The following is a 54,145-nucleotide window of genomic DNA, read 5'->3' on the forward strand; positions in this document are numbered from 1 at the left end:
GTCACGTCATGAGGCACAGGGGGCCGAAATGAGGCAATTCATGCCCCAGAATGCATCAAACCAGTCGGTTCGATCGCGCGAAACGGGCAATCTCACAAATGCGTGATCGTAGATCAGGCTGATCGTAGCAACGCTTATAATCAAACATCGTGGATTTAATTCGTTCCAGTGTACGGGGCTGAGGGCGGTCTTACTGCGGTCCAGCGGCATCAGCGTTTGACGGCATCGTGCAGGCTTTCTAGAACCCGTGGCTGAAGCTTGGGATCGATCCATGTCGCACAACACATTCGGCCACCTCTTCCGCGTGACGACCTGGGGCGAAAGCCACGGTCCGGCGCTCGGCGCCATCGTCGACGGCTGCCCGCCGCGAATCGCTGTGTCCGAAGCCGAGATCCAGTCCTGGCTCGACAAGCGGCGGCCCGGGCAGTCGCGTTTCACGACGCAGCGCCGCGAGCCGGACGAGGTGCGCATCCTCTCCGGCGTGATGCCACAGGACGACGGCACGCTGCTCACGACCGGCACGCCGATCGCGCTCGAGATCCAGAATGTCGACCAGCGCTCCAAGGACTATGGCGACATCAAAGATCGCTACCGTCCGGGCCATGCCGACTTCACCTATGACGAGAAGTACGGCATCCGCGATTATCGTGGCGGCGGCCGGTCATCGGCGCGCGAGACGGCTGCCCGCGTCGCGGCCGGCGCGATCGCGCGCAAGGTCGTGCCTGGCGTCAGCATTCGCGGCGCGCTGGTGCAGATCGGGCCGCATGCCATCGATCGCAGCCGCTGGAACTGGAACGAGATCGACAACAACCCCTTCTTCTGCCCGGATCCCGTTACGGCGGTGGTCTGGGAAGAGTATCTCGACGGGATTCGCAAGGCGGGATCGTCGGTGGGCGCGGTGATCGAGATCGTGGCCGAGGGTGTTCCGGTCGGCCTCGGCGCGCCCATCTACGCCAAGCTCGACCAGGATATCGCGTCTCTGCTGATGTCGATCAACGCCGTCAAGGGCGTGGAGATCGGCGAGGGCTTTGCCGCGGCTGCTTTGACCGGCGAGGAAAATGCCGATGAGATGCGCATCGGCAATGACGGCGAGCCGCTGTTTCTCTCCAATCATGCCGGCGGCATCCTTGGAGGCATCTCGACCGGCCAGCCGATCATTGCCCGCTTTGCGGTGAAGCCGACCTCGTCGATCCTGACGACGCGGCGCTCGATCACGGCAGCAGGCGAGGAGGTGGACGTGATGACGAAGGGTCGCCACGACCCCTGCGTCGGCATCCGCGCGGTGCCGATCGGCGAGGCCATGGTCGCTTGCGCCATCGCAGATCACTTTTTGCGACATCGCGGCCAGAACGGTTAAGTCCTTTGGGCGTTCAATGAGGCCGGCCGGCTTGCCGCCGGCCCAGCGAAACCCAGGGAGAGACCGATATGCCGATCCGCCCATTCCGCTCGATGCTGTGCGCTGCAGCCGCGCTCGGAGCCACCGCCTTGTCGCCCCTTTCGGGGCCGGCGCTCGCCGATCAGGCGACAGCCGGCGCACTCAAGGACTACAAGGACTGGGTGATCGGCTGCGACAATGCCCGCGCCTGTGTCGCCATCGGCATGACCTCGGACGATAGCTCGCTGTCCGGCTATCTGCGTATCGCGCGCGATGGCGCCGCCGATGCCGCGCCAGATGTGGCGTTCGTGGTTTATCCGCCTGATGATGCCACCGCCAAGCCCAAGGCACCCGCGGTGCGTCTTTCCCTCGACGCCCACAAGGAGGGTGGTTTGCCAACCGGCACGCTGCCGCTCGCCGAGAGCGGTGATCTCTACCGGCTCGCGCTTTCACCCGACGCCGTACCGGAACTCCTCGCGGCGTTGCGCTCAGCAAAGAAGATCACGCTCGATCTCTATGATGGCAACAAGAAGCTCAGCAGCCAGGTGATCTCGCTGGCCGGCTCCTCGGCCGCCTTGCTGCAGATGGACGATACGCAGAAGCGCATCGGAACGGTCACGGCGCTGGTCAAGAAGGGCACGGCCGGCGCTGAAACGATCCCGCCGGTTCCCGCGCTGCCGGTGGTCACGTCGCTGCCTGTTTCCGAGATGACGGCTCCGCTGCCGAAGGCGCCGAAGACCGCCGCCAAGCCGTCGTCAGACTGCATGGACGGGACGGAACCTTATGTGGCCTTCTCCCTGCCGAATGGCGCGTCGCTATGGGGCGCCTGCGCCTCGACGGGCGCCTATAACTTTGCCTATGACTTCCGTCTCTTCGTCGACGGCAAGCCGGGGCAGAAGTGGAATGCAATCGTCCCCGGCATGAAGCGCGGTGGCGACGGCGATGACCCGACCTGGCTCTGGAACGCCTATGTCGATGACGACAGCAAGACGCTGAATTCCGCCTTCAAGGGGCGCGGTCTCGGCGATTGCGGCGATTTCACCGAGTGGGCCTTTGACGGCAAGGGCTTCGTCGCGCTGACCTATCAGGCGATGGACAATTGCCGCGGCGTGATGATCGACGACTGGCCGGTGCTCTATCGGGCGCAGAAGGGCTGATCAGCCTTTCTCGAAGGCCGCGACCACTTCGACATGTGACGACCAGAGGAACTGGTCGACCGGCGTGACGCGGGTGAGGCGGTAGCCGCCATCGATCAGGATGCGAGCGTCGCGCGCCAGTGTCGCCGGATTGCAGGAGACGGCGACGATCCGCGGCACCGCGGATTTCGCCAGCATCTCGCATTGCGCCTTGGCGCCGGCGCGCGGCGGATCGAACACCACCGCCTTGAACGGCTTGAGCTCCGGCGGCGCCATAGGGTTGAGGAAAAGATCGCGCCGCCGCGTCGTCACGGTTCGGATGCCCTTCGAGAACCGCATCGAGCGGTCGAGTGCCTTCAAGAGGCTGGCGTCGTTCTCGACCGCCAGAACGGGGAAACGGCGCGCGAGGCGGAGCGTGAACGTGCCGATGCCGGAAAAGAGGTCGACGGCCGGCCCGGCCTTGCCGACCGAGGCATCGACGAGATCGGCCAGCGCCTGCTCGGAGGGCGCCGCTGCCTGCAGAAAGCCGCCGGCGGCGGGATAGAGCACCGTATCGCCGTGCCGGAGTTCCGGCTGGCGGCTGGTGGCAATCTCCACGCCGTCGATCGTCAGCCGCGCCAGCCAACCCTCAGCGACATTGCGACCGAGCGATTCGTAGTCGGTGCGGCGCGGCGTGATGCCGCCTTCGATGGCGACGTCGAGGCCGGTATCGGTCGCGGTCACGATCATCTTGCCGCGCTTGGAACGGGCCAGGACCGTCACGGCGAGCGTGCGCAGCCGTGCGAGGCGACTTTCGATCACCGGCACGGTCAGCGGGCATTCCTCGATATCGAGAAGGTCGTGGCTGTCGCGGCGATTGAAGCCGAGCATGGCGCGGTCGCCGTCGCGCTCGATGGTGAAGACGGCCCGCCGCCGCGTGTGGGGCGCAAGCGGCACCAGCGGTTCGACATCGGCCGTGATCCCGCGCTGGGCAAAGGCGGTTTCGACGAGCCCGCGCTTCCAGTCGCCATACGCTGCGGGCGCAAGATGCTGGACGCTGCAGCCGCCGCAGGTGCCGAAATGCCGGCAGGGCGGCGTGACCCGGTCGGGCCCTGCTTCTATGAGCGAAACCAGTCTGCCGCGCTCGCCCATGACCTCCGCCTCGACGGTCTCGCCGGGGAGGGTGAAGGGCACGAAGATCTTCGCGTCGTTCCGTTCGGCGACGCCGTCGCCCTCATGACCAAGGGATGTGATGGAGAGCCGTTCGGCCATCAGGGATTCGCTTTCCGTGCACCGAGCAGAAACTCGTGATTGCCGTCGCCACCGGCGATCGGTGAGGGGATCAGGCCGTCGACCACCCAGCCCATGTCGGCTGAAAGCCACGCGGCGATCGCGTCGGCCGCTGCCGGACCCGCCGTGGGATCGCGGACGATGCCGCCTTTGCCGATGCCGGCGCGGCCAACCTCGAATTGCGGTTTGACGAGGAATATGCCCCAGGCGCCGGGCTCGGCCAGATCGAGTGCCGGCGGCAGCGCGAGGCGGAGCGAGATGAACGACACGTCGGAAACGACCGCTTCGATCGGATCGCCGAGATCGCTGGCCACGAGATCGCGCGCGTTCAGCCCTTCGCGCGACTGGACGCGCGGGTCGGCCGCGATACGCGGATCGAGCTGGCCACGGCCGACATCGATGGCATGCACCTTGGCCGCGCCATGCTCGAGCAGGACCTCGGTGAAGCCGCCGGTAGACGCGCCGATATCCAGCGCGATCCGGTCCTTGGCGGCATAGCCGAAATGGCCGAGCCCGGCGACGAGCTTCAGCGCGGCGCGCGAGACATAGCGCGCGGCAGGGTCATCGAGCGCCAGCGACGCTTCGGGCGGAACGGTGAAGGACGGCTTTGCGACCGGCTTGCCGTCAACGCGCACATGGCCGCGCAGCACCGCGTCACGGGCGCGCGCGCGGGTTGGCGCAAGGCCGCGCGCCACCAGCGCCTGGTCGAGGCGGAGCGAGCCGTCATGGATTGAAGGGCTGTTCATCGTCGCGGAGAGATGAAGCGGATGCCTTGGCGAAGCAAGCTTATTCGCGCCGTCACATCAGCATGCCGGTCTCGCCGGATACGTCGCGAGCCTTGAGGACGGCGATGAAGCTGGCAACTGCTACCGCGACGATCAGACAGGCGAGGCCGACGAAATAGAAGCTGGCGGCGGCGAGCATGGACCCGGCACCGAAGCAGAGTATGGCGCGGAAGAAGGCCATGAAATGCCGCCGCGCATCCTGGCTGGCCATGCTGGGACGTTTGGTGATGAGGTCCATCAGATCGATCGCGAACTGGGTCGTGGTGCCGGTCAGGATGGTCGTCGGCGGTTCGCTGGACAGATGCATCCGCTGCACCGCGTTCTGGATGGCCATGGCGCAGACGCCGGTCAGACCCGCCAGCATGGTCATGGGGGCGTCGCCATCGGCGAACGGGCCGAATGTCACGGCGAGCAGGAAGAAGACCCCGAGCAGGACGGCCTGGGCCGAGAACAGGACAGGCATGGAGGCGCGCTTGTTGTCGGCGAGATGATTGCCGGCAAGCCGCGTCAGGCCGACCGCGACGATGAAGACGGGGATCGCCAGCATCTTCGTGACGACGCCTGACGTGCCGAGCACCAATGAGGCGCCGAGCGTCACGAAATTGCCGGTGACATGCGAGGTGAAGAGACCCTGCAGGCCGAGAAAGCCGGCCGTGTCCACGAAGCCACCATTGAAACCGAGAAGGACAGCGAGCGGAATGGCAGGCATTCGCATGATCAGTCTCCGCGACGGCGCAATCTCGCACCGCCATCCCTAGAGGATAGCGGCGACTGCCAGCATCGTCATCGAACGGGGATGCGACAGATCGGCGTTGCGGCACCAATTTGCTGCAATGCAAATAAACGACAAGACGTCGTCGCAACCGCATCGTCACTCCAAAAGAGGTTCATGCATCGGCTTCCGGTCCGCAAAGCTTAATGTTAAGAACTGTTCCAGCAAGTCAGGCATCCGGGGGAATTCATGCGCCACAAGACTCTGCTCTCGACTTTTATCGCCGGCTTGGCCCTGGCCTTTCATATCGGCCCTGCCGCGGCTGCAGACGCGCTCGTTGCGCGCGGCGCCTATCTCGTCAAAGGACCGGTCGCCTGCGGCAGTTGCCACACGCCGCTCGGCCCGGATTTCAAGCCGATCATGGACAAGACGCTCGCCGGTGGGTTCCATTTCGACGAGCCGGCCTTCAATACCTATTCGGCCAATATCACGCCGGACAAGGAAACCGGGATCGGCGGCTGGACGGACGAGGAGATCATCCACGCCATACGAGAGGGCGCGGAGAAGGACGGCCGGATCATCTTCCCGCCGATGCCCGTGCCGACCTACAACAACATGTCGGATGATGACGCGAAGGCGATCGTCGCCTATCTCCGCACGGTGAAGCCGGTCAAGAACGCCATTCCGCTGGCGAAATACAACATTCCGCAGCAGACCATGCCGCCCGCGAAGGGCCTGCCGGCGCCGCCGAAATCCGACAAGGTCGCCTATGGCGGCTATATCGTGAACGCGCTCGGCCACTGCTTCGAATGCCACACCACGGCCGGGCCGCATGGCGCGCCTGATTTCGCCGGCCATCTCGGCGCCGGCGGCTTCGAGATCAAGCTGGGTCCCGGCATGTCCGTGATGACCGCGAACATCACGCCTGACAAGGATACCGGCATCGGTTCATGGACCGACGCGCAGATCGCGCGCGCGATCACGGACGGGATCGGAGCTGATGGTCACAGGCTGTCGCCGCCGATGGCCTATGCCTATTACAAGAACATGACCACCGAGGATGTCGACGCGGTCGTCGCCTACTTGCGCACCATCCCGCCGATCAGCAACAAGGTCGAGCGCACGGCCTTCCAGCAGAAGGCGTTTCCTCGGTAAGGACCACCGATGCACGAATGGCGACAGGCATTGCGGGCCGTGACGCTGGCAGCAGGCGTCATGGCTGCCTGCTCCGGCCCGGCTCTGGCTGATTCCGCGGCTGCGATTCGTGCGCGCCTTCTGCGATGGGCGGATGACTTCAATGCCGGCCGCAAGGCCGAGATCTGCGATCTCTTTTCGAAGGATCTGATCTCGGACTATCGCGGGCAAGGCGAGGCGAACTACACAACCCGCTGCCGCCTGCTTGCGCGCGCCATCGATGATCCGGCGCGCGAGTTTCGATACGTGCCGGAAATCAAGGAAGTCATCGTCGAGGGTGATCTCGCTATGGTCAGACTGGATTGGACGCTGACCGTCACACCCGGTGATATCAAGGTGGTCGAGCCCGGAATGGATATCTTCCGCAAGGAGACCGACGGTCAGTGGCGGATCATCCGCTTCATGGCCTATGAGGAAGAAGGTCCGGCCCGTTAAGTCTCTTCGGGCCGCCGCTCCCGGGCGCTGCGCGCATGCGCGATGAAGGCCGCGAGCCCGGCCGAGGGCAGTCGCTGACGAGGATAATAAAGGCAAAGCCCCGGAAAGGCGGGCGTCCAGTCGCCGAGCACACGCTGAAGACGGCCGGATCTGAGGTCTTCCCGCGCCGAACGCTCAGTCACATAAGCGAGCCCGGCGCCATCCCGCGCCGCTTTCAGGCTGAGGTCATGGCTGCCAAGCGTCAGCCGGCCGGGCGGATCGACGATCACGGATTCGCCCTGACGCTCGAACTCCCAGCGATGGATCGCGCCGCTTGCCATGCGCGTTCGAATGCACTCATGCCTGAGGAGATCCGCCGGGACGACCGGCGGCGGACGGCTGGCGAAATAATCCGGCGTGCTGACGACGGCGAATGCCTCGTCTTCGCCTACGGGCACAGCAACCATGTCCTGTGGTACGGCCTCGGCGAGGCGAAGGCCGGCGTCAAAGCCGGTCGCGACGATATCGACCAGCCGGCCATCGCTGGCGATATCGACGCGCATGTCGGGATAGGCGGCAAGAAAGTCGAGCACCAGCGGCAGGACGCGTTGGGAGGCGCCTTCCGATCCATTGAGGCGAAGGAGCCCGGCCGGTGTGGCACGGAAGCGGTTGACCATCTCCACCGCCTCGGAAATCTCGCGCAGCGCCGGCCTGATGCGTTCCAGAAAGTCGGCACCTGCATCGGTGAGCCTGACGCTGCGAGTCGTTCGGTTGAAGAGGCGCACGCCGAGCCGGCGCTCGATGCTCGCGATGGCGTGGCTGAGCGACGAAGGCGGAATGCCGAGTTCGACCGCAGCCGCGCGGAAGTTGAGAGTGGCCGCCACCGTTGCGACCGCGTTGAGATCACCCAGGCTGAGATCTGCCGTCATTGTTCAATCCGCTGCATCCTGCCATGCAAGATTGAACGGATTATAACATCAATCGTCGTGGCTGATATTCCAGGCTCCAGACCAAGGAGCCTTCTATGCCCAAGACTGTCCTCATCACCGGCTGCTCGAGCGGCTTCGGCGAAGCCGCAGCGCATCATTTTGCCGATCGCGGCTGGAATGTCGTCGCCACGATGCGGAGACCCGAGACAGGAGGCGCGCTCGCCGCGCGCGACGGCGTCCTCGTCACGCGCCTCGACGTTGAAGACCCGTCCAGCATCGAGATCGCTATCGCCGAGGCGATCGAGCGGTTCGGGCGCATCGATGTTCTGGTCAACAATGCCGGCTTTGGCCTCTTCGGCGTTTTCGAGCAGACACCTCCCGCCAGGATCGCGCAGCAATTCGCGGTGAATCTCTTTGGCGTGATGGACGTCACGCGTGCGATTCTCCCGCATTTTCGCGCTCATCGATCGGGTGTCATCGTCAATGTCAGCTCGGGCGCCGGCGTCTTCGCGCTGCCGATGATCTCGCTTTACTCGGCTTCGAAATTCGCGCTCGAAGGCTTCTCGGAATCGCTGTCATACGAGCTCGCCTCCGTCGGCATCACCGTGAAGGTCGTGGAGCCTGGCGGCGTCACCAGCACCAAATTCGGCGAGCGGAGCGCCGTCGAGGCCGGGAGTGCCGAGCGGATCGCGGATTATGACCCCTTCATCGCCGGCGCGGAGGCAGTGTTCGCAGGTCTGCGCGCGGGGCGGGCCAATGCTACCAGTGCCGAAGTCGCGGAAGTGATCTTTGCAGCCGCGACCGACGGAACCGATCGGCTGCGCTATGTCGCGACCAAGGACATTGAACCGCTGGTGCGCGCCCGTCGCGAAACCTCGGAGGACGCCTATATGGCGTTCATGCGCGCGCGCGTCGCGCCGAAACTGCCGGCTTGACCGCAGGAAGCGTTACGACGCGCTCGTTCAGCCCGCCATCAACCGCTTCAGCTTGGCCATCACCGTTGTCTCGTCTTCCTGGTAGTCGACGGTGCCAACCATGTCGCCGTCGGCATTGAGCATGTAAACGGCGGCGGTGTGGTCCATGGCGTAGTCGTCGCCGTCGCCGACCTTCTTCGAATAGACGCGGAAGGCCTTGAGCATCGGATCGAGCTTGTCGCGCGGGCCGGTCAGCCCGGTGATGCGCGGGTCGAAGGCCTGGAGATAGTTGCCGAGCTGCTCCACGGTATCGCGCTCGGGATCGACGGTGACGAAGAACACCTTCAGCCGATCGCCGTCGGGACCGAGCGCCTTCAGCCAGTTGGAGGCCTGCAACAGGGTGGTCGGGCAGACATCGGGGCAGAAGGTGTAGCCAAAGAACATCAGCGAAGGATGGCCCTTGAGGGCCGCCTCGGTGACCGGCTCTCCCTTCTGGTCGATGAGACTGAACGGGCCGCCGATGCTGCTCGCCATCAGCCGGCCGCCGGTCTCGGCGCGCCAGGCATAGGCTGCGACACCGAGGATTGCCACGGCGACGACGAGCCAGAGGGCGATCCTGAAACGATGGATCGGGCGGCGGACAGCTTTGCGGGGGGCTCTCATGCCGAAGAGATAGCGGCTCGGCCACGCTCGCGCAAAATCACGTTATGCCGAGCGGCCACGCCGGTTGATCAGGCGCTGCGGATCACAGCCGCTTCGCTGTCGCGGCCGAGCGCCTCGAACACCGTCGCGACGATGCCGCGCGAATCGAGCCCGGCGCGCGAAATCATCGATTCCGGCTTGTCCTGCTCGACGAAGAGGTCCGGCATCACCAGCGAACGGATCTTGAGGCCGCGATCGAAGGCACCAGCTCCGGCCAGGAACGACAGCACCTGCGCGCTGAATCCACCGCCGGCCCCTTCCTCAATCGTGATCACGACTTCGTGATTGCGGACGAGGTCCAGCACCAGCGCGGTATCGAGCGGCTTGGCGAAGCGGGCATCGGCCACTGTGGTCGGCAGGCCGTAGGCGTCGAGCTCCTCGGCGGCCTTCAGCGCGTCGGCGAGCCGTGTGCCGAAGGAGAGGATGGCGACCTTGGAGCCTTCCTTGACGATCCGGCCGCGGCCGATCGGGAGCACCTCGCCGCGCGCCGGCAATTCAATGCCGACACCCTCGCCGCGTGGATAGCGGAAGGACGAGGGCGCATCGTCGATGGCGACCGCGGTCGCGATCATGTGGACGAGTTCGGCTTCGTCGGACGGCGCCATCACCACCATGCCGGGCAGGGCGGTCAGAAAGCCGGTGTCGAACGACCCGGCATGCGTCGGCCCGTCGGCGCCGACAAAGCCGGCGCGGTCGATCGCGAAGCGCACGGGCAGCTTCTGGATCGCAACGTCATGCACGATCTGGTCGTAGCCGCGCTGCAGGAAGGTCGAATAGATGGCGCAGAACGGCTTGAACCCTTCCGAGGCGAGGCCGGCCGCGAAGGTGACGGCATGTTGCTCGGCGATGCCGACATCGAAGGTGCGCGTGGGGAACGCCTGGCCGAACAGGTCCAGCCCGGTGCCGGAGGGCATCGCGGCGGTGATCGCCACCACTTTCTCGTCGCGCTCGGCCTCCTTGATCAGGCTCTCGGCGAAAACGCGGGTATAGCTCGGCGCATTCGGCGTCGCCTTGGCCTGCTTGCCAGTGATGACGTCGAAGCGGTTGACGCCGTGATACTTGTCGGCCGCCGCTTCGGCGGGGGCATAGCCCTTGCCCTTCTGCGTCACGACATGCAGCAGGATCGGTCCGTCCGGCGCATCGCGCAGATTGCGCAGCACGGGCAGAAGATGGTCGAGATTATGCCCGTCGATCGGCCCGACATAATAGAAGCCGAGTTCCTCGAACAGCGTGCCACCGGTCCAGAAACCGCGCGCATATTCCTCGGTGCGCTTCGCCTTGTCATGGAAGAAGCGGGGCAGGTGGCTCGCGAGCTGCTTCGCCACTTCGCGGATCGAGCGATAGGCCCGGCCGGAGACGAGGCGCGCGAGATAAGCCGACATCGCACCGACCGGCGGGGCGATCGACATGTCGTTGTCGTTGAGAATGACGATGAGCCGCGAGCGCAGCGCGCCGGCATTGTTCATCGCCTCATAGGCCATGCCCGCCGACATCGCGCCGTCGCCGATCACGCAGACGACGGCGTTGTCGCTGCCGGAAAGATCGCGGGCGACGGCCATGCCGAGCCCGGCGGAAATCGACGTTGACGAATGCGCGGCACCAAAGGGATCGAACGGGCTTTCGGCGCGGCGCGTGAAGCCGGAAAGGCCACCCGGCTGGCGCAGCGTACGGATGCGCTTCCGCCGGCCCGTCAGTATCTTGTGCGGATAGGCTTGGTGTCCGACGTCCCAGATGATGCGGTCGCGCGGCGTATCGAACACATAGTGAAGCGCAACCGTGAGCTCGACGACACCAAGTCCGGCGCCGAGATGGCCACCTGTGACCGAGACGGCATTGATCGTCTCCGCACGCAGTTCTTCGGCGAGCTGGGAGAGCGCGCTTTCCGGAAGCTGCCGCAGGTCCTGTGGATTGACGACGCTGTCGAGGAGGGGCGTATCGAGCTTGCCGGTCATTTCAAATTGGGCTTGTTGCTTTCGACAGGGTTACACGAGCCGCAGGCAGGAGGCAACGCAGCCACGGCTTTCCGGCACGCGCAATGTCTCTGTGATCACTTGGAAAAGTGGACGCCACCCCGGGCCCGCAGGGCGGAAAGCCGGGCCAACGGGTGGGGAAGCATCGCGATACTCGGTTTCCAGCTTGACCTCGGCAGCAGCGTGGATCGATGATCGCCGCGGGCTGCAGCGCGGCTGCAGATTTCGCCATTTTTACCAGACCAGCTCGTGCACTCTCGGCGCCCTCCGGCGCTGCCGACTGGCGCGACACAAGAGTGGGCTCGCCGCAGGCCCAGGGGGTCCTTGATGTTCCGTCCTTCCCGCCGTGTCGCAGTCCTGGCGGCTCTGGTCGCGCTGTTTGCGGCTCCGTCGATCAAGGCGCATGCCGAGGACGCCGTCCCGGTCTCGGCCGGCGTGACCTATGAGCCGATCGGTCATTGGGACGCAGCGAAGCTGAACGAAATTCTCACGATCGATGCGCCGAAGGTGTTCGGTGTTTCGGTCACCTACACGCCGGCGGTCAACGGCGTGCTGCTCTACCGCGTCACCTATCATTCGGTCGTTCCCGAGCGCGGCAACAAGCCGATCGTCGCGACCGGCCTGCTCGCCATTCCCGATACCGAGACCAAGAGCGTCCCGCTCGTCTCCTACCAGCATGGCACGGTCTACGGAAAAGAAGACGTCCCCTCCTATCCGGACAATTCGTCGGAGACCCAGCTGATGCTGGCCCAGTTCGCCGGACAGGGTTATGCGCTCATTGGCGCCGATTATTTCGGGATGGGTGCCTCGAAGGAGCCGGAAGGCTACGGCGTCAAGGGCAGCCACCAGCAGGCTACCTTCGACATGCTGATGGCGTCGCGCGCCGTCCTGGGCAGCATGGGCATCTCGACGTCGAAGCTCTTTCTCGGCGGCTGGTCGCAGGGCGGCTATGTGACGATGGCGTTCCTCGAGAAGCTTGAGAAATCCGGCGTCGAAGTCACGGCTGCGTCGACGGCCAGCGGTCCGGCCGATCTTTATTCGTTCCTGAGCGGCTTCCTCGATTTTCCCCGCGAGAACGACGCCTCCTGGATTTCAATCCTCTATGTGCTGTCGAGCTTCTCATTCGAGCATTATTATGGGATGCCCGGCCTCGCGCGTTCGTTCATCAGCGAGGACTATTACGAAGCGGCGCGCAAGATCTACGAGCGCGAATCGAGCGATATCAGCGCGCTGCCAACCGATCTCAAGAAGCTCATCCGGCCGGAATATTTCAATCCGAGCTTCTTTGCGGAAAGTGCATATGGCCGCATTGCTGCCGCCTCGGACGCCTTTCGCTGGATCATCAAGACGCCGGTGCGGAGCTATTATGGCGAGTCCGACGAGGTGGTCTCGGTCGGCCTCGCCAAGCTCGCCATGAATTACCAGCAGGGTATCGGCGGCGGCAACATCGCCGTCGAGGCGATATCGACAGGCAAGACGGATCATCGGGGAACGTTTGCCACGGCTGTCGCGCAGTGGAAGATCTGGTTCGACAGTTTGAAGTGACTTGGCCTTTCGTCGGCTCCCGGTGAGGCTGTGCCGGCCTTTCTGAAACTCTCAACATCTCAGGACCCCGTCCATGATCCGTCACACGGTCGCTTTCCGTCTCCACCACGCAAAGGGTTCGCCTGCCGAGGCCGCCTTTCTCGCCGACGCACGTGTGCTTGAGCATATTCCCGGCGTCACCGCCTTCGAGCAGCTTCGGCAGGTGAGTCCCAAGAACGGGTTCGATTTCGGTTTCTCGATGGAATTCGCCGATCAGGCTGCCTATGACGGCTACAACACCCATCCCGACCACGTCGCGTTCGTGCGCGACCGCTGGATCCCGGAGGTGGCCGAGTTCCTCGAACTCGACTATGCGCCGCTGTGAGCGGCAGCGCTCACGCGCCGGAGATGTCTACTCCGGCAGCGGAATGAACTCGCTTTCATCGCCGAAGACCTTGTCGAAGCGGCCGGAGTTCCAGTCGGCCTTCGCCTGATCGATCCGCTCCTTCGATGATGATACGAAGTTCCACCAGATATGACGCGGGCCATCCATCGGCGCGCCGCCGACGAGCAGCAGCCTGGCCGGCGTGCGGGCGCGGACGGTGATCGGATCGCCCGGTCGCAGCACGAGCAGGCGACCGGCCTCGAACACATCGCCGGCGATCTCGATCTCGCCCTCGAACAGATAGAGCGCTCGCTCGACATGCGCCGGGTCGATGGGAACGCTGCTGCCCGGCTGGAGCAGCAATTCGGCATAGATGGTGTCGCTGAACGTCTCGACAGGCGAGGCCTCGCCCCAGGCTTCGCCGATGATGAGGCGGACTTTCGCGCCGCCGGCCTCGATTTCGGGCAGGCTCGCACCATCGTGGTGATGGAACGCCGGCGCTGTCTCCTCATGCGTCTTCGGCAGCGCGACCCAGGTCTGCAGGCCCGAGATGCGGCGATCATTGGCCTTTTGGCGGAACGCGTCGCTGGAGCGCTCGCTATGGGCGATGCCGCGTCCGGCCGTCATCCAGTTGACGTCGCCCGGCCGCACAGCGGCCTCGACGCCGGTCGAATCGCGGTGGATGATCTCGCCGTCGAAGAGATAGGTGACCGTGGCAAGACCGATATGGGGATGCGGCCGCACATCGAGGCCTTCGCCGGAGGGAAATTCGCCTGGGCCCATCTGGTCGAGGAAAACGAAGGGGCCGACCATGCGCCGCTTGGCGGTCGGCAGCGCCCGGCGCACGAGAAACCCGCCGATATCCGCGGTGCGAGGCACCACGACCAGTTCGACCGCGTCACTTGACGCCGCATCACCGAAAATCGGGTCCTTGTCCGAAGCTCCGCTCATGACATGTCCTCTCCCGCCTCTGGCCCGTCGTCCCAACATGGCGACGATGCCGCACGACCGGAAGGACCGCCAGCGACGACGCACCGTTCAGGATTGCGTCGCGCAACGATGGAGGCGGATCAGCCTTCGACGTCGAGAGGCTCCGTGCCGATCGCCTGGCCGGACGCACCGGTCCTGATCTTCTCGACCTTGGCCTCGGCCTGAGCCAGAAGCGCCTCGCAATGTTTCTTCAGGGCCTCGCCGCGCTCATAGATGCGGATCGATTCTTCGAGCGGGACATCGCCGCGTTCGAGATGGCCCACGATCGTTTCAAGCTCGGCGAGCGCCTTCTCGAAGGAGAGGCTGGCGATCGGCGTGGCCGTCTCGGTCATGGTTCGTTCTCCCTGTGCATCGCCATGTTTTCCGACATCGGGCTGCCTGACGCAAGCGCGGTGCAGGTGGATGCCCGGCGCATCCACGGGCTATGCTGGCTTCTGCGGTGGAATCGGAAGGGGATCGTGACGAATGGACTGGACCGTCGGCTTGAAGTTCTTTGCGGCCCTGTTCGCGATCATGAATCCGCTGACCACGCTGCCCGTCTTCCTTGCCATGACAGGGGGCCAGGACACCGCCAGCAACCGACGCACGGCGCTCACGATGATCGCGACGGTGACGATCGGAAGCGTGATCTGCGCCTTGGTCGGCCGCCTGCTGCTCAACGTCTTCGGCATCGATATCCCGCATTTCCGACTGGCGGGCGGATTGATCGTCCTCTTGATCGCCCTGTCGATGTTGAATGGTGAGGACCATCCCTCCCATGCCGGGACGCCCGAGGAACAGGCCAAGTTTCCCGTTGCCTCCAGTATCGGCATCTACCCGCTGGGCATTCCGATCGCCTTCGGTCCCGGGACGATGGCGACCGTCATCGTCTTTGCGCAAACCTCCGCCGAGGCGGGTGCCATGGGCGTGTATGCGATCACGCTCGCCGCCTATCTCGTCTTCTTCGGCATCGCCACGCTGGCCGCACCCTTCATCAGCCACTGGATGTCGCCAATGACATTGTCGCTGACGCGCCGGCTGATGGGGCTGGTCCTGGCTGCCATCGCCATGGAGATGATCGTCGGTTCGCTCGGAAAGCTCTTTCCGGCCTGGCTTGGCTAGCTGTTCGCCATCAGACGCGTGACATGGGCGCTGACCGAGCCGGCCAGTCCCTTGAGATCGTAGCCGCCTTCGAGAATGCTGACGATGCGCCCGCCGCAATCCCGGTCTGCCCGCGCCATCAGCGCGTCGGTCGCCCAGGCGAAGTCCTCTTCATTGAGTTCGAGCCCGCCGAGTGGATCGCGCCAATGGGCGTCGAAGCCGGCGGATATGATGATGAGGTCGCCGCGGAAATCGTCGAGCGCCGGCAGGAGGCGCGTCTCGAACGCCTCGCGGAAGAGGGCTCCAGCGGCACCGGGTGGCAGCGGCGCATTGACGATGTTGCCGGCGCCGGTTTCGGATGCGGCGCCCGTGCCGGGATAGAGCGGGATCTGGTGCGTCGAAGCATAGAGGACCGAGGGATCGTCCCAGAAGATGGCCTGCGTGCCGTTGCCATGGTGCACGTCCCAATCGATGATCGCGACGCGCCCGGCGCCGTGCACGCTCTGGGCATGACGCGCGGCGATCGCCGCCTGGTTGAAGAAGCAGAAGCCCATCGCCCGTTCCGGTTCGGCGTGATGGCCGGGCGGCCGCATGGCGCAAAAGGCATTGGCGACACGGCCTTGCATCACCGCGTCAACTGCCTGGCAGGCGCCGCCAACGGCGGTCAGGGCGGCTTCCAGTGTCTTCGGCGACATCACCGTATCGGCGTCGAGCCGGCCAAGCCCTTCGCGGGGGCTCGCATCGCGCAGCATGTCGAGATGGGAGGCTGGATGGCAAAGCATTACCATCGTTTCGTCGGCCATCTCGGCGCGCTCGCGGACAAGCGTATCGAAGCCTGGCTCGGCCAGCGCCGCCTCGACGGCAACGATCCGTTCGGGACGTTCGGGATGCCCGAAGGGAACGATATGCCGGGCAAAGATCGGGCTGCCGATCAGAAGCGTCGCCATGGGTTTCCGCCTCGCATGGATGGGAATCGCCTCGCATGGGCACAAATGATGCGTCGCCGCGTGCCGGGCGATCTCGTTCATATCAGGAGCTACAACGCGCAGCGAGCCCCGTCCGATCCCTTGGCGGCCGAAGCCCGGAAGCGTCGGCTGCGGCCGGCGGGACTTGACGGCGCCGCGGCGCTGGTTTCTTGAAGCGCCATGCCAGTGCATGGAAAAAGCGAGGCGCCGCGATGATCAGGTCTGCCTTCGACCAGGCCGCGATCCGCGATGCTGTCATGGTCCTTTCGGCCGGCGGCCTCGTGGCGATGCCGACCGAGACGGTCTATGGCCTTGCCGCCGACGCGCGCAATGGCGAGGCGGTCGCGCGCATCTATGCCGCCAAGGGGCGGCCCCGCTTCAATCCTCTCATCGCCCATGTCGCCGATTTCGGCGCGGCCGAACAGCTTGCCGTGTTCGATCCGCTGTCGCGGCGCCTTGCCGAGGCGTTCTGGCCAGGGCCGCTGACGCTGGTTGTGCCAAAACGCAGCGATGCCGGGCTCTCGGACCTTGCCACTGCCGGATTGGATACGGTCGCAATCCGCGTGCCGGCGCATCCGGCCGCGCTCGCGCTCCTTGCCGCCTTTGGCGGTCCGCTCGCCGCACCGAGCGCCAACCGGTCAGGCCATGTCAGCCCGACCACCGCCGCCCATGTCGAGACGGACCTCGGCGAGGTCGTGCCGATCATCCTCGATGCGGGGCCGAGCGCCGTCGGCGTCGAATCGACCATTTTGCGCGTCGTGAACGGCACCATCCATCTGCTGCGCGCCGGCGGGCTTTCCCGCGAACGCATCGAGGGTTTGACGGGTACGTCGCTTGTCACGGCGGGTCTCGAAGATCCCGAGGCGCCGGTCGCCCCGGGGCAACTGGCCTCGCACTACGCGCCGGCGGCCGCCGTCAGGCTCGACGTGGCCGAGGTTAGGCCCGGCGAGGCGCTGATCGATTTCGGTCCGCATCCGCTGAAGGGCGCCGCTCAGGCGGCAGCTATCGTCAATCTCAGCCCGCGCGGTGATCTCGTCGAAGCGGCGGCTGGGCTCTTCGCCGCGCTGCGGACGCTCGATGGCGTGGCGGTATCGATCGCCGTGGCGCCAATACCCCATGAGGGGCTCGGCGAGGCGATTCGCGATCGTCTCGCCCGCGCCGCTGCGCCGCGCCCGAAGGGATAGCGTCAGGCGTCGTATTCCGGTCCGCGTGCGCTGTAGCGATGGCTGTCGCGCCAGCGCTGCATCAGCGCCTCGAACTCGGGATCGATCGTCTCCGGCAGCGTGATGCGCAGCGCGACCAGAAGGTCGCCATGACCGCCGGCCGTGGTCGGCAATCCCTTGCCTTTGAGGCGCATGACGCGGCCGCCATTCGAATGGGCCGGAACGGTCATCGTCACCGAACCGCCGAGCGTTGGTACGCGCACCTTGGCGCCGAGAACCGCCTCATCCAGAGTCACCGGCAGATCGATGCGAAGATTGTCGCCCTCCACCTTGAACAGGGGATGCGGAATGAACTCGACGGTGATCATGGCGTCGCCGGCGGGGCCACCATCCGGGCTCGCCCAGCCCTGTCCGCGCAGGCGGATCTGCTTGCCGGATCGCGTTCCGGGCGGGATCGCAACCTCGAGCGTCCGGCCGGTCGGCAGTTCTGCGCGAACCTTGTCGCCGCGAACGATCTGCTCGAGCGTGACGGCTACAGCGGCATTGACGTCCTCGCCCGGCGTGCGTGTCTGCTGCGGCCTTGGACCGGCGCCGCGCCGCGCGCCGAAGCCGGCCCGGCTGGAAAAGCCGGACAGGATGTCGGAGAGGATGTCGTCGTCGCTCGCGCCGCCCTCACTCGACCAACGGAAGCTCTGCGCTCCGGGACCGGGGCGCGCGCCACGGCTGGAAAACCCCTGGAAATCGTCGAAGCCGCCGCCCTGGAAGCGCGGCTTGCCTTCGGCGTCGATCTCGCCGCGATCGAACTTCTCGCGTTTTTCCTTGTCGCCGACGATCTCATAGGCGGAATTGAGTTCGGCGAATCGATCCTGCGCCTTCGGATCATCCTTGTTGCGATCGGGATGTGACGATTTGGCCAGGCGCCGGAACGCCTTCTTGATTTCGGCTTCGCTCGCCGTCTTCTCGACGCCGAGCACCTGATATGGATCACGCATGAAAACCCCCTCGGCGGGCAGAATTCGGTCCCGGTCCGCAGACCCGGGATCGTCAGGTCATATAAGGAGACCTAGGAATTGATTCCAGTCGCAAGCGTTGCGGCTGAGCGACTTTCAGCGACGGTTCAGAGCAGGGCCTGATCGTCCGCCGACATGTCGAAGAGCTGCCACGACCCGTCGATCGACCGGCACGCATGACCATGATAGCGCCTCACGCCGCGTACGTCGCTGACCGTCAGTGCGATCGGCCGGCAGGAAAGCCCGCCCGTCCGGATGCGTGCATCGGCAAGGGCCGCGATCGTGCCCTCGTTCCCGGTGTCGGGATTTGTCCAGTCGAGCGGGTCGCCGTTGGGGGCTTCGGCCAGCCGGTCGGCGGCGAGCGTCCGGATCGTCTCCCAGTCCGATTGCGCGAGCGACCCGACGACAGTCGGTGCCGGCGGCTGCACCGGTTGCGGCTCTGGGGTGGCCGCTGGCGTGATCGAGCCGGTGGTCATGCTGTCGACGCCGCCATGACCGAACGGCGACAGGCCGCAGCCAGCGAGGCCGCAGGCGATGACGAGAATCGCCGCGCCACGTCTCATGCGCTGCCCTCGCGGCGCGCAGAGCGTTGCCGATGGCTGGCAAAGGGGCTGGCGCCCGCTATATCTTTGGTCGGTTGCGGCATGCACGCCCCTGGAGCATTGGCTGCAGCATCGGGGAAATTGGGTTAAGAATGAGTGACTTCACGGACGCGACCAACCCATTCGGCCTTTTTGCGGAATGGCTGCTCGAAGCGGAAAAGAGCGAGCCGAACGATCCCAACGCCATGGCGCTGGCAACCGTCGACGCGGATGGCCTGCCGGATGTGCGGATGGTGCTCTTGAAGGATTTCGACGAGAGCGGCTTCGTATTTTACACGAACTACGAAAGCGCCAAGGGGCGCGAGCTCCTGGCGCAGCCGAAAGCGGCATTGCTCTTCCATTGGAAGTCGCTCAGGCGGCAGGTGCGCGTGCGCGGCCCTGTCGAGCAAGTCACTCCCAAGGAAGCAGACGACTATTTCAAGACGCGCGCGCGCCACAGCCGGCTCGGCGCTTGGGCTTCGCAGCAGTCGCGGCCACTCGAATCGCGCTTCGCCCTGGAGAAGGCCGTCGCGCTGGTGGCGGCCCGCTATCCACTTGGCGACGTTCCGCGCCCGCCGCATTGGTCAGGCTTCCGCATTCGCCCCACGCAGATCGAATTCTGGAAGGACGGTTCCTTCCGCCTGCATGACCGGATCGTCTTCGGCCGTGCCGAACCGGACGCGCCCCAATGGAGCCGCGAGCGGCTCTATCCATAGGCGTTGATCTCCGGGCCGTGTCCTGTGCGGGGGCAGTCGGTCGCATCGCGAGGAGCGGCTTGCTACCGGCGCGACCCCGTCCGAGCCAGCTTCACGGCCAGCCATATGGCGGAGATGAGGAAATAGAACGCGCCAAAGGCTGCATAGGGCGCAATATCGGCGATGCCGGGCGTGGCGGCCCCCGTCGCCTGCTTGATGAAGAAGCCGCCAGCCAGCGCAGACTGGGCGCCGCTCAGGATCATCGCCCATTGCGCGCCGGTCTTCCAACGCCGCGCGCCGGTGATCAGCTGCAACAGACCGGCAACGATCGCCCAGGCGCCGAAAACGGCCAGAACCGCGTTCAGGCTGTACCCGAGTGCGATGACGACGGCGAGGCTGGTCAGCACGCTGATGGTGGCGTTCAGCGCCTGGCTGGGATTGGCCTTCAGGCCGCCACTGCGCTGCGCATCGACGATATTGGCGACGGCATCCCAGGCCGGATACGCGATCAGAAGAGCAGCCTCGATCGCTGGCATGCTCCTGCCGAGCGTGAAGGCGGCCGCGACCCAGACGATGGAGAAGCCGGCGCGGGTAAAATAATACGACCTCAGCCAGCGCGATGCGGCGAGAGGGGAGGGTTGCGGAAGGGTTGCGTAGCTCATCGATATATCCTTTCGGCCCGCGCGCGGAGAGGATCGGAAAAGAATCCGCTCGCGCACGGTGCTCCTGAAACGGTTTGGCTTGATCCAAGAAAACCACGTATTATCATTGTGATACGCGATCTTGCCGTAAGCTATGTACGGCTTGGGGCCACAGACAGCCATGACTGAACTGCTGGAAAACTTGATCATTCGTCCGGAAAGCCCGGATGCGACCGTTACGGGGGATCTGCTTTCCGACGTTCTGTCGCAGATCCGGCTCACCGGCGATCACGTGGTCTCGCAAGCTCTGGCCGCGGGGGAGGAGCTCGATGTCGCGCCGCAAGAGGCCCATGTCGCCGTGGTCACGGCAGGCGCGCTGCAGATGGCGAGCGACGACTCGACCCTCGTTAAGGTCGACGCGGATCACCTCCTGCTATTCCCGAGGGGATGCGAGGGTTTCCGGCTCGTGGCGTCGGATTCGAGCGCGAAGGTCGTCGTCTGCCGCTTCTTGTTCGATCCAGACAGCCTGCGCGGCATGATCTTCGCATTGCCGCCCTGTATCCACCTCCGACCGGAGGATGGCGGCGGGTGGATCGAAGGCATCGCCCATTTCCTGCTGCTGGAGACGAGCGACGTCCAGCCGGGGGCGGCCTTGATGATCTCGCGGCTGATCGACCTCATTGTCATTCGCGCGCTGCGCACCTGGGTGCATCAGGGCCAAACGACGGGGTGGCTGGGCGGGCTCGCCGATCCGCGTATCGCACGCGCCCTGAAGGTCATCCATCAGCAGCCGATGCAGCGCTGGAGCGTTCCGGCGCTGGCTGATATCGCCAACATGTCGCGCTCCAGCTTCTGTGAGCGGTTCGCGGCGCTCGTCGGGCGCTCGCCGCTTCGCTACCAGAATGAATGGCGGCTGGGGCTCGCCAGGGAAATGCTGGCAAGACGGGATGCGCGAATCGGCGAGATCGGCATGCGGATCGGCTATGTCTCGGAGGCCGCCTTCAGCCGCGCCTACAAGGAGCTATTCGGCCATTCGCCGCGCACCGAATATGCGCGGCGTGAGGCATCCGGGGGCCGATAGGCGACGTGCGTTCGCCTATGTCGCCGTACCGCCGACCGTGATCTGGTCGATCCTGAGCGTCGGCTGGCCGACGCCGACCGGCACGCCCTGGCCGCTCTTGCCGCAGGTGCCGATGCCGAGATCGAGCGCCATGTCGTTGCCGACCATCGATACACGCCGCATCGCATCCGGCCCATTGCCGATCAGCATCGCGCCCTTCACCGGCGCACCGATGCGGCCGTTCTCGATCATGTAGGCCTCGGTCGAGGCGAACACGAACTTGCCGGAGGTGATGTCGACCTGGCCGCCGCCGAACGAGACCATGTAGAGCCCGTTCTTGACCGAGCCGAGGATCTCGTCCGGCTGATGATTGCCCCCGAGCATGATCGTGTTGGTCATGCGCGGCATCGGCACATGCGCATAGGATTGCCGGCGGCCATTGCCGGTCGGCTTCATGCCCATCAGACGGGCGTTCTGCCTGTCCTGCATGTAGCCGACGAGGATGCCGTCCTCGATCAGCGTCGTCGCCTGGGTCGGCGTGCCCTCGTCGTCGAAGGAGAGCGAACCGCGCCGGTCGACGATCGAGCCGTCATCGACCACGGTCACGCCCTTGGCCGCTACTTGCTGGCCCATCAGGCCGGCAAACGCGCTTTCACCGCGGCGGTTGAAATCGCCTTCGAGCCCGTGGCCGACGGCTTCATGCAGCATCACGCCCGGCCAGCCCGGTCCGAGCACGACATCGAAGGTGCCGGCCGGCGCGGGGATGGCGTCGAGATTGACGAGCGCCTGGCGCAGCGCCTGGTCGACCGCATACTGCCAGCGCTCGGTGGTCACGAACTGGCCGAAGCCCTCGCGTCCGCCCATGCCGAACGAGCCCTGTTCCTGCCGGTCGCCTTCGCCCGCGATGATCGAGACATTGACCCGCACCATCGGGCGGATGTCGCGCCGATAGGTGCCGTCGGGCCGGAGAATCTCCACCACCTGCCAAGACCCGGCGAGCGAGGCGCTGACCTGGCGCACGCGCGGATCCCTGGCGCGTGCATAGGCATCGATCTGTTCGAGCAGCGTCACCTTGTCGGCGAAGCTCGGCGCGCCCAGTGGGTTCTCGTCGGTATAGAGGCGGCGATTGGTGCCGGCCGGCGGCTCGGCCAGGATGCCGGAATGGCCTGACTTCACCGAAGCGACCGCCTCGCCGGCGCGGCGGATCGCGTCGAGCGAAACTTCGCCGGCATGGGCATAGCCGACGGCCTCGCCGGCGACGGCGCGGAGGCCGAAGCCCTGGCGCACATCATAGCTCGCGCCCGACAGACGGCCGTTGTCAAAGACGAGCCCCTCGGACTGTGCATATTCGAGATAGAGCTCGCCATCATCGGCGCCCTTAAGCGCCTCCGCGACCACGGCCTCCGTCTCGCCGCGATCGAGCCCGGCGCGGGCAAGGATGGACAGGGATTCGTCGGCCATGGGGGAAACTCCGGAACGTTGTTGCCACGACAGATAGGCGATCACCGGGCGGTTCGCACCCCTTGGCGGCGGATGAGGGCGAAAGAGGGGCTCTTGCGGTCGGTTTGGGCGCCGAGCCCCAATAGGGCCGGCTTCAGTAAAGCACAGCCTTGTAGCGCTCCAGCATCTCGGCATCGCTTTCGGGCGGGTTGTTCGACCGCGTGTGGTCCTTCAGCATTTCGCCCATGGTCGGCAGCAGGGTCCGTTCGGGCCAACTGGCCGGGACCCAGAGGTCCGAGCGCATCAGCGCCTTGCCGCATTGCAGATAGGCCTCGCGCACGGTCACCACGAGGACGGTGGCGGGCAGCGAATCATCGACGCGATGCGCTTCCCGCAGAGCGAGGTCGTCATTGACCACCGCGTCGCCGTTGACGCGCAGCGTCTCCAGGAAACCGGGAATGAGGAAGAGCAGCCCGACCGTCGGACGCGCGACGATATTGGTCAGCGAATCGATGCGCCGGTTGCCAGGCCTGTCCGGGATGATCAGCGTCCGCTCGTCGGCGACTGTAACAAAGCCGGGATGATCGCCGCGCGGCGTCGCGTCGCCGAGCCCATCCGGGCCCTCAGTTGCCAGGACGAGGAAGGGCGACAGCGCGATGAAGGCGCGGCAATGCTTGTCGATATGGTCGAGCTGCTTGGCGAGCGCGCGCGGCGAAGGGGCGCCATAAAGCGCCCGCAGGGCCTCGGGAGACCGGATCGGAGCCATGTTGCCGCGTCTTTCGTCAGGGTAGGGCGTCGAAGCCCGGACCGAAGCCGTTCAGCGAGATCGGGATGCCGATGCCTTCCTCCGGCGTCTGGAAGATCACGAAGGTCGCGGTCTTGCCGGCGCGGAGCTTGGCAATGAGGTTGTCGTCGAGAATCACCTCGGCGAGGCAGCCGTCCGGGAGGCAGCGCACGAAACCGGCGCGGCCCATCTCGTTCTGGTCGATCTTGAGCCCGAGGCCGGACGGTAGCAGCACGCCGAGCGGCGCCAGCACGCGCATCACCTTGGCCTTCTTGTCCGCCGTCTTCAGCACGATCACCGAGAGACCGACATTGTCGCGGTCCTCTGCGGTGACGAACTGCATCATCGAGCAGATTTCCTCCTGCGCGCCCGGCGGCTTGTCGCAGCGGGTTTCCCAGTCGCCATGCATGCCCTTGGAAACGCCCTGCGCCCGCGCGGCGCCGGACGGCCCGGCCAGCGGGGCGAGAACAAACGCCAGTGCGAGGCCAAGGGCCGCCAGCAGAAGCATCCGGCGCGGCGCGCGCCCGTGCAGTTCAGTCGTGTTCACCGGTTCGATCTCCTGGATTCCCGCCATTTCGGACCTATGACTCTTGCACGGCCTGGGGCAATCCGGGCCGCATTGATCGAAGTCATGCCGGGCGCGATTTGCCGCATCATTTCTCACGATCCACCGTTGCGAGGCAAAGGTCCATGTGGTTTGTCTCGGGCGATATTCGGCAAATCCGAAATCGCACCGTGGAAGCATCCTGCCTTCGGCCTATACTGTTGTGGAAAGTGGCGCAACGGAGGCCGGCAGCGCGGGCGCACCGGATGGCGCTGAGGAATGAAAGGGAGTGACGACGTGACGAAGGCCAAGACGCGTCTCGGATCGGGCTTGTTGCTCGGTGGGTCGATCGCGGCAGTCCTCGGCGCGATGTCGGGCGCCGCCGAGGCCGCCCAGCCGACACCCTGGGCGATGTGGCTGCAGGAGCCGGCTTCTCCGATCATGGAGCGGATCAACAGCTTCAACACCGGCATCACCATCGCGATGGTCGCGATCGTGCTGATCGTGGCGGCTCTGTTGATCTATGTGATGATCCGCTTCAACGCGAAGTCCAACCCGGTTGCCTCGCGGACCTCGCACAACACGCTGATCGAGGTCGTCTGGACCGTTGCGCCGATCCTCATCCTGATGGCGATTGCGATTCCCTCGTTCTCGCTGCTGTTCGCGCAGCAGGACCCGGGCCGCATCATCAAGGACTACGATCCGGCCAAGGTCCTGACCGTCAAGGCGACGGGCATCCAGTGGTACTGGAACTACGAATATCCGGACAATGACGGCGTCGCCTTCGATTCGAACATGATCCCGGAGAACGAGATCAAGGATCCGAAGACGCAGCCGCGGCTGCTGGCCGTGGATAACGAGATGATTGTTCCGGTCGGCACGGTCGTCCGCATGCAGGTCATCGGCCAGGACGTCATTCACTCCTTCGCGCTGCCTTCCTTCGGCATCAAGATTGACGCGATCCCCGGTCGCCTCAACGAGACCTGGTTCCTCGCAGAGCGCGAAGGCATCTATTACGGTCAGTGCTCGGAGCTCTGCGGCATCAATCACGCCTTCATGCCGATCGCGATCCGCGTGGTGAAGCCGGAACAGTTCAAGACATGGGTCACCGCGGCGAAGACGGATCTGCCGGGCGCCTACAAGCAGCTTTTCGCCAGCATCGAGGCCGACGCGGCCAAGGTGGCGTCGAAGGATGCCGTGACCCCGGCCTCGGCCGGTTCGATCGTAGAGGTCGCGGCGCGCTGATAGCGGCGCCGCCGCGCAATCTCGTTGCCCGGCCCCGGCGCGCTGCGCCAGCGGGCCTGATGAATTAAGGGAAGAGGTGAGGCCATGGCTACTCATGCCGCAGAGGCGTCGCACGATCACCATCCGACCGGATGGCGGCGCTGGGTCTATTCGACCAACCACAAAGACATCGGCACGATGTACCTGATCTTCGCGATCATGTCGGGCATCATCGGTGGCGCGCTGTCGGTCGGCATCCGCATGGAGCTGCAGAACCCCGGCCTGCAGATCTTCGGCAATCCCTACGTGTTCAACACCTTCACCACCGCCCATGGCCTGATCATGATCTTCTTCATGGTCATGCCAGCGATGATCGGCGGCTTCGGCAACTGGTTCGTGCCGATCATGATCGGGGCGCCTGATATGGCGTTCCCGCGCATGAACAACATCTCGTTCTGGCTGCTGCCGCCCTCGATCCTGCTGCTGATCATCTCGCTGTTCATGCCGAGCGCGGCCGGCCAGCATGGCGTCGGCGGCGGCTGGACGATCTATCCGCCCTTCTCGAGCTCCGGCCCCGAAGGCCAGCCCGGCCCGGCGATGGATTTCGCGATCCTGGCCCTGCATATCTCGGGCGCCTCGTCGATCCTCGGCGCGATCAACTTCATCACCACGATCTTCAACATGCGCGCCCCGGGCATGACGCTGCACAAGATGCCGCTCTTCGCCTGGTCGGTGCTCGTGACCGCTTTCCTGCTGCTGCTCTCGCTGCCGGTTCTGGCCGGTGCGATCACCATGCTGCTGACCGACCGCAATTTCGGCACCACTTTCTTCAAGCCGGAAGGCGGCGGTGACCCGATCCTGTTCCAGCATCTGTTCTGGTTCTTCGGCCATCCCGAGGTTTACATCCTGATCCTGCCGGGCTTCGGCATCGTCAGCCACGTCATCTCGACCTTCTCGAAGAAGCCGATCTTCGGCTATATCGGCATGGCCTATGCCATGGTCGCCATCGGCGTCGTCGGCTTCGTCGTGTGGGCGCACCACATGTACACGACCGGCCTTTCCTTCGAGACGCAGGCTTACTTCGTGGCCGCCACGATGGTCATCGCGGTGCCAACCGGCATCAAGATCTTCTCGTGGATCGCGACGATGTGGGGCGGCTCGATCGAGTTCCGCACGCCGATGCTCTGGGCGGTCGGCTTCATCTTCCTGTTCACGGTCGGCGGCGTCACGGGCGTCATGCTCGCCAATGCCGGCCTCGACCGCGTCTTCCAGGACACCTATTTCGTGGTGGCGCATTTCCACTACGTGCTGTCGCTGGGCGCCGTGTTCGCCATCTTCGCCGGCTGGTACTACTGGTTCCCGAAGATGTTCGGCTATCTCTATGACGAGCGCATCGGCAAGCTGCACTTCTGGGTCACCTTCATTGGCGTGAACCTCGTCTTCTTCCCGCAGCATTTCCTCGGCCTCGACGGCATGCCCCGCCGCTATGCCGACTATCCGGATGCGCTGTGGGGCTGGAACTTCGTGTCGTCGATCGGCTCCTACATCTCCGCCTTCGCCGTCCTGATCTTCCTCTATGGCGTGTTCGATGCCTTCCGCCGCAAGGTGCCGGCGCCGAACAATCCCTGGGGTTCCGGCGCGACGACGCTGGAGTGGCAGCTGTCCTCGCCGCCGCCGTTCCACCAGTGGGAAGTGCTGCCCCGCATCGGCGACGTGAAGCACTGAGCCGAACCTCAAACAGCGGAGCCGGGCGTGCCCGGCTCCAGCAGTGAATGGTTGCCCTTGATGTCTGACGTGCAGATCGACCGGATCGACACCGCGAGCCTCGCCGGCCCGGCGGATTACATCGCGCTCCTGAAGCCGCGCGTGATGTCGTTGGTCGTCTTCACGGCGCTGGTCGGCATGGTCATGGCGCCTGGCGGGATCCATCCCGTCGTCGGCTTCGCGGCGCTGCTCTGCATCGCCGTCGGCGCCGGCGCGTCGGGCGCCCTCAATATGTGGTACGACGCCGATATCGACCGTTTGATGCTGCGCACGCAGAAGCGCCCGATCCCGGCAGGACGCATCACCGAGAGCGAGGCGCTCGCCTTCGGCCTGACGCTTGCAGCGTTCTCGGTCGGCTGTCTCACCGTGCTGGTCAATCCGGTCGCGGGCGGCCTTCTCGCCTTCACGATCTTCTTCTATGTCGTCGTCTATTCGATGTGGCTGAAGCGCTGGACGCCGCAGAACATCGTCATTGGCGGCGCGGCCGGCGCGTTCCCGCCGGTGGTTGCCTGGGCCTCCGTCACCGGCTCGGTCAGCCTTGAAAGCATCGTGCTGTTCCTGATCATCTTCATGTGGACGCCGCCGCATTTCTGGGCGCTCGCGCTGTTCAAGTCGGATGACTACAAGCGGGCCGGCATTCCGATGCTTCCCGTGGTCGCGGGGCTTGCCGAGACACGCCGCCAGATTCTGATCTATTCCGTGTTGCTTGCGCCGATCGGCGTGCTGCCGGCGCTGCTCGGCTTCGCCTCGCTCGCCTATGGCGGCGCCGCGGCCGTGCTTGGCGCCGTGTTCGTCGGCATGGCGGTCCGGGTCTATCGCATGGCCGACAACGACACGGCGATGGTGCCGGCGAAGCGGTTGTTCGCCTTCTCGATCTTCTATCTCTTCATGCTGTTCGCAATGCTGCTCACCGAGCGGCTGGCCATGCTGGCGGGCCTTTCATGGTAGCCGATCTCGAGCGCGATCGCGGCAACGAGCCCGCGCCGATGATCGAGGACGGTGTGAGGCTGACGCCCGAGCAGCTGCGCCGCCGTCGCGCGCGGTCGATCGCCATCGGCCTTGCGCTCGGCGCGCTCGTCATCCTGTTCTGGGCGGTGACGATCGTGAAGCTCGGCGGCAATGTCGCGAACCGGAGCCTTTGACCATGACGGGCACTGACGAACCGCATCCCGCGCCACAGCACGCCAAAAAGCGCTCGCTCGGTGTGACGGCGGCCATCAGCGCCGTATTTGGCGTCGCCATGCTGGCCGCCGCATTTGCGTCGGTTCCGATCTACCGCCTGTTCTGCCAGGTGACCGGCTATGGCGGCACGACCCAGCGCGCGGAAGCGGCGCCGGGCAAGGTGCTCGACCGGACCGTCACGGTGCGCTTCGACGCCAATGTCGCCAATGGGATCGGCTGGGCGTTCCGTCCTGAGCAGCGCGAGATTCGCGTCAGGCTGGGCGAGGTTGGCCATGTCAGCTTCTTCGCCGAGAATCGCACGGACAAGACCTCGACGGGACAAGCGGGCTTCAATGTGCAGCCGGATTCGTCAGGCCGCTTCTTCAACAAGATCGCCTGTTTCTGCTTCAATTCGCAGACCCTGAAGGCGGGCGAGCGCGTCGAGATGCCGGTGACGTTTTTCGTCGATCCGGCCATGGCTGACGACGCGGATTCCCGCTACACGGATACGATCACTCTTTCCTATACGTTTTATCCGAGCGTTGAGGCCAAACCGGCGCCTGTGGCGTCGCTTGGGCCGGGCGCCGCGGATCCGAAGCTTCGATAAGGACCGGGGAGCACCATCATGGCTGAAGCCCACGCCAAGCATCACGACTATCATCTCGTCAATCCCAGTCCCTGGCCGTTCCTCGGGTCCATCGGGGCGCTGGCGATGGCGATCGGCGGCATCTCCTACATGCACGGCGCCTCGCTGCTGTGGATGGTCCCAGGCCTGCTGATGGTGCTCTACACCATGGCGTCGTGGTGGACCGACGTCGTCAAGGAAGGGCAGGAGGGTTTTCATACCCGCGTGGTGCAGCTGCATCTGCGCTATGGCATGATCCTGTTCATCGCCTCCGAGGTGATGTTCTTCGTTGCCTGGTTCTGGGCCTTCTTCGATGCCAGCCTGTTCGCCCATGAGGCGAAGCAGTTTGCCCGCTTTGAATTCACGGGCGGCCACTGGCCACCGAAGGGCATCGAGGTGTTCGATCCCTGGCATCTGCCGCTGCTCAACACGCTGCTCCTGCTGACGTCGGGAACGACGGTGACCTGGGCGCATCACGCGCTGCTCGAGAACGATCGCGAGGGCCTGAAATGGGGCCTGATCTGCACGATCGTGCTCGGCTTCATCTTCTCCTGTGTCCAGGCGGTCGAATATACGCACGCTGCCTTTTCGTTCGGCGGCAACATCTATGGCGCCACATTCTTCATGGCGACGGGCTTCCACGGCTTCCACGTCATCATCGGAACGATCTTCCTGATCGTCTGCCTGGCGCGGGCTCTGGCCGGCCAGTTCACCCCCAAGGAGCATTTCGGCTTCGAGGCGGCGGCGTGGTACTGGCATTTCGTCGACGTGGTCTGGCTGTTCCTGTTCTTCTCCATCTATGTCTGGGGTGGCTGGGGCGCGCCAATCCACGCCGCCTGATCGCAGACCTCGCGTCGCTGCTCGCCTGACAGCAGCGACGGGGTCGGGAGAATGAACGATGAGTGATCCGGACGCGACTGAGCCGCAGCATGCTCCGGATCGCGCGCTTTATGCGCCTATCTCGCCGACGGCGAGCGGAATGCGCGGGCTCTGCCCGCGCTGTGGCCAGGGAAAGCTGTTCAAGGGCTTTCTCGACCTGCAGCCGGCCTGCCAGAACTGTGGCCTCGATTATTCGTTCATCGATTCAGGCGATGGCCCTGCGGTGTTCGTCATCCTAATCGTCGGCTTCATCGTCGCGTTCCTGGCGCTCTATGTCGAGTTCACCTTCCAGCCGCCGTTCTGGGTGCACATCATCCTCTGGGTGCCGCTGATACTCGGGCTGTCGCTTGGCATGCTTCGCCCGCTCAAGGGCCTGATGATCGCGATCCAGTATCGCACCAAGGCCGAGCAGGGCCGGCTCGAATAGCGTGCCGGGAATGCGCTCGGCCAAGCGGGACGCGCACAGGGATGATGTGGCGCAGTTGCCATGACGCGAGGATGCCATGACGCGTCACGATAGGACCGCCGCCACGAGATCGCCGATCCGCCGGCTGGTGGCGCCCGCCATCGCCACGATCGTGATGTTCGGGCTGCTTTGCAGCCTCGGCCTGTGGCAATGGCAACGCCTCCACTGGAAGGAAGCGCTGATCGCGCAGGTCGACAGCCGCATACATGCGGCGCCCGTCGCCGCGCCCGGTCCTGCTGCCTGGCCGAAACTGGACCTCGCCGACGCCGACTTCACGCCCGTCACCGTGACCGGCACCTTCCTGAACGACAAGGAAGCGCTGCTCTACATGACGCTGACCGAGCCCAAGGGGCCCATCGGAGGCGTCGGCTGGCAGGTCTTCGTGCCGCTCAGGACCGAGGCCGGCTGGATCGTCTATGTCAACAGGGGCTTCGTTCCCGATCAGCGCCGCGATCCGGCGACGCGCGCAGAAGGCCAGCCAACCGGGACCGTCTCGGTGACCGGGTTGTTGCGGCGCCCCGAGCGGCCGCTGCATCTCTTTGGAGATGGCATGAGCCGCGACAATCAATGGTTTGCTCGCGAACCGGCGCTGTTCGCCCGGGCCGCCGGTCTGCCCCTCGATGAGGTGGCGCCTTACTCGATCGACGCTGATGCGACGGCCAATCCAGGCGGGCTGCCGCAGGGTGGCGAGACGCTGGTCGTCTTCCCGAACAACCATCTGCAATATGTCATCACATGGTTCGGGCTGGCGCTGGCGCTGGTCGGCGTCTTTATCGCCTATGCACGCGGCGTGCTGAAGCGCGGCGCAGGGGACGAGGCGCCCTGAGGCGGTCAGGCGTGGCCGGCATCGCTCGAGAGCATCGCCGGCTCGATGCCGAGCAGAGCGAGCGCCCGGGCATATTTGCGGTCGAGATCCGTGTCGAAGATGAGATCGATGTCGCCTTCCAGCGAAAGCCAGCCATTGGCCTGGATTTCCTGCTCAAGCTGCCCGGCGCCCCAGCCGGCATAGCCAAGGGCCAGCATCGCATTCTCGGGGCCCGCGCCGGCCGCGATCGCCTTCAACACGTCGAGGGTCGCGGTCAGGCAGACATTGTCGTCGATCGGCAGGGTCGAATCCTCGACGAAATAATCCGCGCTGTGCAGGACGAAGCCGCGCCCGGTCTCGACCGGCCCGCCGCGCTGGACGATCATCCGGCTCGCCGCGCGCGGCAGCCGGATCTCGGGGCCTTCGGCGATGATGTCGAGCTGGATGAGCAGATCGGCGAAGTCGATCTGCGGCACCGCCTGATTGACGACGATGCCCATGGCACCCTCGTCGGAATGGGCACAGAGATAGATCACCGAGCGGGCGAAGCGGTCGTCCTGCATGCTCGGCATCGCGATGAGGAACTGACCGTCCAGATAGCTGCGCTCGGTCGCGTGCATCGACATCGTCTCGCTCATCAGCAAAGTCTAGCACCTTGGCTCGAAATTGAAAACGCGCCACCCTCAGTGCCGGCGCGGCGGCCACACGAACAAATGATCAGCGCCCGCTAGCGCCTTGATGGCGGCGCGGCTACAGCGAGGCGACGTCATCAAAGTTCCGGTTCAGTCGTGCGCAGTTCGCCCAGGAAAATCTTGACCGCCCTCTATCGGTTCCGTCTTCTTTCCCTGCTTCCGCTGTTTTTTCTCGCCCTGCCGGCTCTCGCCGCAACAGGCGACTGGGCAGAGGGCGAGCACGCGCGCATGCGGCTCGTTGCGGCGCGTCCCGCGTCGGGCGCGCCACTCGAAGCGGCCATCGAGCTCGAACTCGATCCCGGCTGGAAGACCTATTGGCGCGCGCCGGGCGATGCCGGCATTCCGCCGCGCCTCGATTTCGGCGCCTCCGAAAATGCCGGCGATGCGACGGTCGACTACCCGGCGCCTGAGCGCTCTGATGATGGCGTCTCGGCCTCGAATGTTTATCACGATCGGGTCGTGCTGCCCGTTCGCTTTGCGACCAGTGATCCTGCCCGGCCGACGCAGCTCGCTCTGGTCGCCGACCTTGGCGTCTGCAAGGACATCTGCTTACCCGTGAGCCTTTCGGCGAGCCTCGTCGTTCCGGCTGAGGATGATGATCCCGACGCTGCCGCAGCAATTGCGGCAGCGAAAGCGGCGCTTCCCGGGCCCGGGCAAGCCGGCGTTTTTGAGATCGAGTCAGTGCGGCAGACAGGCGGCAGCGACAAGGTGCCTGAATATGAAGTCGGCGTTGCGACGACGGCGCCCGCTGACAGCTTGCTCTTCGTCGAGACACCGTCCGACTGGTATGCCGCGGCGCCGGTGCTGACGGCGGCAGGGAAGGGCGTTGCGACCTATCGCTTTTCCGTCGATCGGAAGACCGCGGCAGGTCCGCTCGCCGGCGCCACGATCCGCCTCACGCTGAAGGCGGGCAACGCCGCGACCACCCGGGCCTTCCGACTCAATGCCAGCGGCGAAGCGGTCGCCGACCCTTAGTCGCTCCTCCACCCGCCGCCGGTGCTGTGCTAGTCTGCCAGTTCGTTCTTCTGACTTCCCCCATCTATGGAGACTGCCATGACGATCTCGGTCGGCGAACGCCTGCCCGACGCCAAGTTCCGCATGATGACGCCGGATGGAGTCGTCGAGAAAACGACGGCCGAGATCTTCGGCGGCAAGAGGGTCGTTCTGTTCGCGGTGCCCGGAGCCTTCACGCCCACCTGCCACAACAACCATCTGCCCGGCTATCTGGATCAGGGCGATGCGATCAAGGCGAAGGGCGTCGACGAGATCGCCGTCGTCGCCGTCAATGATGTCTTCGTCATGAATGCCTGGGCCAAGGCAACCGGCGGCGAGGGCAAGATGCTCTTCCTCGCTGACGGCGCCGGCGCCTTCACCAAGGCCGTCGGCCTCGACGTCGATCTCGGCCCTGCCGGTCTCGGCGTCCGCTCGCGCCGTTACGCAATGGTTGTTGAAGACGGTGTCGTCTCGGCCCTCAATGTCGAGGATGCGCCTGGCGTCACCGTTTCGGGCGCGGCGGCGGTTCTCGATCTGCTGTAGGCATTGCATAGCTGTCATTTCCGGATCAGCTGAGTGGTTAGCTAACGGGAGGCGGCAGCCATGATCCGCGTCAAGATGCATGAAGCCAAGACCAACCTCTCCCGCCTCGCGGCGCGCGCCGCGGCGGGGGAGGAGGTGATCCTGATGCGCGGCGATGTCCCTGTCGCCCGCATCGTTCCGCTTGCCGCCGAAGAAAAACCACGCCGCCAGCCGGGACGATTCAAGGGCGTCTTCGATCTCGACGATCGCTTTTTCGAGCCGCTGCCCAACGAAGAACTCGAGGCGTGGAACAATCCCAAGTGAGTCTGCTGTTCGATACCCATGCCTGGATCTGGTGGAACACCGGCAATCCGCGGCTCGGAAGGGCGCTCACCGAACGGATGGCCAGCCAGGAAGACCAGATCTTTGTCAGCGCCGCTTCGGTCTGGGAAACCGTGACCAAGCATCGGCTCGGCAAGCTACTGGACGCCGAGCCATTTGTCGGTCAGATCGAGCGGTAATCCAAGACGACGGTTTCCTGCTGCTGGCGATCACGACGCGCCATGCCGCGATGGCTGCAGCGTTCGAGGATCCGCATAAGGACCCCTTCGACCGCCTGCTGATTGCGCAGGCGCTGACGGATGATCTGACGCTCGTCTCGAACGAAACGCTGTTTGATCGTTTTGGTGTCGCGCGTCTTTGGGAGTGACGCTCAGGCTGCCGGGCGCCCGCGGCTCGGCTTGAACGGCGCCATGCCCTGGCGGGCGAGCAGATCGGCCTTCTCGTTCTCGATATTGCCGTCATGGCCGCGCACCCAGTGCCAGGCGACGTCATGTTGCTTCAGCGCCTCGTCGAGCCGGTGCCAGAGATCGACATTCTTGACCGGCTTCTTGTCGGCCGTCTTCCAGCCGTTCTTCTTCCAACCATGGATCCAGCCGGTGATGCCACCCTTCACATATTGGGAATCGGTGTGAAGATCGACCTTGCAGGCGCGCTTCAGCGCCGAGAGCGCTTCGATTGCCGCCGTCAGCTCCATGCGGTTGTTGGTCGTCTCCGCCGCGCCGCCGCTGAGTTCTTTCGTCTTGTCGCCGAAGACCAGCACGGCGCCCCAGCCGCCAGGGCCGGGATTGCCGGAACAGGCACCGTCCGTCCAGATCTGGACGCGTTCTTCGTCAGTCATTCACCGATACCATAAGCGCGGACATCCGCGACCGATTGATGGAAGCGCAGCTTGCGCCAGTATTCGAGCGGGTCCTTGGGCGCGACCAGCGCACCGGGCGGCACGTTCAGCCAGTCATAAAGCCGCGTCAGCAGGAAGCGCAGCGCCGAGCCGCGCGCCAGAAGCGGCAGCGCCGCGAGCTCTGCCTCCGTGAAGGGCCGGACCTTCTGATAGCCGCCGAGCAGCGCCCGCGCCTTGGTGACGTTGAGCGCGCCATCCGCCTCGAAGCACCAGGCATTCAGGCAGATCGCTGCGTCATAGGCGAGGAAGTCGTTGCAGGCAAAATAGAAGTCGATCAGCCCGGACAGCCGGTTCTGGAGAAAGAACACATTGTCCGGGAAGAGATCGGCATGGATGACGCCGCTTGGCAACGCGCTCGGCCATGCGCCCTCCAGTACATCAAGTTCCTCGCGGATCGCCGCGACGAGGCCCGGCAGCACGGTGTCGCCGCGCGCCGCAGACCGATCGAAGAGCGGCCGCCATCCGCCAACCGAAAGTGCATTGGCGCGCGTGAGCGCAAACCCTTCGCCGGCGAGATGAAGTTCGGCCAGCGCCGTTCCGACCGCCGCGCAATGATCGACGCGCGGCCGGCGGATCCACATGCCCTTCAGGAATGTGACGATCGCCGCCGGCTTGCCGGCCAGCGTGCCGAGCGCCTCGCCAGCGCGGTTGCGGACCGGCTGCGGGCAGGTGAGGCCACGCCGCGCCAAATGCTCCATCAGGCCGATGAAGAAGGGCAGGTCACGCGGATCGACGCGCTTTTCATAGAGCGTCAGAATATAGGGGCCAGTCTCGGTGACGACCAGATAGTTGGAATTCTCGACGCCCTCGGCAATGCCCTTGAAAGAGAGCACGGCGCCGATGTCATAGCCAGAAACGAAGCGGTCGATCTCGTCGTCCGCGATCTCGGTATAGACGGCCATGAGGGATCAGGCCGCCGCAGGGCGGAGTTCGCGCGGCAGGTTGAAGGCGATCGTTTCCTCCGCCGTCTGCACAACCTCGACCTTGACGCGGTAGCGCGCGGCGAAAGCGTCGATCACCTCCTCGACCAGGACTTCAGGCGCCGAAGCGCCAGCGGTGACGCCGACGCGGCGGATCGCGCCGAGCATCGTCCAGTCGATATCGCCGGCGCGCTGGATCAGCACGGAGACCGGGCAGCCCTCGCGCTCGGCGACTTCCCGCAGCCGCTGCGAGTTCGAAGAATTGGGCGCGCCGACGACGATCATCGCGTCGACCGAAGCGGCGATGCGCTTGACGGCATCCTGCCGGTTGGTCGTCGCATAGCAGATGTCTTCCTTATGCGGCGCCGTGATCGCCGGGAAGCGATCCATCAGCACCTTGACGATCGCCGCGGTATCGTCGACCGACAGCGTCGTCTGGGTGATGTAGGCGAGCGAGGCCGGGTCGCGCGGCTGGAATGCTTCGGCGTCGGCCACCGTCTCGATCAGCGAGACGGACCCCGGCGGCAATTGGCCCATGGTGCCGATCACCTCGGGATGGCCGGCATGGCCAATGAGCACGATCTCGCGCGCACGCTTGAAATGGATCTGCGCTTCCTTGTGTACCTTCGAGACCAGCGGGCAGGTTGCATCGAGGAAGAACATCTGCCGCGTCCGCGCCGCCTCGGGCACGCTTTTCGGCACGCCGTGAGCGGAAAAGACGACCGGCTGGCCGTCATCGGGAATCTCGTCGAGTTCCTCGACGAAGACGGCGCCCTTGTCGCGCAGGCTGTCGACCACATAGCGATTGTGCACGATCTCGTGCCGCACATAGACCGGCGCGCCAAATTTCTTCAGCGCCAGTTCGACGATCTGAATCGCGCGGTCGACGCCGGCGCAAAAGCCGCGCGGCGCAGAGAGCAAGATATCGAGCGGCGGCTTCTCGAATTCGGACATCAGCGGTTCTTCCGGCGGCATGAGCGGAATAGAGGGAGGCGAGGCGGCCGTGTCAAGCGGCAACGGTTGACGATCAGCCTGTAAGGCAATACCTTACACATGTGATCCGCTCTTTCCGTAGCAAGGCCCTGCGGCGCTTCGCCGAGGCTGGCGACATTTCCCGGCTGAGCGTCCCGAATGCTGGCCGCATCAGGCGCATACTTGCGCTGCTCGATGCGGCGCGCCTGCCTGAGGACCTGAATTTGCCCGGTTTCCGCTTTCATGGACTCAAAGGCGATGCCAAGGGTCGTTTTGCGGTCGATGCCAGCGGCAATTGGCGAGTGACATTCGGCCGGGATGGCGAAGACGCCATCGACGTCGATCTCGAGGATTATCACTGATGAGCATGAACCCCATCCTGTCCGGCCTGCCGCCAACCCATCCCGGCGAAATTCTGCGCGAAGATGTACTGCCAGGAATTCATCTGTCAAAAACCGAGATCGCGCGATTGCTGGGTGTTTCGCGGCAGACGCTCCATGATGTGCTTGCCGAGCGGCAGCCGGTTACGCCGGCTATGGCCCTGCGTCTTGCCAAGCTTTTTGGCAGCAGTCCCCAGGTTTGGATCAATCTTCAGCGCGACTATGATCTCCGCGTTTTGGCCGAGTCGATGAGAGAGGAACTTGCCGCGATCCAGACATTGCCGCGCAACGCAGCCTGATCCCGCTCACGCGATCATCGCCTCTTCCTCGCGGAACAGCAGCCCGCCGGCTTCCACGGCCGTCATGGCCTGGCCGAACAACTGGCCCGACGCGAATTCGCAGCCGATATCGTAGAGATCGAGTGCGTCGTCATCGTTTTCCGCGCCCTCGGCCATCACGTCCATGTGGAGGTCATGCGCGAGGCCAACGATGGCGCGCAGGATTACGCGCTTCTGCTTGGCGGTCGGGCCGCGCACGAAGCTCTGGTCAATCTTCAGCGTGTCGAACGGGAAGCGCTGCAGATAGCTGAGCGAGGAATGACCCGTGCCAAAGTCGTCCAGCGTCAGCCCCGCGCCGAGTTCGCGCACGCGCGCCAGCACCTGCACGGCATATTCGGGGTTCTCCATGACGAGACTCTCGGCGAATTCTAACTTCAGCGAACCGCGTTGCACTGCTGCGCGCGAAAGCACCGACTTGACGTCATTAATGAGATCGTGGCGCAGCAATTGGCGGCTGGAGACATTGATCGAGACGAAGAGGGGCACATGCGGGCCCAGCTGTTCCTGCCAGTCCGAGAGCTGGCGCGCTGCCTTATCAAGAACGAAGAGGCCAAGCGGCGCCATCAAGCCGTTGCGCTCGGCCAGCGTCAGGAACTCGCTCGCCGGCACGCGGCCATGCTTCGGGTGGTCCCAGCGCACTTCCGCCTCGAAGCCGGCAACGGTGCGATCTTCCAGCCTGACGACCGGCCGGTAGAGCACCTTGATCTCCTCGCGCCCGATCGCGCGGCGGAGATCCGCTTCAAGCGTCACCGTGTCGGTGCCGTTCTGGCGCAGCGCCGGCCGGAACGCCTCGATGCGGTCGCCGCCGAGACGCTTGGCGCAATACATCGCGATCTCGGCGTCCTTGAACATCGCGGTTGCGTCATGCTGTTCGGCGTCATGCATGGCGATGCCGATCGAGGCCGTCAGGAAGATTTCCTTGTCGCCAAACGAGATCGGCGTCCGGAGGGCACGGCGGACGCTGTCGGCGAAGCCGGCAATCCGCTCCGGCTCGAACTCCGAAAGCAGCATGAAGCCGAACTGGTCGCCCGAAAGCCGGGCTAGCGTGTCCTGAGGCTTCAGCAGTCGGGACAGGCGGCGTGCGACGGTCAGGAGGATCGAATCGCCGACCGACAGGCCGAAATTGTCGTTCACATGCTTGAAGCGGTCGATGTCGAGCAGGAAGACGGATGGCTGCGCCGCCTCCTCGACCTCGGCGCGGATCAGGGCGCTTGAGAGGCGATCGAGAAACAGTTCCCGATTGGCAAGGCCGGTCAGGTTGTCGTGGACGGCGTCGTGCAGCAGCCGTTCCTCGGCGGTGCGCTCGTCGGTGACGTCGCTCATGGTGCCAACACAGCGCAGCACCTCGCCGTCCGAGCCGATCACCGGCCGGGCACGGAGGTGGAACCAGCGGTAGTGGCCGTCTTCCGAGCGCAGGCGGAAATCCTGCGCGATGCGGCCGCGGCGCTGCTCGATCACGGCATCAAGCGTCGCCTTGAAGCGGTCGCGGTCGGCGGGATGCAGCACTTCGAGCCAATCGCGTGCCGGACCTTCCAATGTGCCATGCTTGAGGCCGAGCAGATCCTCGGCGTCGGTGCCGGTCAGGATACGGTCGCGCGCGACGTCCCAGTCCCAGACGATGTCGCCGGCGCCGACCAGCGCCAGCGCGCGCCGCTCCGTCTCGCCGATCGCGCCTTGCACGATCGTGCCGCCGGCAAAGGCATGCTGCATGACGGTGAAGCCGATCAGCAGAACGATGAGCACCAGGCCGCCATTCAGCGCCGGCTGGATCACGTCATTGGCGAGGCTGCCGGTGACGGTCAGATAGGCGCCGAACACCCAGACCATCAGCAGAACCCAGGTCGGGATCAGCATGATGGCGCGGTCGTAGCGATGCAGCGACAGATAGACGATCACGATGAAGCCGACGGCCACCGTGGCGCCGAGCGACATGCGGGCGACACCGGCGGCAATTCCCGGCTCGAAGACCGCGACGCCGAGCAGGATCATCAGGCCGACCAGCCAGGCGATCGTCGCGTGACTGTAGCGCACGTGCCATCGGTTGAGGTTGAGATAGGCGAAGGTGAAGATCAGCAGCGCCGCCGAAAGCAGCACCTCCGCGCCGGCGCGCCACATCTTGTCGTCGCCCGGCGCAATCTGGATCACCTTGTTCCAGAAGCCGAAATCGATGCAGAGATAGATGAGGACCGACCAGGCGAGCGCCGCCGTCGCCGGGAACATCGCCGTGCCCTTGACCACGAAGACGATGGTGAGGAAGAGGGCGAGCAAGCCGGAAATGCCCAGCACGATGCCATGATAGAGCGTGAAGGAGTTGATGGAATCCTTGTAGGCGTCCGGATCCCACAGATAGAGCTGCGGCAGGTTCGGCGTGCGCAGTTCGGCCACGAAGGTGACGACGGCGCCGGGATCGAGCGTGATGCGGAAGATGTCCGCTTCCTGGCTCGCCTGGCGGTCGGGCGGGAAGCCCTGGCTCGGCGTCACCTGCGCGATCCGCGATGCGCCAAGATCGGGAATGAAGAGGCCTGAATTGACGAGGCGGAAATGTGGCGCCACCAGCAGGCGGTCGATCTGCTCGTCGCCATTATTGGCCAGCGCGAAATAAGCCCAGTAGGAACTGCCGCCGTTTTCGTTCGAACGCACCTCGATCCGGCGCACGATGCCGTCGGGGCCGGGCGCCGTCGAAATCTGCACGCGGTCCGAGGGATCGCGCGAGGCGTAATCGATGGCCTTGGTGAGATCGAGCGTCTTGCCGTCGAGCGGCACAGTCAACGCGTCGAGCGCGAGGGCCGGCGAGAGCGTACCGGCAAACACGAACAGCACCAGACCGATCGCAGCGACGATACGGTTAAGCGACAATAACACCTCCTGCAGGCCGTCGAGGAGTACTATCCCGCGTCCTGTCCGTCCAAGGATTTTTCGGCTGGCCGAAGCCGAGCCGCCGAAGCGAGGCCCGCGCCGTCACGGGCGGGGATCATCGCTCACGATTGCGAAGAGCAGGTGATCCTGCCAGCGGCCGTCGATGTTGAGATAGCGCCGCGCATAGCCCTCGCGGGTGAATCCGGCTTTTTCGAGAAGGCGGATCGAGGCGGCATTGTGCGGCAGGCATGCAGCCTCGAGCCGATGCAGCCGCAGCGTGTCGAACACGAAGGGAATCACCGCCTTGACGGCGGCCGTCATAAAGCCCTTGCCGGCGTAGCGCTCGCCCATCCAGTAGCCGAGCGAGCAGGACTGCGTCACGCCGCGCACGATATGCGACAGCGTCAGTCCGCCGACGAGCGTGAGATCACCGGTTCGGAACACCAGAAACGGATAGCCGGTCGCTTCCTGCATCTCGCGCTGGTAGCGGCGCAGCCGCCGCCGGAAGGCCGGCTTGGTGAGGTCGTCGATCGGCCAGACCGGCTCCCAGGGCATGAGGAACGAGCGGCTGGCGCCGCGCAGTTCGCTCCAGGCCGCATAATCGGCCATGCCGGGGCTGCGCAGGATCACGGTCTCGGTCGAGATGACCGGTGCGGGCTGGAACGGGACCACGGAGCGCAGGAATTCCATCGCCCGCGCCTGCCTTATGCCGCGACCGACGAGCCCAGGCGCTGGGAAATCCGGCTGCGATCGGCGAGCTTGTCGATCGGGCCGATGGCGGCCAGCGTCGGCGCGCTGCCGGTGAAGATATTCTGGGCGAGATCGCGCAGCTTGGTCACGCTGACCGCATCGATGCGGGCGACCAGTTCGTCGACGGCGATCGGCCGGCCGAACAGCAGGATCTGCCGCGCCAGTTGCCCCGCGCGCGCCGCCGGGCTTTCGAGGCTCATCAAAAGGCTCGCCCTCATCTGCGCCCGGGCCCGCGACAGTTCCGCCTCGGAAATGTCATGGCTTGCCCGTTCGAGCTCGCCGAGCAGCACCGGCATCAGTTCCTCGATATCGTCAGCGCCTGTCGCCGCATGGATGCCGAACAGGCCGGTATCGGCGAAGCTCCAATGGAACGAATAGATCGAATAGCAGAGCCCACGCTTTTCGCGCACCTCCTGGAAGAGCCGCGAAGACATGCCGCCGCCGAGCAGCGAGGCCAGGATCTGAACCGCGTGGAAATCCTCCGAGGCGTAGGGCAGCCCCTGGAAGCCCAGCAGGATCTGCGCCTCCATCAGCTTGCGCCGCTCGCGCACGTCGCCGCCGATATAGTGAGCCGCTTCCGCGTCGGGCAGCGGCGTCGAGGGCAGGCCTGCAAATCGGTCCTCGGCCAGCGCGACGAGCTTGGCGTGGTCCACGGCCCCGGCCGCCGACAGCACCATCGAAGGGCCGTGATAATGGCGGTCGAGATAGGATGACAGATGTTGCGGGCGCGTGCCGCGAACAGTTTGCTCCGTGCCGAGAATGGTGCGGCCGAGCGGCTGGTCGGGGAAGGCGCCCTCGATGAAGAAATCGAACACCCGGTCCTCGGGCGTGTCGAGCGAGGCGCCGATTTCCTGCACGATGACGTGCTGCTCGCGCTCCAGCTCATGCGGGTCGAAGGCCGAGTTGCAGAGAATGTCGGCAAGGATGTCGACGGCAAGCTCCGCATCGGGCTTCAGGATGCGCGCGTAATAGGAGGTCGTCTCGACGGAGGTCGCGGCGTTCACCTCGCCGCCGACCGCTTCGATCTCCTCGGCGATGTCGGTTGCCGAGCGGCGCGCCGTGCCCTTGAAGGCCATATGCTCGAGGAGATGCGAGATACCGTGCTCGGATGAGGATTCGAGCCGCGAGCCGGCTCCGACCCAAACGCCGAGCGCGGCGCTTTCGAGGTGGTCCATCGCATGGCTCGCTATCGTGAGCCCGGACGGAAGCTTGGTCACCTCGACGCCCATCAGCGGCGAACCGCGCTGTATCGGGTCATGTTCCAGCCCTTTCCTCGACCGCTCGTGCGCGCGCTTCGACGAAGCGGGCGACGGCTTCTGTATCATTGGGGAGGACCGAGAAATGCTCCTCCCGGTCCATGAAATTGCCGAGCCAGGCCGGCAGTTCCGGCTTGACGCCGGTTGCGGCCTCGACTGCGGCCGGGAATTTCGCCGGATGCGCGGTGGAAAGCGTCACCATCGGCGTTGCGGACGGCGCAATGCGGTCAGCGACCGTGAGCGCGACGGCCGTATGCGGATCTGCCAGATAACCGGTCTCAGTCAGAAGGCTACGCATCGTCGCGGCTGTCGCTGCCTCGTCGGCACGGCCGGCCTCGAACTCGCTTCGGATCGCCGCAAGAGCGGCTGGCGGCACGGTGAAGGCGCCCGATTGCGCGAGACCGCCCATCAATTGCCGCACGGCGTCAGGGTCGCGGCCGGCCGACTCGAACAGCAGCCGCTCGAAATTCGAGGAGATCTGGATGTCCATCGACGGCGAGGTGGTCGGCACGACGCCGGTCATCTCGTAGCGTCCGCTTGCGAGCGTGCGGGCAAGGATGTCGTTGGAATTCGTCGCGATGACGAGCCGCTCGATCGGCAGGCCGATGCGCTTGGCGACATAGCCGGCGAAGACATCGCCGAAATTGCCGGTCGGCACCGTGAACGACACGGCGCGGTGCGGCGCGCCGAGCGCGAGGCCCGCCGTGACGTAATAGACGACCTGCGCGACGATGCGCGCCCAATTGATCGAATTGACGCCGGAAAGCGCGACGCGGTCGCGGAATTTCAGATCGTTGAACAGCGACTTGATGATCGCCTGGCAATCATCGAACGAGCCTTCGACCGCGACGGCGTGCACATTGGCATCAGCCGCCGTCGTCATCTGGCGCTGCTGAACCGGCGAGACGCGGCCCTTCGGAAACAGGATGAAGATATCCGTCGCCTGGCGGCCCCGAAACGCCTCGATCGCCGCCCCGCCGGTGTCGCCCGAAGTGGCGCCGACGATCGTCGCGCGGCGGCCACGGGCGGTGAGGACATGGTCCATCAGCCGCGCCAGCAACTGCATGGCGACGTCCTTGAAGGCGAGCGTCGGACCGTGGAAGAGCTCGAGAATGAAGGCGTTCGGCCCCGTCTGCACCAGCGGCGCGACGGCCGGGTGGCGGAACGTGGCATAGGCCTCGCGACAGAGCCGCGCGAGCAGGGCGTCTTCGATCTCGCCGCCGACAAACGGCTGGATCACCGCGAAGGCGACCTCATGATAGGGGCGGCCGGCAAGGCGCGCGAGCGCGTCGGCGCTGAAGGACGGCCAGGTCTCAGGCACATAGAGGCCGCCATCGCGCGCGAGACCGGCAAGCAGGACATCGCAAAAGCCGAGCTGGGGCGCGGTGCCGCGCGTGCTCACATATTTCACGGAACTCGAAACCTCCACAAACCGCTCCATGACGAGGCGGCCGAAGCGGCACCCTATCGCCGCGTGCCGCGACCGGCAAGCTTGGACCGCGGCGCCTGGATGGGCGAAGTCGGTCTGCCACCAAGTCGCCAAAGATTGATCGGACTGTTATAGAGGTCGCGCTTCAGCGTCGAGGAATAATCGGAAATGCAGTCTTCGTCTGTCCGCGGCTTGCTCATTGCCAGATCGCCCTCCATCGTTGCCGTCGCTCTTTCGGCCGCTCTCCTCGCTGCCTGCAGCAGCATCGGCGGCGGATCGGGCGCGGGTGACGCCACCGTCGATGGCACCGCTCCAGCGCCGGCGCAGGGCGGCGGCAACATGCTGTCCAACGCGCTGTTCGGCGGCCCGAGCGCTGGCAAGGCCGGCGCCGTGGTGCTCGACCCCAGCGAATACCAGAAGACCGTCGCGCTCTGCCCGCCCGTCTCGATCCGGCCGGGCACCGAACAGATGACCGCGCTCGCTGCCGGCGCCAAGGCTGATCCGATCACCGGGGCGCCGCCGCCGGTCACCTACCAGTCCTCGATCGTCAAGACCGCGCGCGAATGCCGCGCCACCGAGGGCGGCGTCGCGGTCAAGGTCGGCGTCATCGGGCGCACGGTGGCGGGGCCGGCCGGCAAGGCTGGCACCATCACGGTGCCGCTGCGCATCGCCGTGGTTCAGGGCAGCGACAAGATCCTGAAATCCGAGCTGTTCAAGATCCCGGTCACGCTGACCGAGCCGAATCTCTCGACCGATTTCACCAAGATCGACGACCAGATCGTGCTGCCGATCGCGCCCGGCAATTCCGATTATCGCATCTATGTCGGCTTCGACGACGCGCCCGTGCGGTCAACCCGCCGCTGAGTGTATCGACGCCTCCCGGGCGATTGCGCCGCACGCGGGCTGCTTGACTGCAGCGCGGCGCTCTCTACACTTGCGGGCAGGCTGGGTCTCCGTCGCGATCCAGCCGAGGGGTGTCGCATGCGGCGCCGCTTGACGACCGCCGGGAGAGACCGCCGGGGCTAACGCCCTGTCGGCGCCGAAGGAGCAACCGCCCCGGAAACTCTCAGGCTCAAGGACCGGACGGTCGGCGACGCTCTGGAAAGCAGTCCGCTCGCAAGGGCAGGCTCACCGAAGGAGCAACCATGCGTGCCTTAAGGGCGCATGGGAAATCTCTCAGGTTCTCGGACAGAGGGGGCGCGGCAGGTCCGGTTTTCGGACAGGCCGTGCATTGGAACCCCGTCCGAGGAGCCTTTGATGGCGCATGCCTCCGAAGCTGAGACCACCGCGACCAGCCTCAGCGAAACGCCGCTCGCCGATCTGCACAGAAGGCTGGGCGCGCGCATGGTGCCGTTCGCCGGCTACGCCATGCCGGTCCAATACCCAACAGGCATCCTCACCGAACATAACTGGACGCGCGAAAAGGCAGGCCTCTTCGACGTCTCGCATATGGGCCAGTGCTTTCTGATCGGCCCTGACCATGCCACGACGGCGAAGGCGCTCGAAGCGCTGACACCCGGCGATTTCCAGGGTCTTGGCCTCGGTCGCATCCGCTACACGCTGTTCACGACGGCCGAGGGCGGCATCATCGACGATCTGATGGTCACGCGGTCGGCCGATCCCGGCGCGGACGGCGCGTTGTTCCTCGTCGTCAATGCGGGCCGCAAGGCGATCGATTATGCCCATCTCGCCGCGAACCTTCCCGGCGATGTCGAACTCGTCATGGCCGATGACCGGGCGCTTCTGGCGCTGCAGGGGCCGCTGGCCGCGGCCGTCATGGCGCGGCTCTGTCCGGCCGCTGCCGAAATTGGCTTCATGACGGCGATCACGGCGGCGATCGGCGGTATCGAATGCGCCATCAGCCGCTCCGGCTATACCGGCGAGGATGGCTTCGAGATTTCCGTCGATGCCGACAAGGCGGAAGCACTGGCAACACTTCTGCTCGCCGAGCCGGAGGTGGCGCCGATCGGTCTCGGCGCGCGTGATTCGCTGCGGCTCGAAGCCGGGCTCTGCCTCTATGGCCATGATATCGACGAGGCGACCTCGCCGGCCGAAGCCGATCTCGGCTTCGCGATCGGCAAGCGGCGCCGCGCCGAGGGCGGCTTCCCGGGCGCCATGCGCATTCTCGGCGAGCTGGCGGAGGGCGTACCACGCCTTCGCGTCGGCATCCAGCCCGAGGGCAGGGCGCCGGCCCGCGAGGGCACCGAGATTCGCGACGCTGGCGGCAGCCTGGTCGGCATCGTCACGTCGGGCGGCTTCGGGCCGACGGCTGGGGGGCCGATCGCCATGGGCTATGTCAGTGCCGACTGCGCCGCTGAGGGCACGCCGCTGACGCTCACTGTTCGCGGCAAGGAACTGGTGGCGCGCGTCGTGCCGCTGCCCTTCGTACCGCACCGTTATTTCCGCAAATCCGCTTCCTGACACCTCAAGGGGACAAGCCTCCATGGCGACCTATTTCACCAAGGACCATGAATGGGTCCGCGTCGACGGCGACATCGCAACGGTCGGCATCTCGGACTATGCCCAGTCGCAGCTCGGCGACGTCGTCTATGTCGAGCTCCCCGAGATTGGCAAGCAACTCGCCAAGGGCGATGAAGCGGCCGTCGTCGAATCGGTGAAGGCGGCGAGCGAAGTGTTCGCGCCGATCTCCGGCATCGTCGAAGGCATCAATGCCGGCCTCGTCGACCAGCCGGCCAAGATCAACGAGGCGCCGGAGGGTGAGGGCTGGTTCCTGAAGCTCATCATCGCCGACAAGGGCGAACTCGTCGGCCTGATGGACGAGACCGCCTACAAGGCCTTCCTCGAGACGCTGTGAGCCGGGCTGGAAACTGAGCCTCTCCCAAAAGGGAGCGGCAGCGTGCCGGCTTCGCTGCGAAGGACCAACTCCATGCGCTATCTGCCCCATTCCGAGGCCGATCGGGAGGCGATGCTCGCCACGATTGGCGTCGGCTCGATCGACGATCTCTTCTCCGACATCCCGGCCAATCTGCGCGTCCACGGGCTCGATCTTCCGCGCGCGGCGGGTGAGCTTTCCGTCGAGCGGACGCTGGGGCGCCTCGCTGCGAAGAACGTGCCGGCTTCCTCGGTGCCGTTCTTCGTCGGCGCCGGCGCCTACAAGCACCACGTCCCCGCGACGGTCGACCATCTGATCCAGCGCTCGGAGTTCCTGACCTCCTACACGCCGTATCAGCCGGAGATCACGCAGGGCACGCTGCAATATCTGTTCGAATTCCAGACCCAGGTCGCGCATCTCACCGGCATGGAGGTCGCTAACGCCTCGATGTATGACGGCTCCACGGCGACCGCCGAAGCGGTGCTGATGGCGCACCGCGTCACCAGGCGGAAGAAGGCGGTGCTTTCGGGCGGGTTGCATCCGCATTATCGCGCCGTTGTCGAGACAACCTCGGCGATGGCGTCCGACACCGTGGAAGCGCTGCCGGCCGATCCCGGCGCGACCGAGGACATTCTCGCCCGCATCGATGCGGACACTTCCTGCGTCGTCGTGCAGTCGCCCTCGGTCTATGGCCATCTGATCGATCTCGCGCCAATCGCCGCCCGCGCGCATGAGGTCGGCGCGTTGCTGGTTGCCGTCGTCACCGAGGTGGTGTCGCTCGGCCTCGTCGAATCCCCCGGCGCGCAGGGCGCCGACATCGTCGTCGGCGAAGGTCAGTCGATCGGCAACGCGCTCTCCTTCGGCGGGCCCTATGTCGGGCTCTTCGCGGCGCGCGCCAAGCATGTGCGCCAGATGCCCGGCCGGCTCTGCGGCGAGACCGTTGATGCCGAAGGGCGGCGCGGTTTCGTGCTGACGCTCTCGACCCGCGAGCAGCATATCCGCCGCGACAAGGCCACTTCGAATATCTGTACGAATTCAGGCCTTTGCGCACTCGCCTTCACGATCCACATGACGCTGCTCGGCGAGACCGGCCTTGTCCGCCTCGCACGCATCAATCACGCCAATGCCGTGAAGCTGGCGGAATCGATTGGCGAGGTTTCGGGCGTAACCCTCTTGAATGACTCGTTCTTCAACGAGTTCACGCTGCGCCTTCCGGCAAACGCGGCGGATATCGTCGAGAAGCTGGCCGCCAAGGGCATTCTCGGCGGCGTGCCGGTCTCCCGGCTTGAGCCCGGCAATGCCGACCTCGCCAATCTGCTGCTGGTCGCATCGACCGAAGTGAACACCGACGAGGACCGCGCCGCCTTTGTCGCCGCGCTGAAGGAGGTGCTGGCATGACCATGAACACGCAAGGCCGTCCCACCGATGCCGGCAGCGCCGGCGTTTCGTCGACGGACACCTTCACCGGCAATCGCGGCCTCCAGATCGAGGAGGCGTTGTTGTTCGAGGTTGGGCGGACGGATGTCACCGGCGTCGATCTTGACGAGCCCGAAGCCTTCGCGCCGCGTCTCGGCAAGCTCGCGCGCAAGAGCGCCATCGACTTGCCCGGTCTCTCGGAGCCCGAGGCGATGCGCCATTATGTGCGCCTCTCCCAGAAGAACTATGCCATCGACAGCGGCCTCTATCCGCTCGGCTCCTGCACGATGAAGCACAATCCTCGGCTCAACGAAAAGGTGGCGCGGCTTGGCGGCTTCGGCGATATCCATCCGCTGCAGCCGCTCTCCACGGTCTCGGGAGCGGTCGACCTGATGGCCGAACTCGGCCGCTGGCTGATCGAGATGACCGGCATGACGAGTGTCGCACTGTCGCCGAAAGCCGGCGCGCATGGCGAACTCTGCGGCATGATGGCGATCAAGGCCGCGATTCTCGCGCGCGGTGAGCCACGCGACATCGTGCTGGTGCCGGAATCGGCGCATGGCACCAATCCGGCGACCGCCGCGCTGATCGGCTTCAAGGTGGTGACCGTGCCGGCGCGGCCCGATGGCACCGTCGATCCGGCCGCGGTCAAGGCGCTGCTCTCGCCGCAGGTCGCGGCGATCATGCTGACCAATCCGAACACCTGCGGCCTTTTCGAGCGCGACGTCGTCGAGATCGCGGCGGCGGTGCATGCGGCCGGCGCCTATTTCTATTGCGACGGCGCCAATTTCAACGCGATTGTCGGCAAGGCGAAGGTCGGCGAACTCGGCGTCGACGCGATGCATATCAACCTGCACAAGACTTTCTCGACGCCGCATGGTGGCGGCGGTCCGGGTGCGGGACCGGTGGTGTTCTCCAGCCGGCTCGCCGCCTTCGCGCCGCTGCCCTTCATCCGCATCGAGGCCGATGGTCCGGTCCTGGTCGAGGACGAGACGGCGGTCACGGACGGCGAGCAGCCCTTCGGCCGGATGGTGGCTTTCCATGGACAGATGGGCATGTTCGTGCGGGCGCTCAGCTACATGCTCTCGCATGGCGCCGACGGGCTGCAGCAGGCCTCCGAAGATGCCGTGCTCAACGCCAATTACGTCCGCGCCGGCCTCCGCGACGTCATGAGCCAGCCGTCCGGCGACCGCACCTGCATGCATGAGGTGCTGTTCGACGATCATTTCCTGGATGGAACCGGCGTCACCACGCTCGATTTCGCCAAGGCGATGATCGACGAGGGCTATCATCCGATGACGATGTATTTCCCGCTCGTCGTCCATGGCGCGATGCTGATCGAGCCGACCGAGTCAGAATCGAAAGCCTCCCTCGATCTCTTCATCGCCACGCTCCGCCATCTGGTGCAGCGCGCAAAGGCCGGCGATGTCGAGCGCTTCCGCGAAGCGCCGCGCTTCGCACCGCGCCGCCGGCTCGACGAGACCCGCGCCGCCCGCGCGCCGAAGCTGAAATGGGAAAGGCCGCAGGCTTTCGACCAGGCCGCGGAGTAGGGGAGGCTAGGCCCGCACACCCGCCCTCTCCGGCAAGCGGGCGAGGGGGCGCCTGCACAAGGGGTGGCAATCAGCCTCCGGCGCCGTCACTCGCACGACGATCCCCCTCTCCCGCTTGCGGGAGAGGGTTGGGGTAAGGGCACTTCAGCTGCGCTCGGAGGCCGTGATCACTAGCCGCGCGCCTTTAAACTCAGTTCCCGCGATCGCGTCGCAGAGTTCGGTCCATTGGCAGCCGCCGCAGCCGTTCCGCGTCGTGCCGGCAGCGAAGGCTGCGCGCATCGCGCCGAGCAGGTGGGCATCGAGCGAGAACGTGGCGCCGGCGGCAAGCGGCTTGCCGACCAGCGCCGAGACAGCCGTGGCTGCCGCCGCATCGCGCACGGTGACGCTCTCATTATGGCAATGCGTATCGGGCGCATCGACGACGGGTCCGCAGATATCGTCGGGCCCGGCCACCATCAGGATGTCCTCGCCGGCGCCGAGCCGCGCTGCGATGCCGTCATAGTTGCGGCAGAACGGCTCGGAATAGCCTTTGCCGACATAGGTCAGCATGCAGAGCAGGTGATGGGCGCGCAGGCGAACGGTCATCGCGGCCGCCCTGCCGTTCTCAGTCGTCGAGCCCGGACCATTCGGCCAGCGCAGCGACGATGGCCGGTAAGTTTGACATGCGATTGATGACTGTCTCGGCGCCGGCAGCCGTCAGCGCGTCGGCATGCCCCGGCCAGGAGTGCGATCCACCGGTGAAGCCGACGACCCGCATGCCCGCCGCCTTGGCGCCGTGGATGCCATGCGTCGAATCCTCGATCACCACACAGTCCTTCGGGTCAGCGTCGAATTCCTTCGCCGCGTGCAGGAACACGTCGGGCGCCGGCTTCGGACGCTTGTCGGCGACGGCGACGGCCGAGAAGATATAGGGCCGGAAGCGGTCATAGAGCTTGGTGCGCGTCAGCGAGATCTTCAGCCGCTCGGGCGAAGAATTCGAACAGATGCAGCGCTGGTAGTCGAGGCGGTCGAGCATCTCATGCACGCCGGGGATGATCTCGAGTTCCTTGGCGAGGCGGCGGTCGAGTTCCTGGTCGGTCTTCTCGTGGAAGCCGTCGGGCAGTTGGTGTCCGAGGTCAGCCTCGATGATCCGCGCGATCCGGTCCCAGGTGAGGCCGGCGAAGCGATGCGACATTTCATCGACCGAGATGTCGTAGCCGACTTCCTTCAGCCTTTCACTGTCGACGCGCGAGGCGAGGATCTCGGAATCGACGAGCACGCCGTCGCAATCGAAAATGACCAGCATGGGAGAGATATTCCGTCATGGAGTTGCGGCTGCGTCCTATCAGATCGCAGCCGCCCTGTCTTTGCCCGATCCGCCCTGTCTTCGCCGGATCATGGGCAAAGTCCGCTCTATTGGGCCGTGAATGGCACGCTTGCGAACACCGCCTTGCCACCGCCGGCGACATAGCGAAGCTCGTAGCTGCCGGGCTCCGACGGCACCGTGACGCGGACGCTCGCCATATCGGGGCGAATGCGGGACATCGTCACATGCTCGGATGAGGCCATGCCGGCGCGCGCGATGACGACATCATCGAAGCGGGCGCCAGGACCGGTCCAGGCGACATCGATGCGCGTCCCGGCGGGCGCTGACGGCGGTGCGGTCAGCGTCACGGCGGGCGGGTCGACGGTGAACTGAACCTTGGCCGCCGTCATGTTGTCGGCCGCCGAATGATAGTGCACCTCATAGAGGCCCGGCTCGAGCGGAGCATCCAGCATCACCGGCTTGAAATTGTGCCGGACGCCGACGCTTGCCAGCTCCGTTTCGCTGTTTGCCGGCGTGATCCATATCTCGTCGGAAGCGGCTGCGGGGCCGGTCCAGCCGATCGTCATCGGGGTTCCCGCCGGGATGCGGGCAGGCGCCGACACGGTGACCGGGCGCATTGCGACATCGAGCACGCGCGTTGCCAGCACGGCGTTGAGTTCGGGATGGTAGTAGCGCAGCTCATAGGTGCCGGCTTCGGCCGGCGCGGTCAGGCTGCGCTTCGTGCCTTTGGGAGAGGCGAGCACGCTGCGGATCTCCGAGCCGGGCGGCAGGCCGGGCCACGAGATCTGGATGCGGTCGTCCTTGTCCTTCGGCCCGTCATAGCCGACCTCGAACACGTCCGACTGCACGACCTTGGCTGGTGCATCAAGCGAGGCGGTCGGCAGCGTCGCCGGCGGCGCCTTGGCGTTGGCAAGCGCCGCGGTCAGGCCGCCGCCAAGGTCGGTGCCGTCCTTGGCGTTGAGGAACTTGCCGCCAGTCTTCTCCGCGATGCAGGCAACTCGCGCGCTGTCGGCATCGTCGAGCCCGAGGCCGATCACCTCGATCGTCAGGTCGCGCGCCTTCTGCTTGAGCGATTCGGCGAGCACGCAGGGATCGGCGTCGCATGCCTCGATCTTGTCGACGAAGACGACGATCGTCGCGCGTTCCTTTCGGTAATCGAGCGCGTTGGCCGCCCGCTCGATCGCGACGGCGAGCGGTGCCTTGCCGCGCGGCACCAGCGCGGCTGCCGCCTGCGCCACCGCGTCATTGCCGTTCTGCTGCGGCCTCACAACCACGGCGGCGTCGGAACAGCTGGTCTTGCTGACATTGCCGAAGGCCAGCATGCCGATCTTCGCCTCGGTCGGAAAATCGGTGACAGCGCTCGCCACCGCGTCGGCGACGAGATCGGCCTTTCGGTCGCGGCCGAGCTTTCCAGCCATCGAGGCGGACGAATCGATCACGAGCATGGCGTTGTCGGCCAGCGCCGGCGCCGCCAGGAGGGTCAGGAGCAGGGCGGTCAGGATGGGTAGGCGGGCAGTCATCGGGGCCTCGGTCATGCGGCCCTGCCAAGGGCCAGTCGATTCGGAACTCTAGAGCGTTTTCACGCGCAATGAACGCTTCATCGCAGCGGAAAGCGGCAGCCGGCGCGGCAGAGGGGCGAGTTTATCCGGTCATCTCCGGCGAAACGATGTCCGAACCCGCAATGGCGTCGCTACCTTTTCTTAACCACGCTTCCTAACGCGACCTTCACCCTGTTCGCTAACCATGGCCCTCGGAATCTTGGTGTTGCGTTGGGAGTTGCGGGGCATGCGTGGAGTACAGCTGAAGACGGTCGCACCGGCGGTCCGTCCGGCTTTTGCCGATACGATCATCAAGGGTGACTGCGTCGCTGCCCTCGAGCAATTGCCGAGCCATTCGATCGACGTGGCGTTTGCCGATCCGCCCTATAACCTCCAGCTTGCCGGTGGCCTGACCCGTCCGGATCAGTCGCTGGTCGATGCGGTTGACGATGATTGGGACCAGTTCGCGAGCTTCGAGGCTTATGACGCCTTCACGCGCGCCTGGCTGCTCGCGGTCCGCCGCGTGCTGAAGCCGGATGGCTCGCTCTGGGTCATCGGCTCCTATCACAACATCTTCCGCGTCGGCACGATGCTCCAGGATCTCGGCTTCTGGATCCTCAACGACGTGGTCTGGCGCAAGACCAACCCGATGCCAAATTTCCGCGGCAAGCGGTTTACCAACGCGCATGAGACCATGATCTGGGCCTCCCGTGGCCCGCAGTCGCGCTACACCTTCAATTACGAGGCGATGAAGGCCTTCAACGACGATGTGCAGATGCGCTCCGACTGGCTGCTGCCGATCTGCACCGGGGGCGAGCGGCTGAAGGACGCCGCCGGCACGAAGCTGCATCCGACGCAGAAGCCGGAAGCGCTGCTGGCGCGCGTGATGCTCGCCTCGACCAAGCCGGGCGACATCGTGCTCGATCCATTCTTCGGCTCCGGAACCACCGGCGCCGTCGCCAAGCGCCTCGGCCGCCACTATGTCGGCGTCGAGCGCGAGCAGGTCTATATCGACGCGGCGACCGCCCGCATCGCCGCGGTCGAGACGGCGCCTGCCGCGGCGCTCGAACTCCTGCGCGGCAAGAAGGCCGAGCCGCGCGTTCCTTTCGGCGCGCTGGTCGAGCGCGGCCTCATCCAGCCGGGCGAGATCATGACGGCGATTTCCGGGCGCTATCAGGCGCGCGTCCGGGCCGACGGCTCTGTCGAATCCGGCAGCCACACCGGCTCGATCCACCGCGTCGGCGCGCTGGTCCAAGGCTTCGATGCCTGCAACGGCTGGACGTTCTGGAGCGTCCACCGCAATGGCGTGCTGACCTCGATCGACACGTTCCGCCAGGTCGTGCGCGATGAAATGGCGGTCGCTGGCGGCTGAGGCCGCTACAGCCCGCCGGTTCAGACAAAGCGGAAGTCTGCCGGGTAGGCGTGAAACCCATCGAAATCCGCCTTGCCGATCGGGACGCCCGCAACGCGCAGGATCGCGAAGGCGGTCATGAGGTGGAAGAAGAAATTGGGCAGGGCATATTGGGTGACGAAGGTGAGCGCGTCGGTCTCGAACAGCGCCTGACCGGCCCGCTCGGAGACGATCACAGCCTCCTTGCCGTTGATATCCTCCGGGCGAAGCGCCGCCAGAACCGCGATCCGCTCGGCGACCAGCCCCCGAAGGTCCGGGATGTTGTCTGCATCCGTTGCGGGGAGGCTGACTAGTGCTGCCGCGATCGGAGCGAGGGCTCTCGCCGAGAAGCCGATTGCGATCAGGACCTGCCTGCGAAGATCGAACATTCCCTCGTTCAGCGACAGAGCGAGCAGCGCCGCCTCGCTTCGTCCCTCAGCCGCCGCAAATACAGCCAGGCGGTCCAGCAGACCGTCAAGACGCCGCAGATAGCGGATCAGCACAGGCACAGAGATGGTGTAGAGGTCGGCCATGCGCCTGTCCGCGTGAATGTCCATTGTCCGGATCAGGCCGGCAGC

60 protein-coding genes and 1 riboswitch (1 of these 61 only partly in view) are annotated in these 54,145 nt (G+C 65.4%); of the genes, 32 read left to right on the forward strand and 28 right to left on the reverse strand.

Going from position 1 to position 54,145, the window contains the following annotated elements; genetic code table 11:
• Positions 1-271: 271 nt before the first annotated feature.
• Together aroC and LB518_RS00545 are read left to right on the forward strand one after the other, a co-directional pair.
• Positions 272-1,357 (forward strand): chorismate synthase, encoded by a 1,086-nt coding sequence (aroC, locus tag LB518_RS00540; protein ID WP_224571838.1) that lies wholly within the window; start codon positions 272-274, stop codon positions 1,355-1,357.
• 68 nt (positions 1,358-1,425) lie between these two features.
• Positions 1,426-2,532 carry a DUF1176 domain-containing protein gene (locus LB518_RS00545; RefSeq protein WP_224571846.1) on the forward strand — a complete coding sequence of 369 codons (1,107 nt, stop codon included), beginning with the start codon at positions 1,426-1,428 and terminating at the stop codon, positions 2,530-2,532.
• Here the strand turns inward: LB518_RS00545 and LB518_RS00550 are convergent, their stop codons facing one another.
• The 3 genes from LB518_RS00550 to LB518_RS00560 are packed head-to-tail and all read right to left on the reverse strand — an operon-like array spanning position 2,533 to position 5,280.
• Entirely contained in the window at positions 2,533-3,762 is a 1,230-nt protein-coding gene (locus LB518_RS00550; RefSeq protein WP_224571848.1) for a class I SAM-dependent RNA methyltransferase, read from the reverse strand.
• On the reverse strand, positions 3,762-4,526 hold the full coding sequence (locus LB518_RS00555) for a TlyA family RNA methyltransferase (protein ID WP_224571849.1): 765 nt from the start codon (positions 4,524-4,526) through the stop codon (positions 3,762-3,764). Before LB518_RS00555 ends, LB518_RS00550 begins: the two co-directional genes overlap by 1 nt.
• A gap of 52 nt (positions 4,527-4,578) precedes the next feature.
• Positions 4,579-5,280, reverse strand: coding sequence for a YoaK family protein (locus tag LB518_RS00560; protein ID WP_224571851.1), 702 nt, complete (start codon positions 5,278-5,280; stop codon positions 4,579-4,581).
• Positions 5,281-5,526: 246 nt separating this feature from the next.
• On the opposite strand from LB518_RS00560, the gene LB518_RS00565 reads away from it, so the two are divergent.
• Positions 5,527-6,432, forward strand: coding sequence for a cytochrome c (locus LB518_RS00565; RefSeq protein WP_224571853.1), 906 nt, complete (start codon positions 5,527-5,529; stop codon positions 6,430-6,432).
• 9 nt (positions 6,433-6,441) lie between these two features.
• Complete coding sequence (locus LB518_RS00570) at positions 6,442-6,906, forward strand: YybH family protein (RefSeq protein WP_224571855.1); 465 nt, start codon at positions 6,442-6,444, stop codon at positions 6,904-6,906.
• Here LB518_RS00570 and LB518_RS00575 read toward each other — a convergent pair.
• Positions 6,903-7,814, reverse strand: a complete 912-nt coding sequence (locus LB518_RS00575) for a LysR family transcriptional regulator (protein WP_224571857.1) — start codon at positions 7,812-7,814, stop codon at positions 6,903-6,905. The genes LB518_RS00570 and LB518_RS00575 overlap by 4 nt on opposite strands.
• 95 nt (positions 7,815-7,909) lie before the next feature.
• Here LB518_RS00575 and LB518_RS00580 point away from each other — a divergent pair, with 95 nt between their 5' ends.
• Positions 7,910-8,749, forward strand: a complete 840-nt coding sequence (locus LB518_RS00580; RefSeq protein ID WP_224571858.1) for an SDR family oxidoreductase — start codon at positions 7,910-7,912, stop codon at positions 8,747-8,749.
• A 27-nt stretch (positions 8,750-8,776) separates the two neighbouring features.
• Here LB518_RS00580 and LB518_RS00585 read toward each other — a convergent pair whose 3' ends face one another.
• Together LB518_RS00585 and dxs are read right to left on the reverse strand one after the other, a co-directional pair.
• Positions 8,777-9,391: an SCO family protein gene (locus LB518_RS00585; protein ID WP_224571860.1), complete on the reverse strand. Its 615-nt coding sequence runs from the start codon at positions 9,389-9,391 to the stop codon at positions 8,777-8,779.
• Between the two features lie 68 nt (positions 9,392-9,459).
• The gene (gene dxs / locus LB518_RS00590) at positions 9,460-11,382 is read right to left on the reverse strand and encodes a 1-deoxy-D-xylulose-5-phosphate synthase (RefSeq protein ID WP_224571862.1); all 1,923 of its coding nucleotides are present in this window, start codon (positions 11,380-11,382) and stop codon (positions 9,460-9,462) included.
• Between the two features lie 345 nt (positions 11,383-11,727).
• Between dxs and LB518_RS00595 the strand changes: the two genes are divergently transcribed.
• Positions 11,728-12,945 (forward strand): alpha/beta hydrolase family protein, encoded by a 1,218-nt coding sequence (locus LB518_RS00595; protein ID WP_224571864.1) that lies wholly within the window; start codon positions 11,728-11,730, stop codon positions 12,943-12,945.
• A gap of 73 nt (positions 12,946-13,018) precedes the next feature.
• Complete coding sequence (locus tag LB518_RS00600; RefSeq protein WP_224571866.1) at positions 13,019-13,309, forward strand: Dabb family protein; 291 nt, start codon at positions 13,019-13,021, stop codon at positions 13,307-13,309.
• Between the two features lie 27 nt (positions 13,310-13,336).
• Here the strand turns inward: LB518_RS00600 and LB518_RS00605 are convergent, their stop codons facing one another.
• On the reverse strand, positions 13,337-14,260 hold the full coding sequence (locus tag LB518_RS00605) for a pirin family protein (RefSeq protein ID WP_224571867.1): 924 nt from the start codon (positions 14,258-14,260) through the stop codon (positions 13,337-13,339).
• 119 nt (positions 14,261-14,379) lie between these two features.
• Positions 14,380-14,631, reverse strand: a complete 252-nt coding sequence (locus tag LB518_RS00610) for an exodeoxyribonuclease VII small subunit (RefSeq protein ID WP_224571869.1) — start codon at positions 14,629-14,631, stop codon at positions 14,380-14,382.
• A gap of 133 nt (positions 14,632-14,764) precedes the next feature.
• Here LB518_RS00610 and LB518_RS00615 point away from each other — a divergent pair, with 133 nt between their 5' ends.
• Positions 14,765-15,400, forward strand: a complete 636-nt coding sequence (locus LB518_RS00615; protein WP_224571871.1) for a MarC family protein — start codon at positions 14,765-14,767, stop codon at positions 15,398-15,400.
• Here LB518_RS00615 and LB518_RS00620 read toward each other — a convergent pair.
• Entirely contained in the window at positions 15,397-16,326 is a 930-nt protein-coding gene (locus tag LB518_RS00620) for a histone deacetylase family protein (protein ID WP_224571873.1), read from the reverse strand. The two genes, LB518_RS00615 and LB518_RS00620, sit on opposite strands and share 4 nt — an antisense overlap.
• Before the next feature lie 230 nt (positions 16,327-16,556).
• On the opposite strand from LB518_RS00620, the gene LB518_RS00625 reads away from it, so the two are divergent.
• Positions 16,557-17,528, forward strand: coding sequence for an L-threonylcarbamoyladenylate synthase (locus LB518_RS00625; RefSeq protein WP_224571898.1), 972 nt, complete (start codon positions 16,557-16,559; stop codon positions 17,526-17,528).
• A gap of 2 nt (positions 17,529-17,530) precedes the next feature.
• Here LB518_RS00625 and LB518_RS00630 read toward each other — a convergent pair whose 3' ends face one another.
• Both LB518_RS00630 and LB518_RS00635 read right to left on the reverse strand, forming a co-directional pair.
• Positions 17,531-18,499 carry a DnaJ C-terminal domain-containing protein gene (locus tag LB518_RS00630; protein ID WP_224571900.1) on the reverse strand — a complete coding sequence of 323 codons (969 nt, stop codon included), beginning with the start codon at positions 18,497-18,499 and terminating at the stop codon, positions 17,531-17,533.
• A gap of 125 nt (positions 18,500-18,624) precedes the next feature.
• A complete protein-coding gene (locus LB518_RS00635; RefSeq protein WP_224571901.1) occupies positions 18,625-19,080 on the reverse strand; it encodes an RT0821/Lpp0805 family surface protein in 456 nt (151 codons plus the stop codon).
• Positions 19,081-19,211: 131 nt separating this feature from the next.
• Between LB518_RS00635 and pdxH the strand changes: the two genes are divergently transcribed.
• The gene (pdxH, locus tag LB518_RS00640) at positions 19,212-19,814 is read left to right on the forward strand and encodes a pyridoxamine 5'-phosphate oxidase (RefSeq protein WP_224571904.1); all 603 of its coding nucleotides are present in this window, start codon (positions 19,212-19,214) and stop codon (positions 19,812-19,814) included.
• Between the two features lie 62 nt (positions 19,815-19,876).
• On the opposite strand, the gene LB518_RS00645 is transcribed toward pdxH, so the two are convergent.
• On the reverse strand, positions 19,877-20,455 hold the full coding sequence (locus LB518_RS00645; protein ID WP_224574232.1) for a DUF308 domain-containing protein: 579 nt from the start codon (positions 20,453-20,455) through the stop codon (positions 19,877-19,879).
• Between the two features lie 160 nt (positions 20,456-20,615).
• Between LB518_RS00645 and LB518_RS00650 the strand changes: the two genes are divergently transcribed.
• A complete protein-coding gene (locus LB518_RS00650) occupies positions 20,616-21,515 on the forward strand; it encodes an AraC family transcriptional regulator (protein ID WP_224571905.1) in 900 nt (299 codons plus the stop codon).
• Positions 21,516-21,530: 15 nt separating this feature from the next.
• On the opposite strand, the gene tldD is transcribed toward LB518_RS00650, so the two are convergent.
• The 3 genes from tldD to LB518_RS00665 form a co-directional block, all read right to left on the reverse strand.
• Positions 21,531-22,955, reverse strand: coding sequence for a metalloprotease TldD (gene tldD, locus LB518_RS00655; RefSeq protein ID WP_224571908.1), 1,425 nt, complete (start codon positions 22,953-22,955; stop codon positions 21,531-21,533).
• 133 nt (positions 22,956-23,088) lie between these two features.
• A complete protein-coding gene (locus LB518_RS00660; protein WP_224571910.1) occupies positions 23,089-23,700 on the reverse strand; it encodes a pyridoxamine 5'-phosphate oxidase family protein in 612 nt (203 codons plus the stop codon).
• A 16-nt stretch (positions 23,701-23,716) separates the two neighbouring features.
• The gene (locus LB518_RS00665; protein ID WP_286198560.1) at positions 23,717-24,226 is read right to left on the reverse strand and encodes an invasion associated locus B family protein; all 510 of its coding nucleotides are present in this window, start codon (positions 24,224-24,226) and stop codon (positions 23,717-23,719) included.
• Positions 24,227-24,631: 405 nt separating this feature from the next.
• Here LB518_RS00665 and coxB point away from each other — a divergent pair, with 405 nt between their 5' ends.
• From coxB to LB518_RS00705, 8 genes are all read left to right on the forward strand, one after another.
• Complete coding sequence (gene coxB, locus LB518_RS00670; protein ID WP_224574234.1) at positions 24,632-25,507, forward strand: cytochrome c oxidase subunit II; 876 nt, start codon at positions 24,632-24,634, stop codon at positions 25,505-25,507.
• 84 nt (positions 25,508-25,591) lie between these two features.
• Positions 25,592-27,211, forward strand: a complete 1,620-nt coding sequence (gene ctaD, locus LB518_RS00675) for a cytochrome c oxidase subunit I (RefSeq protein ID WP_224571915.1) — start codon at positions 25,592-25,594, stop codon at positions 27,209-27,211.
• A gap of 60 nt (positions 27,212-27,271) precedes the next feature.
• A complete protein-coding gene (locus LB518_RS00680) occupies positions 27,272-28,198 on the forward strand; it encodes a heme o synthase (protein WP_224571917.1) in 927 nt (308 codons plus the stop codon).
• Positions 28,192-28,392 carry a cytochrome c oxidase system small membrane protein gene (locus tag LB518_RS00685; RefSeq protein WP_224574348.1) on the forward strand — a complete coding sequence of 67 codons (201 nt, stop codon included), beginning with the start codon at positions 28,192-28,194 and terminating at the stop codon, positions 28,390-28,392. Before LB518_RS00680 ends, LB518_RS00685 begins: the two co-directional genes overlap by 7 nt.
• A gap of 2 nt (positions 28,393-28,394) precedes the next feature.
• Positions 28,395-29,018: a cytochrome c oxidase assembly protein gene (locus LB518_RS00690; RefSeq protein WP_224571919.1), complete on the forward strand. Its 624-nt coding sequence runs from the start codon at positions 28,395-28,397 to the stop codon at positions 29,016-29,018.
• 18 nt (positions 29,019-29,036) lie between these two features.
• Positions 29,037-29,876 (forward strand): cytochrome c oxidase subunit 3, encoded by an 840-nt coding sequence (locus LB518_RS00695; protein ID WP_224571920.1) that lies wholly within the window; start codon positions 29,037-29,039, stop codon positions 29,874-29,876.
• 58 nt (positions 29,877-29,934) lie between these two features.
• On the forward strand, positions 29,935-30,342 hold the full coding sequence (locus LB518_RS00700; RefSeq protein WP_224571922.1) for a DUF983 domain-containing protein: 408 nt from the start codon (positions 29,935-29,937) through the stop codon (positions 30,340-30,342).
• 76 nt (positions 30,343-30,418) lie between these two features.
• A complete protein-coding gene (locus LB518_RS00705; RefSeq protein ID WP_224571924.1) occupies positions 30,419-31,207 on the forward strand; it encodes an SURF1 family protein in 789 nt (262 codons plus the stop codon).
• Positions 31,208-31,212: 5 nt separating this feature from the next.
• Here LB518_RS00705 and LB518_RS00710 read toward each other — a convergent pair whose 3' ends face one another.
• Positions 31,213-31,824, reverse strand: a complete 612-nt coding sequence (locus LB518_RS00710; protein ID WP_224571925.1) for a YqgE/AlgH family protein — start codon at positions 31,822-31,824, stop codon at positions 31,213-31,215.
• Between the two features lie 174 nt (positions 31,825-31,998).
• On the opposite strand from LB518_RS00710, the gene LB518_RS00715 reads away from it, so the two are divergent.
• The 5 genes from LB518_RS00715 (at position 31,999) to LB518_RS00735 (ending at position 34,102) form a co-directional block, all read left to right on the forward strand.
• Positions 31,999-32,853: a protein-disulfide reductase DsbD domain-containing protein gene (locus LB518_RS00715; protein WP_224571927.1), complete on the forward strand. Its 855-nt coding sequence runs from the start codon at positions 31,999-32,001 to the stop codon at positions 32,851-32,853.
• A 78-nt stretch (positions 32,854-32,931) separates the two neighbouring features.
• Complete coding sequence (locus LB518_RS00720; RefSeq protein WP_224571929.1) at positions 32,932-33,414, forward strand: peroxiredoxin; 483 nt, start codon at positions 32,932-32,934, stop codon at positions 33,412-33,414.
• Positions 33,415-33,474: 60 nt separating this feature from the next.
• The gene (locus LB518_RS00725; RefSeq protein ID WP_224571931.1) at positions 33,475-33,717 is read left to right on the forward strand and encodes a type II toxin-antitoxin system Phd/YefM family antitoxin; all 243 of its coding nucleotides are present in this window, start codon (positions 33,475-33,477) and stop codon (positions 33,715-33,717) included.
• Positions 33,714-33,914 carry a type II toxin-antitoxin system VapC family toxin gene (locus tag LB518_RS00730; protein ID WP_224571933.1) on the forward strand — a complete coding sequence of 67 codons (201 nt, stop codon included), beginning with the start codon at positions 33,714-33,716 and terminating at the stop codon, positions 33,912-33,914. The genes LB518_RS00725 and LB518_RS00730 overlap by 4 nt, the downstream gene beginning before the upstream one ends.
• A 29-nt stretch (positions 33,915-33,943) precedes the next feature.
• Positions 33,944-34,102 carry a PIN domain-containing protein gene (locus LB518_RS00735; RefSeq protein WP_353619932.1) on the forward strand — a complete coding sequence of 53 codons (159 nt, stop codon included), beginning with the start codon at positions 33,944-33,946 and terminating at the stop codon, positions 34,100-34,102.
• Positions 34,103-34,105: 3 nt separating this feature from the next.
• Here the strand turns inward: LB518_RS00735 and rnhA are convergent, their stop codons facing one another.
• Genes rnhA through ispH form a run of 3 tightly spaced genes read right to left on the reverse strand, consistent with a single transcriptional unit; the run spans position 34,106 to position 36,507 of the window.
• Complete coding sequence (gene rnhA, locus LB518_RS00740; protein ID WP_224571943.1) at positions 34,106-34,573, reverse strand: ribonuclease HI; 468 nt, start codon at positions 34,571-34,573, stop codon at positions 34,106-34,108.
• Positions 34,570-35,535 carry a homoserine kinase gene (locus LB518_RS00745; RefSeq protein WP_224571944.1) on the reverse strand — a complete coding sequence of 322 codons (966 nt, stop codon included), beginning with the start codon at positions 35,533-35,535 and terminating at the stop codon, positions 34,570-34,572. Before LB518_RS00745 ends, rnhA begins: the two co-directional genes overlap by 4 nt.
• A 6-nt stretch (positions 35,536-35,541) precedes the next feature.
• Positions 35,542-36,507 (reverse strand): 4-hydroxy-3-methylbut-2-enyl diphosphate reductase, encoded by a 966-nt coding sequence (gene ispH, locus LB518_RS00750; RefSeq protein ID WP_224571947.1) that lies wholly within the window; start codon positions 36,505-36,507, stop codon positions 35,542-35,544.
• A 101-nt stretch (positions 36,508-36,608) separates the two neighbouring features.
• Between ispH and LB518_RS00755 the strand changes: the two genes are divergently transcribed.
• Positions 36,609-36,887, forward strand: a complete 279-nt coding sequence (locus LB518_RS00755) for a type II toxin-antitoxin system RelE/ParE family toxin (protein ID WP_224571949.1) — start codon at positions 36,609-36,611, stop codon at positions 36,885-36,887.
• Entirely contained in the window at positions 36,887-37,204 is a 318-nt protein-coding gene (locus LB518_RS00760) for a HigA family addiction module antitoxin (RefSeq protein ID WP_224571951.1), read from the forward strand. Before LB518_RS00755 ends, LB518_RS00760 begins: the two co-directional genes overlap by 1 nt.
• 6 nt (positions 37,205-37,210) lie before the next feature.
• Here the strand turns inward: LB518_RS00760 and LB518_RS00765 are convergent, their stop codons facing one another.
• The 4 genes from LB518_RS00765 to thrC form a co-directional block, all read right to left on the reverse strand.
• Positions 37,211-40,099 (reverse strand): EAL domain-containing protein, encoded by a 2,889-nt coding sequence (locus LB518_RS00765; RefSeq protein ID WP_224571952.1) that lies wholly within the window; start codon positions 40,097-40,099, stop codon positions 37,211-37,213.
• 102 nt (positions 40,100-40,201) lie between these two features.
• Positions 40,202-40,789 (reverse strand): GNAT family N-acetyltransferase, encoded by a 588-nt coding sequence (locus tag LB518_RS00770; RefSeq protein WP_224571954.1) that lies wholly within the window; start codon positions 40,787-40,789, stop codon positions 40,202-40,204.
• A 14-nt stretch (positions 40,790-40,803) separates the two neighbouring features.
• The gene (locus LB518_RS00775) at positions 40,804-42,078 is read right to left on the reverse strand and encodes a M16 family metallopeptidase (protein WP_224571955.1); all 1,275 of its coding nucleotides are present in this window, start codon (positions 42,076-42,078) and stop codon (positions 40,804-40,806) included.
• A gap of 25 nt (positions 42,079-42,103) precedes the next feature.
• Complete coding sequence (thrC, locus tag LB518_RS00780; RefSeq protein ID WP_224571957.1) at positions 42,104-43,516, reverse strand: threonine synthase; 1,413 nt, start codon at positions 43,514-43,516, stop codon at positions 42,104-42,106.
• 186 nt (positions 43,517-43,702) lie between these two features.
• On the opposite strand from thrC, the gene LB518_RS00785 reads away from it, so the two are divergent.
• The 5 genes from LB518_RS00785 (at position 43,703) to gcvPB (ending at position 49,333) form a co-directional block, all read left to right on the forward strand.
• Positions 43,703-44,398, forward strand: a complete 696-nt coding sequence (locus LB518_RS00785) for a hypothetical protein (protein ID WP_224571959.1) — start codon at positions 43,703-43,705, stop codon at positions 44,396-44,398.
• A 130-nt stretch (positions 44,399-44,528) separates the two neighbouring features.
• Positions 44,529-44,627: riboswitch (glycine riboswitch) on the forward strand.
• A gap of 164 nt (positions 44,628-44,791) precedes the next feature.
• Entirely contained in the window at positions 44,792-45,955 is a 1,164-nt protein-coding gene (gene gcvT / locus LB518_RS00790; RefSeq protein WP_224571961.1) for a glycine cleavage system aminomethyltransferase GcvT, read from the forward strand.
• 22 nt (positions 45,956-45,977) lie between these two features.
• A complete protein-coding gene (gene gcvH / locus LB518_RS00795) occupies positions 45,978-46,349 on the forward strand; it encodes a glycine cleavage system protein GcvH (RefSeq protein WP_224571963.1) in 372 nt (123 codons plus the stop codon).
• A 72-nt stretch (positions 46,350-46,421) separates the two neighbouring features.
• A complete protein-coding gene (gene gcvPA, locus LB518_RS00800; RefSeq protein ID WP_224571966.1) occupies positions 46,422-47,765 on the forward strand; it encodes an aminomethyl-transferring glycine dehydrogenase subunit GcvPA in 1,344 nt (447 codons plus the stop codon).
• A complete protein-coding gene (gene gcvPB, locus LB518_RS00805; RefSeq protein ID WP_224571968.1) occupies positions 47,762-49,333 on the forward strand; it encodes an aminomethyl-transferring glycine dehydrogenase subunit GcvPB in 1,572 nt (523 codons plus the stop codon). Before gcvPA ends, gcvPB begins: the two co-directional genes overlap by 4 nt.
• Positions 49,334-49,477: 144 nt before the next feature.
• Here the strand turns inward: gcvPB and LB518_RS00810 are convergent, their stop codons facing one another.
• The 3 genes from LB518_RS00810 to LB518_RS00820 form a co-directional block, all read right to left on the reverse strand.
• A complete protein-coding gene (locus LB518_RS00810; protein WP_224571970.1) occupies positions 49,478-49,918 on the reverse strand; it encodes a DUF1284 domain-containing protein in 441 nt (146 codons plus the stop codon).
• A 19-nt stretch (positions 49,919-49,937) separates the two neighbouring features.
• Positions 49,938-50,618, reverse strand: coding sequence for an HAD family hydrolase (locus LB518_RS00815; protein WP_224571972.1), 681 nt, complete (start codon positions 50,616-50,618; stop codon positions 49,938-49,940).
• Positions 50,619-50,725: 107 nt separating this feature from the next.
• The gene (locus tag LB518_RS00820) at positions 50,726-52,174 is read right to left on the reverse strand and encodes a vWA domain-containing protein (protein WP_224571974.1); all 1,449 of its coding nucleotides are present in this window, start codon (positions 52,172-52,174) and stop codon (positions 50,726-50,728) included.
• Between the two features lie 250 nt (positions 52,175-52,424).
• On the opposite strand from LB518_RS00820, the gene LB518_RS00825 reads away from it, so the two are divergent.
• Positions 52,425-53,549, forward strand: coding sequence for a site-specific DNA-methyltransferase (locus tag LB518_RS00825; protein ID WP_224571975.1), 1,125 nt, complete (start codon positions 52,425-52,427; stop codon positions 53,547-53,549).
• Positions 53,550-53,569: 20 nt separating this feature from the next.
• Here LB518_RS00825 and LB518_RS00830 read toward each other — a convergent pair whose 3' ends face one another.
• On the reverse strand, positions 53,570-54,100 hold the full coding sequence (locus tag LB518_RS00830; protein WP_224571977.1) for a DUF1993 family protein: 531 nt from the start codon (positions 54,098-54,100) through the stop codon (positions 53,570-53,572).
• 32 nt (positions 54,101-54,132) lie between these two features.
• Positions 54,133-54,145, reverse strand: partial view of an HAD family hydrolase gene (locus LB518_RS00835; protein WP_224571978.1) — the 3' end only. Its footprint extends 617 nt past the window's final position; only the last 13 of its 630 coding nucleotides appear in the window; its start codon lies beyond the right edge, outside the window — the gene reads right to left on this strand; the stop codon is at positions 54,133-54,135.

This window comes from Mesorhizobium sp. BR1-1-16, from assembly GCF_020165495.1.
In the GTDB taxonomy this organism is placed as follows: Bacteria; Pseudomonadota; Alphaproteobacteria; order Rhizobiales; family Kaistiaceae; genus Kaistia.

Bases quoted from the DNA above. Each gene is read 5' to 3' on its own strand.
- tldD (WP_224571908.1), bottom strand. From the start codon at position 22,955: ATGGCCGACGAATCCCTGTCCATCCTTGCCCGCGCCGGGCTCGATCGC.
- LB518_RS00710 (WP_224571925.1), bottom strand. From the start codon at position 31,824: ATGAGCGAGACGATGTCGATGCACGCGACCGAGCGCAGCTATCTGGAC.
- LB518_RS00815 (WP_224571972.1), bottom strand. From the start codon at position 50,618: ATGCTGGTCATTTTCGATTGCGACGGCGTGCTCGTCGATTCCGAGATC.
- LB518_RS00665 (WP_286198560.1), bottom strand. From the start codon at position 24,226: ATGCTTCTGCTGGCGGCCCTTGGCCTCGCACTGGCGTTTGTTCTCGCC.
- LB518_RS00830 (WP_224571977.1), bottom strand. From the start codon at position 54,100: ATGGCCGACCTCTACACCATCTCTGTGCCTGTGCTGATCCGCTATCTG.
- LB518_RS00585 (WP_224571860.1), bottom strand. From the start codon at position 9,391: ATGAGAGCCCCCCGCAAAGCTGTCCGCCGCCCGATCCATCGTTTCAGG.
- LB518_RS00700 (WP_224571922.1), top strand. From the start codon at position 29,935: ATGAGTGATCCGGACGCGACTGAGCCGCAGCATGCTCCGGATCGCGCG.
- LB518_RS00760 (WP_224571951.1), top strand. From the start codon at position 36,887: ATGAGCATGAACCCCATCCTGTCCGGCCTGCCGCCAACCCATCCCGGC.
- LB518_RS00810 (WP_224571970.1), bottom strand. From the start codon at position 49,918: ATGACCGTTCGCCTGCGCGCCCATCACCTGCTCTGCATGCTGACCTAT.
- LB518_RS00565 (WP_224571853.1), top strand. From the start codon at position 5,527: ATGCGCCACAAGACTCTGCTCTCGACTTTTATCGCCGGCTTGGCCCTG.
- LB518_RS00705 (WP_224571924.1), top strand. From the start codon at position 30,419: ATGACGCGTCACGATAGGACCGCCGCCACGAGATCGCCGATCCGCCGG.
- LB518_RS00550 (WP_224571848.1), bottom strand. From the start codon at position 3,762: ATGGCCGAACGGCTCTCCATCACATCCCTTGGTCATGAGGGCGACGGC.
- LB518_RS00820 (WP_224571974.1), bottom strand. From the start codon at position 52,174: ATGACCGAGGCCCCGATGACTGCCCGCCTACCCATCCTGACCGCCCTG.
- gcvH (WP_224571963.1), top strand. From the start codon at position 45,978: ATGGCGACCTATTTCACCAAGGACCATGAATGGGTCCGCGTCGACGGC.
- LB518_RS00630 (WP_224571900.1), bottom strand. From the start codon at position 18,499: ATGCGTGATCCATATCAGGTGCTCGGCGTCGAGAAGACGGCGAGCGAA.
- LB518_RS00570 (WP_224571855.1), top strand. From the start codon at position 6,442: ATGCACGAATGGCGACAGGCATTGCGGGCCGTGACGCTGGCAGCAGGC.
- dxs (WP_224571862.1), bottom strand. From the start codon at position 11,382: ATGACCGGCAAGCTCGATACGCCCCTCCTCGACAGCGTCGTCAATCCA.
- pdxH (WP_224571904.1), top strand. From the start codon at position 19,212: ATGAGTGACTTCACGGACGCGACCAACCCATTCGGCCTTTTTGCGGAA.
- LB518_RS00680 (WP_224571917.1), top strand. From the start codon at position 27,272: ATGTCTGACGTGCAGATCGACCGGATCGACACCGCGAGCCTCGCCGGC.
- LB518_RS00785 (WP_224571959.1), top strand. From the start codon at position 43,703: ATGCAGTCTTCGTCTGTCCGCGGCTTGCTCATTGCCAGATCGCCCTCC.
- LB518_RS00610 (WP_224571869.1), bottom strand. From the start codon at position 14,631: ATGACCGAGACGGCCACGCCGATCGCCAGCCTCTCCTTCGAGAAGGCG.
- gcvPB (WP_224571968.1), top strand. From the start codon at position 47,762: ATGACCATGAACACGCAAGGCCGTCCCACCGATGCCGGCAGCGCCGGC.
- LB518_RS00615 (WP_224571871.1), top strand. From the start codon at position 14,765: ATGGACTGGACCGTCGGCTTGAAGTTCTTTGCGGCCCTGTTCGCGATC.
- LB518_RS00720 (WP_224571929.1), top strand. From the start codon at position 32,932: ATGACGATCTCGGTCGGCGAACGCCTGCCCGACGCCAAGTTCCGCATG.
- LB518_RS00695 (WP_224571920.1), top strand. From the start codon at position 29,037: ATGGCTGAAGCCCACGCCAAGCATCACGACTATCATCTCGTCAATCCC.
- LB518_RS00825 (WP_224571975.1), top strand. From the start codon at position 52,425: ATGCGTGGAGTACAGCTGAAGACGGTCGCACCGGCGGTCCGTCCGGCT.
- LB518_RS00685 (WP_224574348.1), top strand. From the start codon at position 28,192: ATGGTAGCCGATCTCGAGCGCGATCGCGGCAACGAGCCCGCGCCGATG.
- LB518_RS00595 (WP_224571864.1), top strand. From the start codon at position 11,728: ATGTTCCGTCCTTCCCGCCGTGTCGCAGTCCTGGCGGCTCTGGTCGCG.
- aroC (WP_224571838.1), top strand. From the start codon at position 272: ATGTCGCACAACACATTCGGCCACCTCTTCCGCGTGACGACCTGGGGC.
- LB518_RS00560 (WP_224571851.1), bottom strand. From the start codon at position 5,280: ATGCGAATGCCTGCCATTCCGCTCGCTGTCCTTCTCGGTTTCAATGGT.
- LB518_RS00575 (WP_224571857.1), bottom strand. From the start codon at position 7,814: ATGACGGCAGATCTCAGCCTGGGTGATCTCAACGCGGTCGCAACGGTG.
- ctaD (WP_224571915.1), top strand. From the start codon at position 25,592: ATGGCTACTCATGCCGCAGAGGCGTCGCACGATCACCATCCGACCGGA.
- LB518_RS00725 (WP_224571931.1), top strand. From the start codon at position 33,475: ATGATCCGCGTCAAGATGCATGAAGCCAAGACCAACCTCTCCCGCCTC.
- LB518_RS00625 (WP_224571898.1), top strand. From the start codon at position 16,557: ATGATCAGGTCTGCCTTCGACCAGGCCGCGATCCGCGATGCTGTCATG.
- LB518_RS00775 (WP_224571955.1), bottom strand. From the start codon at position 42,078: ATGGGCGTCGAGGTGACCAAGCTTCCGTCCGGGCTCACGATAGCGAGC.
- coxB (WP_224574234.1), top strand. From the start codon at position 24,632: ATGTCGGGCGCCGCCGAGGCCGCCCAGCCGACACCCTGGGCGATGTGG.
- LB518_RS00620 (WP_224571873.1), bottom strand. From the start codon at position 16,326: ATGGCGACGCTTCTGATCGGCAGCCCGATCTTTGCCCGGCATATCGTT.
- gcvT (WP_224571961.1), top strand. From the start codon at position 44,792: ATGGCGCATGCCTCCGAAGCTGAGACCACCGCGACCAGCCTCAGCGAA.
- LB518_RS00660 (WP_224571910.1), bottom strand. From the start codon at position 23,700: ATGGCTCCGATCCGGTCTCCCGAGGCCCTGCGGGCGCTTTATGGCGCC.
- rnhA (WP_224571943.1), bottom strand. From the start codon at position 34,573: ATGACTGACGAAGAACGCGTCCAGATCTGGACGGACGGTGCCTGTTCC.
- ispH (WP_224571947.1), bottom strand. From the start codon at position 36,507: ATGTCCGAATTCGAGAAGCCGCCGCTCGATATCTTGCTCTCTGCGCCG.
- LB518_RS00580 (WP_224571858.1), top strand. From the start codon at position 7,910: ATGCCCAAGACTGTCCTCATCACCGGCTGCTCGAGCGGCTTCGGCGAA.
- LB518_RS00770 (WP_224571954.1), bottom strand. From the start codon at position 40,789: ATGGAATTCCTGCGCTCCGTGGTCCCGTTCCAGCCCGCACCGGTCATC.
- LB518_RS00605 (WP_224571867.1), bottom strand. From the start codon at position 14,260: ATGAGCGGAGCTTCGGACAAGGACCCGATTTTCGGTGATGCGGCGTCA.
- LB518_RS00600 (WP_224571866.1), top strand. From the start codon at position 13,019: ATGATCCGTCACACGGTCGCTTTCCGTCTCCACCACGCAAAGGGTTCG.
- gcvPA (WP_224571966.1), top strand. From the start codon at position 46,422: ATGCGCTATCTGCCCCATTCCGAGGCCGATCGGGAGGCGATGCTCGCC.
- LB518_RS00545 (WP_224571846.1), top strand. From the start codon at position 1,426: ATGCCGATCCGCCCATTCCGCTCGATGCTGTGCGCTGCAGCCGCGCTC.
- LB518_RS00645 (WP_224574232.1), bottom strand. From the start codon at position 20,455: ATGAGCTACGCAACCCTTCCGCAACCCTCCCCTCTCGCCGCATCGCGC.
- LB518_RS00635 (WP_224571901.1), bottom strand. From the start codon at position 19,080: ATGAGACGTGGCGCGGCGATTCTCGTCATCGCCTGCGGCCTCGCTGGC.
- LB518_RS00650 (WP_224571905.1), top strand. From the start codon at position 20,616: ATGACTGAACTGCTGGAAAACTTGATCATTCGTCCGGAAAGCCCGGAT.
- LB518_RS00555 (WP_224571849.1), bottom strand. From the start codon at position 4,526: ATGAACAGCCCTTCAATCCATGACGGCTCGCTCCGCCTCGACCAGGCG.
- LB518_RS00690 (WP_224571919.1), top strand. From the start codon at position 28,395: ATGACGGGCACTGACGAACCGCATCCCGCGCCACAGCACGCCAAAAAG.
- LB518_RS00745 (WP_224571944.1), bottom strand. From the start codon at position 35,535: ATGGCCGTCTATACCGAGATCGCGGACGACGAGATCGACCGCTTCGTT.